Raw genomic sequence first — 54,907 nt, 5'->3', positions numbered from 1 at the left:
ATCTCGTTATTGCGGTTTCAGTTCGGCGCCACCACGCCGGAACTCGCGCCTCAGGTGGAACGCTTGCTGGCGCTGACCGACAAGACGATTCAGGTGGTGCGCAATGTTTCCACCAGCCTGCGACCGTCCGCCTTGAACCTGGGGCTGGTATCGGGGCTGGAATGGCTGACCACCGAATTCGCCACCTTGACCCTGGTTCCGTGCGTGCTGCACTTGCCTTCGATTCCCCTGGTCCTCCCTGATACGCACATTACCGCCGCGTTTCGCATCGTTCAGGAGTCGCTGACCAACATTGCCCGATACGCCGAAGCGACACAGGTCAGCGTCACCCTGACCCCGCAGGAAACCCATTGGCTGCTGGAGGTGCAGGACAACGGCAAGGGTTTCGAGCCGGAGGCGCTCACGCGCCAGACCCTGGGCCTGGCGGGCATGCGTGAGCGCGGCCTGATGCTGGGCGGCAAAGTCATTATTTTCAGTCATCCCGGGCAGGGCACCACGGTCCAGGCATTTATTCCGATGCACAAGGATACGTATTGATGATTCGCATGCTGATCGCCGATGACCACACCATCATGCGCGAAGGGCTCAAGCAGCTGTTTAGCCTGGTGGCCGATGTGCAAGTTGTGGCCGAAGCCGAGAGTGGAACACAGCTGATCGAACTGTTGCGCCAGGTCGAGATCGACCTGTTGCTGCTGGACATGAACATGCCGGGTATCAGCGGCGAGATCCTGATCGCCCGTTTGCACGCCCAGTACCCGAGTCTACCGATCCTGGTGTTGAGCATGCATAACGAAATCCACATTGCCCAACGCGCATTACGTGCTGGAGCGCTCGGGTACGTCACCAAGGACCGCGACCCAGAGACTTTGCTGGCTGCCATGCGGCGGGTGGTCAGTGGGCAACGTTACTTGGACCCGGGCCTGGCTGAGCAGATTGCGCTGCAAAGCAGCGGTTTGAAGCAGCAGACCTACGTCGAAAGCTTGTCTGATCGAGAGTTCCAGATTCTGCGCTTGCTGGCGCACGGCCTGAGCGTCAACCAGATTGCCGAACAGTTGGTCATCAGCAACAAGACCGTCAGCACCCACAAGACGCGCTTGATGGAAAAGATGGGGTTCAGCTCCACGGCAGATATTGTGCGCTTTGCCATGACCTTGGGCATCTCGTGATCCGCGCGCTCATGTAGGGATTTTCCTAACCGGTTTCCCGTTATCCCTACCCCAGAATAGGGATGCTCTGATGGTTGCGTTGCCATCATAGGGCCATTATTGCTCCCAGGCCGTCGAACTGCCGATTCACCGGCGATGACAGGCTTCGACTGGGAGACACACCGTGAGTGAACAGGCCCCAACCCCTTCAGTTGCCTTGACCCTGGTTCCGGTGATCATTGCCGGCCTGCTTGGCGGCAGTGCGCTCGCCTACAGCGGTGGTTTCAGTGCCTGGGCCTTGATAGCGGGAGTTGCGCTGTTGGCGCTGTGCACAGGCTTGGGTTGCCTGGCGCACCGGCGTCACCAGGCACACTGCAAACGCCTGTGCCAGCAGCTTGACCATCCGGCAATTGCCGCGACGGTGGTGGCTGTCGATAACGGCCTGGCAGACGTCTGCGTCCACGTCTTGCCCATCTGGTCCAGGCAGATCGAAGCGGCGCGTGAGATCAGCGAAACCTCGATCCTCAAGCTCAGCGAACGCTTCAGTACGCTGTCATCAGACATCAGCCACAGCGTGTCCAGCCAGGGGGCGCAAGACGCTTCCCTGCAACTGGTCGACTTGCTGGAGGTTGGCCAGCGTGACCTCAACTCCATCGTGGTAGCGCTGCGTGCTGCGCTGTCCAATAAAGAGAACGAACTCAAGGAAGTCCTGCAACTGTCCGGGTTCACTGAGCAGCTGCAGCAGATGGCCAAGTTTGTCGGAGACATTGCCAGTCAAACCAACCTGCTGGCGCTCAACGCTGCCATCGAAGCAGCGCGTGCCGGCGAGGCCGGGCGAGGTTTCGCGGTAGTGGCCGATGAAGTGCGCAAACTCTCGAGCATGTCCGGCGAGACCGGGCGCAAGATCAGTGAAACCGTCAACACCGTCAACGCGGCCATTGCCCGTACGGTGCAAATGTCCCGTCACCACGCCGAACAAGACACCCTGACCCTCGCGGATTCGGAGCGTGTGGTGTCGCAGGTCATCGAACATTTTCGCGGCACCGCCCAAAGCATCGTGGGCAACAGCCATGACCTGCAGCAACAGAACGCCAACGTCGCCGGCGAAATTGCCCAGGTGCTGGTCGCCCTGCAGTTCCAGGATCGCGTCAGCCAGATGTTGACGCTGATTACCGGCGACCTGGGCAAGTTGCAGCAACAGTTAGGCGAGCGCCAGGCGGCGAGCCTCAGCGGTGGCGCTTTGATGCCGATGCGCGGTGACCAGTGGCTGCAGGCGCTTGCAACGGGCTACACCATGCCGGAGCAGCACGCCATTCACGGCGGCAAAGTGCACGCCAAGGCGCAAGCCAGCGAAATCACCTTTTTCTAGAGGAGTTTTTCCGATGAGCAAAACCATTCTGATCGTCGACGACTCGGCCTCCATCCGGCAGGTGGTGAGCATCACCCTCAAGGGGGCGGGTTACGACGTGATCGAAGGCTGTGATGGACGTGATGCGTTGAGCAAGCTGGACGGTCGCAAAATCCACTTGATTGTCAGTGACGTGAACATGCCCAACATGGACGGCTTGAGCTTCGTCAAGGCCGCCAAGCTGTTGCCGGCCTACAAGTTCACCCCGGTCATCATGCTGACGACCGAGGCCAGTGATGCGATGAAACAGCAAGGCCAGGCCAGCGGCGCCAAGGCGTGGATGGTCAAGCCTTTCCAGCCTGCGCAAATGCTCACCGCCGTCTCCAAGTTGATCCTGCCATAGCGATGACCAGCGAGCGCTGGCCAGGAGGTTTGCATGAAAAGCACCGTGCCGATGCTGCGTCGAATCCAGGTCATGGAAGGCCCCCTGACGATCTACACGGCCAGCGAGCAAAAAGACGTGTTGTTGTCGTTGTTTCCCTTGGCCCATGAGGTCGAGCTGGACCTGTCCAATGTCGACGAACTGGACAGCGCCGGTTTGCAACTGTTGATTCTGATCAAGCGCGAATCGTTCAAGGACGGCACGCAGCTGGTGCTGAGCAACCCCAGTGCGACGGTACTCGAAGCCCTGCGGCTCAGTGGCCTTGACGACTACTTCGCCAACCCCTCTTTCACTGTATCGGTTGGAGCGTGACCCTATGGCCCAGCCCATGAACATGGATGACGTGCTGCAAACGTTCATTGCCGAGAGTCGCGAGCTTCTATTGCAAATGGAAGATGCGCTGCTGCAGATCGAGCAGTCGCCGCAGGACCTGGACACCATCAACGGCCTGTTTCGCGTGGCCCACACTATCAAGGGGTCGGCCGGCCTGTTCGGCCTGATGCCAATCGTTGAGTTCACCCATGTCGCCGAGAGCGTCCTGGATCGCGTACGCAGCCTGGAAGTGAAGGTGGACGAGGCCTTGAGCGCGTTGTTTCTCGACGCCCGTGACCATATTGGCCAACTGATCGACCTGCTGGCCGAGGATGGCGACCTTGAGCGCCTGGGTGAACCGTTGCGGGTTCAGGGCCAGCGCTTGGCTGAGCGCCTGTCGATGTATCTGCAAGCGCCTGTCGCGCTGCCTGAATCGGTTGCTCAAGACCAGCCGCCGATGGCTGCCGAAGGGCCTGGTCACTGGCATCTCTCCGTGCGCTTTGGTGCGGATATGTTTCGCAATGGCATGGACCCCCTGGCGTTCCTGCGTTACCTGAGCACCCTGGGGCACTTGGCGCATACCGTCACGCTGTTCGACGCATTGCCGCCTCTGCTGTCGATGGACCCGGAAACCAACTACCTGGGCTTTGAACTGGCGCTGGTCAGCGACGCCACGCGGGAAGTCATCGACGGCGCCTTCGATTTTGTCCGCGATGACGCCCTGGTGCTGATCCTGGCGCCCCAGGCCGAGATCCAGGCGTATCTCACGCACATCGACGCGCTGCCGGAAGACAATGCGGTGTTGCTGGAGCTGTTGGTTCGCTGCGGCACTTTGACTGAGGCTCAGGCCGCGCTCGTTATCCAAGAAGGCTCGCCAACGCCTGCCGATGCGCCTGCCGCGCCTGAAGTCGCGCAGGATTCGCCGCCCAAGGCCAGCAAAGGCGCGGCCAACAACGAAGGCAACCTGATTCGGGTCGATGCCGCCAAATTGGACCAACTGATCAATCTAGTCGGTGAGCTGATCATCGCCGGTGCCGGCGCCAACCTGGTGGCGGTACGCAGCGGGATAGGCGAGATGATCGAGGCGACCAGCCTGTTATCGAGGTTGGTGGAGGAGGTGCGTGACTCGGCACTGACCCTGCGCATGGTGCAGATCGGCGCGACCTTCACCCGCTTCCAGCGCGTGGTCCGGGATGTGTCCAAAGAGTTGGGCAAGGACATCGTGCTGCGCATCGGCGGTGGCGAAACCGAACTGGACAAGACGGTCGTCGAGCGCATTGGCGACCCGTTGACGCACCTGGTGCGCAATGCCATGGACCATGGCATCGAGGCGGTGTCGACTCGCCTGCAACGGGGCAAGCCGGCCCAGGGCACCGTACGCCTGAATGCCTACCATGAATCCGGCAGCATCGTGATCGAGGTGTCGGACGACGGCGGCGGCCTGGCAAAGCACAAGATCCTCGCCAAGGCTCGCGAGCGCGGCCTGGTCGGGGACGGTCAGGTACCGGCCGACAAAGACATCCTGAACCTGATCTTCGAACCAGGCTTCTCCACCGCCGACCAGGTCAGCAACCTGTCCGGCCGCGGCGTTGGCATGGACGTGGTCAAGCGCAATATCACCGCATTACGCGGCAGCGTGAGCCTTGAGAGCGAGGAGGGGCAGGGCACCACGGTACGCATTCGTTTGCCGCTGACCCTGGCGATCATCGATGGCTTTCTGATCGGTGTGGGCAAAGCCTCTTACGTCATCCCGCTGAACATGGTGGAGGAGTGCATCGAGTTGGCGCCTGGGCAGGGGGCTGAATCCGGCTTCCTGGACCTGCGCGGCGATGTGCTGCCGATCTTGCGGCTGCGCGACATGTTTGCCGTGCAAGAGCCGGGCGGCATCCGCGAAAACGTCGTTGTCGTGCACTACGCCGGCTTACGTGCCGGCCTGGTGGTCGATCGCTTGCAGGGTGAGTTTCAAACCGTGATCAAGCCCTTGGGCAAAGTCTTCGGAGAAGCCCAGGGATTGGGTGGTTTCACCATTCTCGGGAGCGGGGCCGTGGCCCTGATCCTGGATATTCCCAATCTGTTAGGACTCGTTGCCAAGGAAGCCACCAACCGTTCGACCCCACGTCCTTTATCGATCCAATAAGCGTCATCAGGAGTTCCTCGCCATGACCGTTATCAAAAATATTACGCTGTTGATTTTCACGGCAATGCTGGGCGTCGTCGTGTTGGGTGGCACCAGTTTCTATCTGACCAGTGAAGTCAATTCCAGCGCCAGTTTTGCCAGTGTCAACACGGTACCCAGCCTGCTTGAGATCGATCGCGCCGCCGAGGCTTTCGCCAGCCTGCACGCCTTGCAATGGGAGCACCTGAATGAGTCGGGCAAGAGCACGGTTGCGCCGTACGCCGCACTGATAGCGCAGCATTCGGGCATTATCGACAACGCCTTGGAGCGTTACCGCACCCAACTGGCTATCGACGCGCATGATGCGGCGTTGTTGAGCCAGTTGCGCACCCGGTTTGACGAGTTTGCAACCTTGCAGGAGCGATTCGACAAACTGGTTGAAACAGGCGATATCGCCGGCGCTCGCACGTTGCTTGAAGCGAGCCAGCCTCTGCAAACAGCGACCCAGACGGCAATCGCCGATGTGCGCCAATACAACCTGGAGCTGGGGCGCAAGGCACAGCTGCTGGCCACCAGCACTGAGCAGAATGCCCGCTACATCATCCTGCTGATCGGCGCGCTCACATTGCTGGTCACTGGACTGATGGGCGTACTGCTGGCACGCAATCTCATGCGCCAGCTGGGCGGTGAACCTGCGAGCGTCCGCGCCTTTGCTGCGCGCTTGTCAGCCGGCGAGCTGGAGGCAAAAGCCCCCCTCAAGGCCGGTGACACCACGAGCCTGATGGCTTGCATGCAACAGTTGGGCTCGAACCTGCAGGCGCTGGTCGCGCAGATAAACACCATGTCCAGCGAGCACGACAAGGGCGAAATCGACGCACAGATCGATGCCAGCCGCTTTCACGCAAGCTACCGTTCAATGGCCCAAGGCATCAACGACATGGTCAACGGCCATATCGCGGTGAAGAAAAAAGCCATGGCGTGCATTCGTGCCTTTGGTGAAGGTGATCTATCGGCGCAGTTGGAACAGTTCCCCGGCAAGAAAGCCTTCATCAATGAAAATATTGAGCTGCTGCGTAGCAATATCCTGGCGCTGATCAATGAAATGCAGCACATGTCCAGCGAGCACGAGAAAGGTGACATTGACGTCATGATCGATGTCGAGCGCTTTAGCGGTTCGTACCGTGAAATCGGCCAGGGCATCAATGACATGGTCAGCGGCCATATCAGTGTGAAGAAAAAGGCCATGGCCTGCATTCGCGCGTTCGGCGAAGGCGATCTGGCCGCGCCTCTGGAGCAATTCCCGGGCAAAAAAGCCTTTATCAACGAGAACATCGAGCAATTGCGCGCCAACATCCTGGCCCTGGTCGACGACACGCGCCAGATCAGCGACAGCGCGATGATCGGCAAACTCGATACCCGGCCGGATGCCTCTCGCCATCAGGGCGATTTCCGCCGCATCATCCTGGGGATCAACGGGTCGCTGGATGCGATCATCGTGCCGATCACCGAAGCCATGGACGTCCTGGCGTCGATCTCCAGTGGCGATCTGACCCGGACCATCGTCGGCGACTATCAAGGCAAGTTCCTGGAGCTGAAAAACTCGGTCAACGGCACCGTGGAAAAACTCTCGGAAATCATCGGCGAAGTGCGCGGGTCGGCCGACTCGCTGTCCAGTGCCTCCGAGGAAATCTCCGCCACTGCCCAGAGCATGGCGCAATCGGCGTCCGAACAGGCGGCGTCGGTGGAACAGACTTCGGCGTCGATGGAGCAAATGTCAGCGTCCATCGCCCAGAACACCGAAAACGCCAAGGTGACCGATGGTATGGCGGGCAAGGCTAACAAAGAGGCGTCCGAAGGCGGTCGCGCCGTGAAGGATACGGTGGCGGCGATGAAGACCATCGCGGAAAAAATCGGCATCGTCGATTCCATCGCCTACCAGACCAACCTGTTGGCGCTTAACGCGGCCATCGAAGCGGCGCGGGCCGGCGAGCACGGTAAAGGCTTCGCGGTGGTGGCCGCGGAGGTGCGCAAACTGGCCGAGCGCAGCCAGATCGCGGCGCAGGAAATCAGCGAAGTGGCCAAGAACAGCGTGGCCCTGGCCGAACGGGCCGGTAACCTGCTGGATGAAATCGTGCCTTCGATCGCCAAGACCTCTGACCTGGTGCAGGAAATTGCGGCCGCCTCGGAAGAACAATCGATCGGCTCCGAGCAAATCAACAGCGCAATGTCGCAAATGAGCCAACTGACTCAGCAAAACGCGTCGGCCTCCGAAGAGTTGGCCGCGACTGCCGAGGAAATGAGTGGCCAGGCCGAGCAGTTGCAGGAACTGATGGGCTTTTTCACCGTACAGGGCAAGCGCGTCGGGCGCACTGTTGCAACGTCGGGTCTGGGGCGTGCGGCGTCGCTGTCGGATCATGACAGCCGTGCAGTGGAGAGCGGTTTCGTCCGCTTCGGGAGTTGACCCATGAGTGCCTCAGCCGTTGTGCCTGGCACTTCAGCCCCAGCGCCGCAAGGCAGCGAGCCCTTGCAGTACCTGACCTTTTCGGCTGATCAGGAGATGTACGCGGTCAACACGTTGAGCGTTCGCGAAATAATCGAATACAGCCAGGTGACCAGCGTGCCGATGATGCCGGAGTTCCTGCGCGGGGTGATCAATCTGCGCGGCTCGGTGGTACCGGTGGTGGACCTCAAGGCCCGGTTCGGCAAGGGCGTGACGGACCTTGGCAGCCGCACGTGCATCGTCATTCTTGAAGCGGCCAAGGAGGGCGAGTCCCAGGTGCTGGGGGTGGTGGTGGACTCGGTCAGCGAGGTGATCGAGATCCTCGATATCGATATCAAGCCTGCACCGGCCTTCGGCAACCTTATTCGTACCGACTTCATCAGAGGGATGACCAAGGTGCGGGGAGCGTTTGTCACGCTGCTGCAGATCGAGCAGGTGCTGTGCGTCGACGAGATCGCCGGCTTGATGCGCGCTTGAGGTGTACGACCGTGCCCCCAGGTGCGGGCGCAAAGCAATTGATCCGAGGTGAATCATGGCGTTAACCATCCAAAGTTCTGGCAGTGCTGCGATCTCTGGCCCGAGCCAATACCTCACCTTCGAGTTGGGGGGTGAGATGTTCGCGGTCGGCACGCTCAACGTGCGCGAGATCATCGAATATGGGCCGATTACCCACGTGCCGTTGCTGCCTGCCAGCCTGCGCGGGGTGATCAATCTGCGAGGCGTTGCGGTGCCGATACTGGACCTGGGCGTGCGCTTTCGCGGCGAACGGACGCTGCAGACGTCAAGAACCTGCTTTGTGATCCTGGAGGTACAGGTCGGTAGCGTGCGCAAGCCGGTGGGCATCATTGTGGATGCAGTCAGCGAGGTGCTTGAAATCGCCGAGCAGGATATCGAACCTTCGCTGAGTGTCGGCACCGAGGTCAGGGCCGATTACCTGTTGGGCATCGGCAAATTGGACAGCGGTTTTGTACTGCTGCTGGATATCGGTCGCGTGTTGTCCCTGGAACCGATCGATGGGCTGGCGGACCTTGAAGCCTTGCTGCCTGCCACCGCCTGATTCAACTTTTGGGATGCCCTTATGAACGTGATTCTCTCCGACGCCGAGTTCCAGCAGTTTCGCAGCCTTATCCATCAGATCGCCGGCATCAGCCTGTCCGATGCGAAAAAACAGTTGGTCAGCGCGCGGCTTGCCAAGCGACTGCAGGCGTTCGAGCTCACGACCTACGGTGCTTACTACAAGGTGTTGATGAAGGACGCCACGGAACTGCAGGTGGCGGTAGACATGCTGACCACCAACGAAACCTATTTTTTCCGCGAACCCAAGCATTTTGACTTCCTGCGCGACGTGGCCCTGCCCGAACTGCGTGGCAACGCAACGCTGCGGGTATGGAGTGGCGCCTGCTCCACCGGTGAAGAACCTTACACCCTGGCAATGGTGCTGGCGGACAACCTGGCCGGTCGGCCTTGGGAGATCATGGCGTCGGACATCAGCAGCCGTGTGTTGGATAAAGCCCGCCAAGGGCGGTACCCCCTCGAGGGTATACGCGGCATTCCCGAAGCGCTGCTGCACAAATATTGCCTCAAGGGCGTCGGTGCCAACCACGGTTGCTTCATGGTCGATCCGGCGCTCGCGGCGAAAATCGATTTCCAGGCGATCAATTTGAACAATCCGCTGCCGAAAGTCGGCATGTTCGACGTGATCTTCCTGCGCAACGTGATGATCTATTTCGACAGCGATACCAAAGTGCAGGTCGTCAAGCGTCTGGTCAGCCATCTCAAGCCTGGCGGCTATTTCCTGGTCAGCCACTCGGAAAGCCTCAACGGCGTGACCGACGAGCTGAAGCTGGTCAAGCCTTCGATCTATCGGAGGCCACATGCCTGACACTCAACCTTCGCGCGAGGTGTTCCTGAATCCTGGTGATTGGTTTTTCGGCACTGGCGCGATTCGGCTGCGCACGGTGCTGGGCTCCTGCGTGGCCCTGGCTTTCTGGCATCCGCAGCGCTTGTTGGGTGGCATGTGTCACTACCTGCTGCCCCAGCGTGCTGCGACGAGTGCCAAGCCCCTGGACGGTCGCTATGGCAATCAAGCGCTGCAACTGCTGCTCGATGCCATGCGCGCGAGCAAGGTGCCGCCGACGGAGTTCAGGATCAATGTGTATGGCGGCGGGAATATGTTTCCCGGGCTGGTGCGCCCGGACAACCACTACGTCGGGCAACGCAATGTCGAGCAAGCCAGGCGCCTGCTCGATATGCATCACCTGCGGTGTCTGAATTGGCACGTGGAAGGCGTTGGGTATCGCACGGTGGTATTCGATCTGGCCAATGGCAATATTCAACTCAACTACCTGGCGCTGCAGCGCCCCCTCAGCAGCCCTCAACGAGAGCGTGCGCTATGAGTCCTATCAAAGTACTGATCATTGACGACTCTGCCGTGGTCCGCCAGGTATTGACGGCGACCCTGGGACGAGACCCCGCCATTGAAGTGATAGGCGCGGCGGCAGACCCGGTATTCGCCATGGATAAAATGAACAAGCAATGGCCGGATGTGATCGTGCTGGACGTCGAAATGCCGCGCATGGACGGCATTACGTTCCTCAAGAAACTCATGGCCGAACACCCCACGCCGGTGGTCATCTGCTCGACCTTGACCGAGAAGGGCGCGGCCACCACCATGCAAGCCTTGGCGGCAGGGGCTGTCAGTATCGTCACCAAGCCGCAGTTGAATTTGCGCCAGTTCCTGACCGACAGCGCCGATGAGTTGGCGGGGGCCGTCAAGGCTGCGGCCAAGGCCAACATGAAACGAATGGTGGCGTGCGGTGAACGTGCTCCCGCTAGGGTAAATGCCGACGTCATTGTTCCCGGGGGTACCCAGGCGATGGTGCGTACCACCGACAATATTGTCGCCATTGGCACTTCCACAGGCGGTACTCAAGCCCTGGAGTTGATACTGACCGCGTTGCCCAGGGTGTGCCCGGGCATCGTGATCGTGCAGCACATGCCTGAACACTTCACCGCGGCGTTTGCCGAGCGACTCAATCGACTGTGTGAAATCGAGGTCAGGGAGGCGAAAAATGGCGACCGGGTCATCCCCGGTTGCGCATTGATCGCCCCCGGCGGCCGACACATGGTGCTCAAGCGCAACGGAGCCCAATATCAGGTGGAGATCGTTGACGGCCCACCGGTGAGCCGGCATCGGCCCTCGGTTGACGTGCTGTTTCGTTCCGTTGCCCGCAGTGCCGGTGGCAACGCGCTGGGCATCATCATGACCGGCATGGGCGACGACGGCGCGCGCGGGCTCAAGGAAATGTTCGACGCCGGCGCCGCCACGGTGGCCCAGGACGAGGCCAGTTGCGTGGTGTTTGGCATGCCCAAGGAAGCGATCAAGCTCAACGCCGCCCAGCGCGTCATGGCGCTGGAAGATATTCATCGGGCGATTTTGCATCGGTGAACTTGAGTGCCAGGCGACTCACAACTTTGGCGGCGCCCTGACCCGAGGCAGCTCGATTTCGTGGCGGTCTGATTGACTGCACGCGGTAAAAAATGTGGGAGGGGGCTTGCTCCCGATGGCGGCCTGAGAGTCGACCGGGATCTTGGATCAAACCGAGTACATATCCATTATTTAGGTAACGGCCACTTAGGGTTCCGCTCTTACAGCGGCTCACTTTTGGAAGGACCCAAAAGTAAGCAAGCAAAAGGTCCTCGCCCCACCACTCGGCACCTCGCTCAGGCTCGGTGTGCCCGTAATCCGACAGAGATTTGGGGGGCCGCCGCCACGCGCCATCCATGGCGCGGGGCGGCTAAACCGGCATCCCTGCCGGTTTACCCCCCAAATCCCTGTCGAATTCCGGCCAGCGTGGTTTGACGGGGCGCCTGAGATCAAAAGCAGATCAAGATCAAGAGCGGCTCGCTGCGCATCGTGGTTACCGTCGGCTACTACACAGTGTAGATACCTATGTATACGCTATAGCCGCCTCGGCCATGCAGTGTGCATTCAGTCCACTGTGGTTGCATTACCGCAATGTGGTATTGCGCAGGTAACGGGCCGGTGAGGTGCCCAGGGTTTTACGAAACATCGTGATGAACGAGCTGACAGACTCATAGCCGAGGGCTTCAGCGGTTCTCTGCACCGATTGCCCTTCGGCCAGACTTTGCAGGGCGACGATGATCTGCCATTGCTTGCGCCATTGTCCGAAGGTCAGGCCGGTTTCGGCTTTTACCAGGCGCGCAAGCGAGCGTTCGCTCATGGCGACGTGGCGTGCCCAACTCGCCATGGTGGCGCGGTTGGCGGGATCTTGCGCCAGTGCCCGGGCGATAGTGCGCAACGGGTTTGAGGCGGGTAAAGGCAGGTAAAGCTGTTCGGTGGGGGCCAGTTCAAGTTCTTCGAGCAGTACGTGGGCCAACCGCGCACTGCGCGAATTGGCCGGGTAATCCTGGGCCTGGCCGCTCAGGTGCAGGATCAGTTCCAGGATCAATGGCGACAGCGCCAAGGTACAGCAGCGATCCGGCAGCGACGCGGCGCCGGGCTCCACGAACAGAAAACACACCTGCCCGTTGGCCGTCACGCGGTTGCTGTGGGCGACGCCCCCCGGAATCCACACGCCGAACCCTGACGGCACCATCCATACGCCATCTTCGACCGTACACACAATGCCACCGCAATACGCCACCACCAGTTGCCCCTTGCGGTGCTTGTGTACGGCGGATTCGCTGTCGTTGCGTTGGGTTTCCAGCATCAGCGCTACGGCGGGCTGGGAAAGGGTGTCGTACTCAAACTGATCGACGTGGATTTCGGCCATGCAAGGTCATCCAGGGTTTGTCCGAATTTGATTATATTTTGGCAGTGTACTCAATATCGGCAGCAGCAGTAATTCCCTAGCATTACCTGCAAGCCCCGCCTTCAGTGGGCGGGCGAATGCCAGACCTTCCGAATCCCGGTGCTTGCCATGCTCAGCGAAATCTCGATTGCCAACCTCTACTTTCCGCCCTTGTTGATTTACCTGGGTGCGTCCGTCCTGGCCTACCAGCTGATCGAGCGCCTGACCCGCCGCTGGTTGGACCGGGTGTGGCACCCGGCGCTGGCGCGTTTTTTCGTCTCGCTCATCGTCGTGTCGACGATGGTCGTCCATTGCTGAGCGAGGCCGCGCATGTCTATCGTCAAACTCCTTAAAACTGCCGCCACCCTGGGGCTGGGCGTGTTGGCCCTGTTGTTTTGCCTGCAACTCTGGCGGGCCTACGTGCTGGCGCCCTGGACGCGGGACGGGCGGGTGAGTGCCCAGGTGATCCGCATTGCCCCCGAGGTGTCCGGCCAAATCGATCAGTTGTGGGCCAGTGACAACCAATGGGTGGCAAAGGGCGACCCGCTCTATCGCATCGATGCGCGTGCTTATCGATTGAGCCAGCAGCAGCGCACCGCAGAGTTCGCAGAAGCGCGCAGTGTGTTCGAGCAGCGCAGTGCGCAATTCAAGCGGCGCGCGCAGCTGGGCGGCGCCATCGCCCGTGAAGAGATCGACAATGCCGCGCGTGACTTGGCCGTGGCCCAGGCGCGCCTGGACGCGGCACGCAGCCAGTTGGCCCAGGCCCAGCTCGACCTGGACCGCACCACCATTCGTGCGCCGGTGGATGGCTATGTCACGCAACTGCGCCTGCAGCCCGGTGACTACGCGCAGGCGGGCATCACTAACCTGTTTGTGGTCGACAGTCATAGTTTCTGGATCACGGGCTATTTTGAAGAGACCAAGTTGCCGGGTGTACGCATCGGCGCAGCGGTGTCGATCAAGCTGATGGGCTTTGACCCGTTGCTGCAAGGCCACGTGGCAAGTCTGGGCAGGGGCATTGCCGACACCAATGAGTTGCGCAACGACAGCGGCTTGCCCCAGGTGAGCCCGACCTTCAGCTGGATTCGGTTGGCGCAGCGTGTGCCCGTGCGTATCGAGTTGGACAAGGTGCCGGACGGGGTAGAGTTGGCGGCGGGCATGACCGCCAGTGTCGAAGTGACGCAGCCGGGCGCCGCACCGCGCTGGCGACTCACCCAATGGCTGCAGGCGTTCATGTGATGACTGGCCTGGCGACACGCTTTTTCGCGGCGATCCCTCGGCCCTGGACGTCCGCCACGCTTGCCTACGTACTGCGCAGTCTATTGGCGGCCGGCCTGGCACTGTGGCTTGGCTTGCAACTGCATCTGGATTCGCCGTTCTCGGGTGCTTCCACCGTGTTGCTGCTGGTGCAGCCTATCCAGGGGGCAGTGCGAGGCAAGGGTGTGTACCGGATGCTGGGCACGCTGGTCGGCATGGTCGCAGCCTTTGTGCTGATGGGGCTGTTCGCGCAACAGATGCTGTTGTTCATACTGGGCGTCGGTATATGGCTGGGTCTGTGCGTCGGTGCAATGACGGTCTTGCGTCATTACCAGGCCACCGCGGCAGTGGTGGCGGGCTATACGGTGTGTTTGGCGCTGGGCCCTGCCATCGTCGCCCCGGAACAGGGCTTCGACCACATCATCACCCGTGGCACGGCGGTAGCACTCGGCGTGCTCAGCTTGAGCCTGGTAGCGACGCTGTTCAGCGCCAAGACCATGGAGCATAAAGTTCGAAGCTCGCTCCTCGACGCCTGCGCGCGCAGTGCCCGGCTGCTCGCGGCAAGCCTTGTGGGCGAAGAGCCTGCGCAGCTGGCGAGGCAACGGCACCAGCTCGCGATCGATATCAGCAAGGTGGACGACCAGCTGGGGCTCGGCCGTGGCGAGTCGGCGCTGATCCGCTCGCGGCAGCTGGCGATTCAGGCCGGCCTGGCACATCTGCAATCGGCGGTGCTCGATGCGCACCCGGAGCACCCATACCACGGAATCGACCCGGCGTTGTGCGCCCGGATAAGCACAGGGTTGCAGCAACTGAGTGCAGGCCTGGCGGATGCCCGCTGCGACTTTCGCACCGCGGCCGATACGCTGGAGCAATTGCGTCGCTGTGCGGATGATCGCGCCGACTCAAGCCCACAGGTGCTGTTGCGCAACGAACGCTTGGACGACCCACTGACGGACCTGGGCGCGGCCTTGCTGAACTTCTCCAGCCTCGACCATGCCCGCGGCGGGCCGATACGCGCCGTGGGGTATCACCGCCATTACGCGGATGCAGCGCGAAACGGCATCCGGGCACTGCTCGCCACACTGAGTGCGGGTGCGATCTGGTATTTCAGCGGTTGGGATCAGGGGCCCACATTACTGGCGGTGCTGGGGCCGTGCTGCACACTGGTGGCGACGGCTGCCGCGCCGACCCAAGGCATCAACGGCTTTATCCGCGGCACGCTCTACGCGATTGTGGCGGCAGCGCTGTGCAAATTCCTGCTGATGCCGCAGATCAATGGCTTCCCTCTGTTGCTGCTGGTCATGGCAGGGTTCTGGTCGTTCGGCATCCATGCGACGAGCCAGCCGCGCCATGCGCTGCAAGGGGTTGCCTACCTGATCGGGTTCAACACCCTGGTGAGCACCGGCATGACCGCCACCTACGATTTCGTCGGTTTCGCCAACCAGGCGCTGGCCTGGATCGTGGCGATGCTTGTGTGCCTCTTGGCGTTCCAGATCCTGCCCAAAGATCCAGCCAGGCAGGTACGCGCATTGAAACGTGCGCTCCACCAGCACACACGCCTGCTGCTACGTCAGGCAAGTACAATCGACCATGCTCAATGGCAAGCGAAGCAACAACATCGGTTAGTTACGTTGAAGAGTTTGCTTGGCGCGGATCACCCGCACGAATACCAGGCGGGCTACTTGTCGCTGCAACTGAGCAAGCAGTTGAATCGGCTGCAGCGCAAAGCCAGCGGTATCGATCCGGCATCTCCCGTTGCCCGATGTGTGCAAAGCGGTGCGCGGCGGGTTGCACGATATGCCCGTCATCCCGCAATCGGCGCCGCACAGGCGCGGCGCACATCCCGGTCGTTGAGCAGGCTCGGCGCGCCTCATCTGGCGAGCGCTTATCAGGACTTGGCGTGGATGCTGGAGCAGTACGCGAACCTCATGGATTAGCGCTAACATGAGTCAACGCTCATGCTCAGCGCTTACTGCCCACTCGCCGGATACCCCACCTATGAGAGACCTGCCGCCCACCGCCACATTGCGCGCCTTTGAAGCCGCCACTCGGCACCCGACCTTTACGGCGGCCGCCCAGGAGTTGCATGTGACCCAGAGCGCAGTCAGCCACCAGCTCAAGCATCTGGAGGCGCTGTGGGGCTTGGCGTTGTTCGAGCGCGGCCAGTCGTTACGACTGACCCCGGCGGGGGCTACGCTGGCGCCCATCGTGCGCGAATTTTTCATGAGCCTGGAGACGACCTTGGCCGACCTGCGCGAGCAAAAGGGCAGGGTGCGGCTCAAGGTCAGCACCACCTATTCCTTTGCCTTGAAATGGCTGCTGCCACGCTTGCCGAACCTCGCTCGCCAGCACCCCGAGCTGCTGGTTGCGCTGGACACCACGGACGACGTCATCCACTTTTCCGATGCCCAAGCGGATGTCGCGGTCCGGCTGGGCAAGGGGAACTACCCGGGCCTGTATTCGGAATTCCTGTTCGGCGAGCAGGTGTTTCCCGTGGCCAGCCCCGAACTGTTGCGACGCCTCGGCACTCCAGGCAGCCCTGCCCATTTATTGGATTTCCCGCTGCTGGCCCGGGATGGCGCCGAGCTGGCGCCGAAATGGGAGGTCTGGTTTCAAGCCGTGGGGCTGGCCTTTTCGCCGCTCCGGGAAAGCGTCAGGTTTGGCGACACCAACATGACCGTCGAGGCGGCCTTGCTCGGCCATGGCATCGCGTTGGTGCGCAGCGGGCATGTGGAGCAGGAAATCAGCGACGGCCGCCTGGTGCGCCTGTTCGATGTGCCGTTCCCGTCACCGCTTGCCTACTATTTTGTGTGCCCCAAGGGCATCGAATCGCAACCCCATGTGGTCAGCTTTCGTCAATGGTTGCTCGCAGAGTCACTGAAACTGCAACGGGCAGTATGAGTATCTGTTCATGCAGTGATGAGGAGACTTCGCTGTAAGCCGGGGCCTTGGCTTGCCTAAGATGGCGCATGCCGACTCATATCATCTTCCTGGTGCTGTTCGCCGCGCTCCTGCATGCCAGCTGGAACGCGCTGCTGCGTGGCGGTGCCGATCGGCTGTGGTCGATGACAGTAATGTGCATGGCCATCGCCGTCGCCAGTCTCATCGCCGCAACGTTCATGGTAGCACCGGCGATTGAGAGCTGGGGCTATGGGGTGTTTTCGGCGTTGCTGCATGTTGGCTATAACCTGTTCCTGGTGCGCAGCTACCGGGTGGGCGACCTGGGGCAGATCTATCCGATTTCCCGTGGCTCATCGCCGGCACTGATCACCCTGGGGGCTGCTGTCTTCGCCGGGGAGCGCATTGCCCTCGGCGAGTTGCTGGGGGTTGCGCTGGTGTCAGGCGGGATTATTTCCCTGGCCTTCAGCGGGCGTCGGTTGTCGGTTCCCAGCCTGCCCTATGCGCTGGGAACGGGCTGCTTCATCGCCGCCTACAGTGTCGTCGATGGCATTGGCGCCAGGCTCTCCGGCGCACCGCTGGCCTACACCGTATGGATGTGCGCGTTGTGGGGCGTGCTGATGCCAGCGGTGTACATCGGCCTGCGCGATGCCCGCAGTTTATTGCGCCTGCGCCCCGGAACCTTGGCCGCGGTGGTCGGCGGGCTGGTGTCTTTGCTGGCCTATGCAATCGTGATCTACGCCATGAACGAAGCGCCGTTGGGCGCGGTATCGGCATTGCGCGAAACCAGCGTGTTGTTCGCGATGTTGATTGGCTACTTTTTTCTTGGCGAAACCCTTACCGCACGCAGGATCCTGGCGTGTGTGGTGATCGCCGGCGGCACCTTCATCATCGGCTGAAACAGCATTTTCTAAGGAGGTATTTTCAATGGTTGAGGTCTCACAGGCACCGCTGATTCTGATCACCGGTGGCAGCCGCGGAGTGGGTGCCGCGACGGCCCGACTGGCCGCCGCAAAAGGCTATGACGTGGCGATCAGCTACGTTGCCAACGAGTCCGCGGCGCTGGCAGTGGTTACGGATATCGAGGCAATGGGCCGCAAGGCCCTGGCCGTACGGGCCGATAGCGCTCACCACGATCAGGTCGCCGATTTGTTTACCGCCATCGACCGCAGGTTCGGGCGCATCGACGTTCTGGTCAATAATGCCGGCGTGCTGGCGACTCAGTCGCGCCTCGAGGGCCTGAGCCTGGAGCGTATGCAGCGCATTTTCGCGGTCAACGCCATCGGCCCGATGCTCTGCGCCCAGCAGGCGGTGAAGCGCATGGCGTATCGGCACAACGGTGCGGGCGGCGTAGTGATCAATATCTCCTCGGCGTCGGCGCGTCTTGGCAGCCCGAATGAATACCTTGACTACGCGGCGTCAAAGGGCGCGCTGGAAACCTTCACCATCGGGTTTGCCAAGGAAGTGGCCCGGGAAGGCATCCGCGTCAATTGTGTGCGCCCCGGGCACATCTATACCGACATGCATGCCAGCGGCGGTGAGCCGGGGCGTGTCGATCGGGTCAAGGACTCGATCCCCATGGGGCGTGGCGGCCAGCCGGAGGAGGTGGCCCGGGCGATTTTGTGGTTGGCCAGTGCCGAGGCGTCATTCGTGACAGGTACATTCCTGGATGTGACGGGAGGCAAATGAGTCAGTCATGCCGGCGTCGGTGGGCGCCGGCCAGGCCTGGCGCCGGTCTAGGCCAGCGCTGCCTGGATTTGATCATCAAAGCCGGCGAGAAAATCCTGCATGCTGATTTCTCCCAGATCTACCGCTTTAGCGCCGCCGGCTGCAATAAAGGTGATATCGGTGATGCCCAGGACATTCAGGATCAGTTTCAAATACTGGCTCGCAATGTCACGCTCCCTGATCGGGGAATCCCCGCTGTACACACCGCCCGAGGCGATCAGCACCGTGGCCTTCTTACCGGTCACCAGCCCCTTGCCGTCAAAGCCCAACGTCAGGCCTTTGCGTACCACGTGATCCACCCATGCCTTGAGCGCGGCAGGCACATTGTAGTTGTAGACCGGTGTCGAGATAACCAGGTGATCGGTTTCCAGTAACTCGGCCACCAGCTGATCAGAAAGCTGCAACAGGGTTTTCATCTCTGGCGAGTGTTGGCTCTCTGGTTTGAAGTAAGCCTGGAGCCAGGGAGCCTCCACGAACCTGAGCGGCGTGTCAGTCAGATCGCGTATTTTGACCGTGCCTGCCGGATGTGCAGCTTCCCATGCAGCGACAAATCGGCGAGTGAGTTGCCGGGAAATCGAAGCAGCGCCGCGTGGGCTGGTTTCAATGCTGAGTAGCTGGGGCATGAACGTAACTCCTGGGGACGATGGTGTGTTTTGCGTTGTCGCTGTCGGCGATGTGCGACACACTCTATCCAATGCGATCTATAAGCAGGAGTGATGTAAATATGATTGAGTCCATCTGTCCAAGTGATAGGTCATGATCGGAAACCTCAGCCTGGACCAGTTGCGGATTCTGGTCACCATCGCAGAGACCGGGAGTTTTTCAGCCACCGGGCGCCAGCTGCGCCGCGCTCAATCTGCCATTAGCCAGTCTGTTGCCACGCTTGAATCCGTTCAAGGTGTGCAACTGTTTGATCGCAGCGGTCATCGTCCGGTGCTCACCGAGGTGGGCAGGGTGCTTGTGGTTCAGGCTCGCGCAGTGCTGGCCAGCGCTGCCCAGTTCGAAGCAATGGCTGCCAGTACGGCAGCAGGGCTTGAGCCGGAGTTGGCGCTTGCCATAGACCCGCTGGTCCCCAGCGCACCGCTTATTGAGAGCCTGCGCGCTATCCGTGAGGCTTTCCCGCACCTGACCGTGAGTTTTTCCACGCAGGGCCTGGGTGGGGCAGAGCGCCGACTGCGCAACGGCGCGGCGGCACTGGCGCTATGCACATTGATTCCCACCGTGCCCGATGATATCCACGCCTTGGCGCTGCTCAGCGTCGCCCTCAAGCCTGTCATCGCCAGCGGGCACCCCTTGGCAATGCTGGGCCGTCCGGCTACCCGTGCGGACCTCGCGCCCTATGTACAACTGGTACTTTCCGATCCGGTTTCCCCCGACGGCCCCAACTATGGGGTGGTGGGCAGTCAGCCGTGGCGGTTTGTCGACCTGGCACGGCGCCTGGATTTTTTGCTCGCCGGGTTCGGTTGGTGTCGCATGCCCGAGCATCTGATTGTCGATCATCTGGCATCAGGGCGCCTCCTGCCCCTTGAGCTGAGCGCCGAACTTCAGCGTACCCCCGACACGCTGACGATCTATGCGGCGCACATGCAAAATCGTTCTCTGGGCATAGCAGGCCGTTGGCTTCTTAATGATCTGGCCCGGCGCCTGTGCGTGTAGGTCTTGACGCAACAGCGCGGATTTAACCTATGCGCTCACAGTAGCTGCAGGCACGCCAGACTGCTTGTATGCTTGCGCCGCGGAACATGTGGCCGCGGCTAAGCGCCGGCGTTTGAATGACGACTGGAATGGGAAACCGGACTTTCCTTAAGGTACTGACGTGAAGCGTGATACTCGCCTTGTGATGCTTTTGCTGTTGGTAATTGGCTGTTCCCTGACCTCCCTGACCATCTGGAAAGTCTTGTCTTCCCGTGAGCGCGCGCTGGCGGAGGTGGACGTGCACGGCCTGAACCTGACCCAGGCACTCACCACCTACACCGAAGGTATCGTGCGGCAAAGCTCGCTGCTGTTGCTCGGGCTGGTCGAACGCCTGGAAACCGAAGGCAGTGGCCCGGCGCAGATCGAGCGTATCAATACCCTGATCGGTCGGCAGCAGCCGTTGATGCCGCAACTCAGTGGCATCACCGTCTACGACCATCACGGCCACTGGTTGATGTCGTCCAACCGTCCGATCCCAGTGGGTGCCAACAGCAGCGATCGCGCTTATTTCATTCATCATCGCGATGATCCGAGCCGTGAGCCTTTTATCGGCCCGCCGATCCAGAGTCGTACCAACCACGAGTGGGTGGTGACCATCAGCCGCCGCTTCAATGATGCGTCGGGCAACTTCGCCGGGGTGGTTGCGGTCACCCTGGGGGTGGAAAACTTCCTGCGCGTGTTCGGCAAACTCGATGTGGGCCAGGAGGGGGCGATCGGTTTGTCATATGCCGATGGCACGCTGTTGGTGCGCTATCCTTTCCGCGAACAAGACATGGGCCGCAACTTTTCCAAGTCGCCTATCTATGCCAAGTACCTTGTCGACCAATCGGTCGGCACCGCCGCCTACACTTCCAGCCTGGACGGTGTGGAGCGACTCTACGCTTTCCGCAAAAGCGAGACCCTGCCGCTGATCACCACGGTCGCATTGGGCAAGCATGAAGCCCTCGCTGCGTGGCGTATCGAGGCGGCGTTGTCCGCAGTCGTGGTGGTAGGGCTGCTGGGGCTGACAGGGGTGATCGGCTGGTTCCTGATCCTCGATATCCGCCGGCGTACAGCGGCGGAAGAGGCGCTGCGCGTCGCCCAGCAACAGTTGCTCGACTCCAATCGGCAATTGGCGCTGTTGGCCAAGAAGGATGCGCTGACCGGCCTGGCAAACCGCCGCTGCTTCGACGAAACCCTAGCCCTGGAAGCGCGCCGAGCGCAGCGCGACGGTACGTCGCTGGCGTTGCTGATGATCGATATCGACTATTTCAAACGCTTCAACGATGCCTGCGGTCACGTCGCGGGAGATGCGTGTTTGCAGGCAGTCAGTACACTGTTGGAGGGCTGTGTGCAGCGTCCATCAGACTTGGTGGCGCGTTATGGCGGAGAAGAAATAGCGATCATTATGCCGGCGACCGACAGCGAAGGCGCGACGGTGGTCGCAGAAAGGATCCTTGCGCGACTGCAACAGGCAAACATCCCCCATCCCGGCAGCCCGTTCGGGCGCGTGAGTGTGAGTATCGGCATTGCGACGGGTACAGGCTCACGGCTGGAGCCAGTATCAGGTTTGATCGAGGCGGCCGATGCGGCGCTTTACGGTGCGAAGGCTGCCGGGCGCAATGGGTTTTCCCGGCAGCCCACGGACATTGCTTCGGGCGGCTGAAACGGCCTGTACTTATGTGCTTGCCGGTTCACATCCCAAGTGTCGGCATCGTGAGTTCGCCGCACTCCATGAGCTGGCCGGCTGTGAGTTGTAGCTCGTTTGTGGGTTTCGCCGCGTAGCCAACGATGAAGCCTGCGCTGAGCAGTGAAAGGCAGAAGGCGGCTTTTATCAGGATCATGGGAGGGTGGTTCTCACATCAGCTCAAAAGGGTGAACCACAGATTGTGTATTCAAGGAAAGGTTCCTGGGACGCCAGCAGCGCTCCAGCACATCACCTTTTCCAAGTGACCCGTATGTTCGTCCCGTTGTTCGTTGAGTACGATAAACCCGTGTTTCTTGTAAAAGTGCAGGCTGGGTAAATTTTGCGAATACACGCTCAGTTGTAAAACTGATCGGGATTCCATTGCGTCTGCGAGCAACCGCGTACCCACGCCGCCGCCCTGATGCGCGGGCGCTACAAACAGCGCCGCCAGGGTGTCTTCATACACGCAACTGAACCCGAGGACTGTTCCATCGGCCTCAAACACGCGTGTCACGGCGCTGGGCAGGTAGACGTCACGCATGGCGCCCAGTTGGTCATGCCAGAACGACGGGGCGATGAAGTGATGGGCCTGGATTGAAGCTTGCAGCCAGATATCCAGCACAGGTTTCAGGTCAGTGTGTTGAAAGTCGCGAATCATGATGCCTCAACGGTTGATTGAACAGGCCGAACCCCAGTGTGGCGTCCGACAGTACTGCGCTTGAACGCCCCTGCGGCAGCGATTTGAGCAACCGCTGGAAATTTGGGCATTGCGCGTGATTGGGTGCAGGGCAGGCGGCGGCGTGACGTAAGCCTCGACTCATGGCCTTCAGTTGTTTGACCGTCGCATCGATCTCGTCGGCCTTGGCCAGCAGCACACTTCTGTCCACCTCGGCCTGGCCATTGGGCGACAGCATGGCCAATATCTCATCCAACGACAGTCCACCGGCCTGGCCGAGCGCGATTACCGCCAACTGTTCAACCACTGTCGCGGCAAACTGGCGGCGAGCACCCAGTTGGCTGTCGAGGCGATCAAGCCTTTCTTTTCATAAAAACGCAACGTGTGGGCCTCTACATGGCTGCGTGGGTGATCGCCTGGGCGTGATCAGTCACAAATGGATCTGGCGGTCAGCGAATGAATTTGACGTAAATGCGCTCCGGGTCACCTTCGTCAAGGTTCTCGATCTGCCCGCTGGGGACAAAGCCGGCCTTGGTCATAAGTGCTTGGGATGCGGTGTTGGAGGCATTGGTCGAGGCGAAGAGCTTGGGCGTCTTGCAGGCCGCTTCGGCTGCCGCCAGCAGACGCAGGGCCACACCCTGGCGCTGGTGCGCGGGTGACACAACCACCAGCGCGACGAAGCCGTGATCGAAAAAGTCATGGGTGAGCACCAGGTAGCCGGCGCATACGCCAGCGTCGACGGCGACCAGGCATTGCTGGCGAACCACGGCGTCATAGATAAACACGCGACGGCTGGCGTGGGCGGTGGCGTAGGCATCCAGTCCGACCAGGGCATGCACATCATCGGGCATGGCCTGGCGGATCAGCCAGCGTGGGGGGGCGGGGGCAAAGCGGGATTCAGTCATGAATGGCCCGCTTCGGTTTGAGCTTTTATCCAGCCTGCTTGCTGATCAGTCACAGTCATGGTGTCCGTACAGTGGCCATGGAGAGGTTCCAGATCGAACCTATCATACAGGGTTGCCCACTCTCAATCGGCACACACCAGCGAGGGCTTACGATGGCTTTTGCCCAGGCGCTCGTGGCGCGTGTGTTCATGCCCGGTGATGTGCATCGGCGCTGTGTTGGCGCTAATCGCCTGGTCATGCAGCGCTGCTTCCAGCGCTTTAAGATGCCGCGAGAGGATCTTCACCGACCCACTCGGGTTGGCCGGGTCGAACGGGATCCTGCCATTGGCAATCAGCACCATGGCCAGTTCCCAGGCGCGTTGTGAGTCGTTCATCAGGCCACCTCCTTGGTAATTTGGGCGTTTCTAGAGCGCTCATTTTCAAGCAATGAAGACGGTGCCGGAAAATGCTCGTTGAGCACGCCGAGGTGATCAATCGCTTTCCGAAACAGCGCCTCAGCCTTGCCGCGCAGATGCAGGTATTGATCAAACAGCTCGCTGTCCAGGTCGGGCCTTTCCAGCAATTGGTATGCGCTGCGGCTGAGGGCATTGGCCTGGTTGAACAGCTTCTGGTTCTGCTCCATCGCCAATTGACGGCAGGCCATCATCTGAGTGTACGTGTCGTTGTATTGCATGACGAGGCTCCTGGTTAAGCGGGACTGATAGAGCTGTGACCCGCTTAAAAAGGCTCGGTATCAACTGGGTTGCCGCTGAAATTTCGATCATTTCAACGATTCAGTTCCGCCCAAACCATCTTCTTTTTAGATGGTGGCTGGGTTGCCCCGCGAAAGAATGAACCCGCGCAACCCCACGCACACCTAAGAGGTTATGAACCGGACCCGGGGACAGGGTATGAAGCCGCCAGACCATCGTGACCTGCATAGCCGCAATTACCCGGTCAGCGAGGACATGACCTTGCAACGCAAGGTCTGGTGCTTCGAGCGATGGGGTTGGTATGGGTTGGTAGTGCTAATGGGCTTGACCCTGGCCGGCCTGTTTTCCAAGGGCCCATTGAGCAGTGCCGAGGTACGCAGCGCCGATGGGCAGCTGCATGTCGAGTACCAGCGCTTCCTGCGCAATGGTTCTTCCGATGCATTGGTGATTCACGTGCAAGGCCGGGCGCGTGAGACCCTTGAAGTGGAGCTCAGTGGCGCGCTGTTGCAGGGCTTCAATGTGCAAATGCTGCAACCCCAGCCACTCAAGGCCAGTACCGCAGGCGATGGCATGAAGGTGTGGGTACTGAGCGACGACGATGGTCACGCAATGCTTCACGTGACCCTCAACAGCGACGGTGTTGGCAGCTTTCAAACCAAGGTGGCGCTGGCATCGGGCGCCTCAGTGGGCCTTTCCCAATTCATTTATCCCTAGGGGCGACCATGGACTCTGTGTTGCGGGCTGCGGCGATTTACCTGGTACTGCTGGTGCTGTTCAAGGTTGCCGGCAGGCGCACACTGGCTGAACTCACCACCTTTGACCTGGTGCTGTTGATGGTCATCGGCGAGGCCACCCAGCAGGCACTGCTCGGCGACGATTTCTCGCTGACCAATGCCGTGATGGTGATCGTCACCTTGATTGCCATCGACATTGGCTTCTCGCTGGTCAAGCAGCGCTCAACCTGGTTCGCACGGGTGCTGGATGGCGGGCCGACGGTGCTGGTCGAGGAGGGCCAGGTACTGCACAAACGCCTCAAGCATGCGCGCCTGGATGAAGGCGACATCCTTGAGGCGGCCCGGTCCACCCAAGGGCTTGTCGAGATCCGGCAGATACGCTTCGCGATTCTGGAGCGCAACGGCAAGATCTCGGTCATCCCCTACGAATAATGCCCGGGTTGGCGCTTACTTCCCTTCGCTCGATGGATGCGCATCCATTCTTGATACGCCGCCGTGCGTTGCGCATCCGCGAGCTTCTTGGCTTCGGTGAAACGCAGCCAGGTTTTCGCATCGCCGCTGTAGGACTCGATGATTTGATACGCCAAGGTATCGAGCCGATCAGCTTCGAAAAACATCCGGGTGTTCTGCGCTATTTCGTCTTCCCATGCCTGTCCAGGCGTGTAGTCGAGCGTCTGGCTGTTCATTGTGTCAAATCCTCCGCCCACTGGAGTTGCGCCGCACCGCACCAGCGCACATCAGTGATGCCGTATTTTTCCGCCATCGGTTTGGAAACGCGCTTGAGGTTGTTTTGCCCGAACCTCGGTATGACCGCCACACCGGCATCGCAACTTGCCCAATGCCAGGCGTCGGCATTATTCATCTGCGGCGCACGCAAGATGAACGACTTGGGCTTGCCGTGAAGTTGATACTCGATGGTAAACAGTTCGTTGGTTTTCATGAGGCCTCCCTAAGCTCATGTGCTACAGATATTTGACGCCAGAAAAAATTCAGAAAGATTGTCAGACACCTCGATAGCTGGCACTTCGGTGGTCAGCGGTCAGTGCCGGTGGGGAGTCTGGGTAGGGTCGTCGATCTGGATAATCCTGCCTTGGCGCCACGCGTCCGCCCCTGGAGCAATGGCGGGTGCGGCGATATCCGCGCGTGCGGCCTTCTTCTGGTTACTGTCCACGCCCAGGCGCTTATCCCGCTCGGCGACCATCTTCGGGTCGGCCTGGCCGTCGGTGGTAAAGCCCATCATCAGTTGCGGCACGCCCAACGGCAGCTGCTTGTGAAGGTCCGTATGCCAGGTGTGCCAGGTCTTGCCATAGGTATGCACGAGTTTCTCCATCAGGGCATGTTCGGCCACCTGTGGAATGCCCGGTGCAACCAACTGGCCTGATTTGACCTCATGCACGTGGCTATGCCACAGCGCCTTCTCCTGCGCTGGCAGGGTGTTGAACAGCTGCTCACTGATGATGTATTCCACACCCATCAGCTTGGCATCCTTGCGGTTGCCGTCGTAGATCACGCACTGGATCACTTCTTCATTGAGGATCGCGCAGTAGTGGTGAGCTTCCATCTGCACATCGGGGTGGCCGTTGTAGAAATGGAAGCCGTCCAGGTAGGCATTCAACGCATCCACCGGCGGGCGCGATTGCAGCACCGCAGCGCCAGCATCCAGGGTGCGCGTGGTGGGCGATTTCGCATCACCGGGCGCAACCACATTGGACGGTGAGTTGTTGCTGGCGCAGGCGGTCAGCAAGGCAATGGACAGTGTCAGACTGAGTTTTTTCATCGTGGATTCCCTCCATGGTCGGTGAGGCTGTACCGAGGGTTAGAAGGCTTGGCCGCGCAGGTGTTCAACCGGATTGGCGAGCGGCTGTCGATAGGCCCCGCGTCGCCGGGGATGCAGCCCAAGTGCTAAAAGTTTTGGAACACTGGTCAGCGCGACGGGTCATTTTTTATAGGCGCTCAAGCGCGGCGGTGGGTGCAGCGAGCAGCGTTGCCCATGAACCGTCCGATATCGATTTCGACAAGGGAGAAACCGGCGGATGCAGCCCCAGCCAAACGATGACCATTGCAACGACGATGCGCAGGGCGTGGCACAACTGCTTGAAAGACTGTTGCGCGCGCGTGGCCCCGGAGGCCAGGAAGACGAGGTGCGTGCCATTTGCCTGGAAAGCCTCGGACCGCTGTGTGACGAAACCTGGGTCGATCCCGCTGGCAATGTGATCGGCCTGATCAAGGCGGCGCAGGGCAACCACGAGCCCGGGCGTGCGGTGAAAATCATGGCGCACATGGATGAAATCGCCATGGTGGTCAAGCATGTCGAAGCGGATGGCACGCTGCGCGTGACGGCGTTGGGCGGCGCGAATCCGGTGAACTTCGGCATGTGCCCGGTGGATATTCTCGGCGATCACCAGATTATCCCGGGTGTGCTGTCCTTTGGCTCGATGCACATGACGGCCAACGCGCCCCAGGGCGCCGATGTGTTGTCCGGGGATGTGCACTGGAATGATGTGCATGTCATCACTCGTTGCTCAAGTCAGATTTTGCGTGATTATGGGGTGCGTCCCGGCAGCCGCGTAACCCTGAGCCAACACTGGCGCGAGCCGTTTCGGGTGGGGGACGCCATTGCCGCGCACTTCCTGGACGACCGTGCGCCCATCGCCGCGGTGCTCCTGGCTGCGCAGTGCCTAAAGCGACGACGACAAGCGCTTTCCTGCGATGTGTACTTCGTCTTCACCACCCTTGAAGAAGAGTGCAATGCTGGCGCCATGTACGCTGCGGCAACGCTGCCGGGCGATACCACTATTGCGGTGGAAGTCGGCCCGGTGATGGATGAGTACGGTACGCGTCTGGGGGTCGATCCGATTATCAATACCGGTGACCTGAAAGGTTATTACACCCGCTCGGTAGTGAGCGGCCTGGCGGCTGCAGCGCAACGCTGTGGTTATGCGCCGCAATACGCCCTGTTGGTGGATTTTGCCTCGGATGCCAGCGCGGTCATGAGTAACGGCACCTCGGCTCGCGCCGGCTGTGTGGCGATTCCCACGGAAAACACCCATGGCTATGAGGTGATCGTCGACGGTGCGATCCAAGCGTGCGCACAGACCCTGGCCGACTACCTGGCCACGTACTGAACCAGCATCAGGCTCGCACATGACGTGCAGGAGGATAAAACCGTGTCTATCGCCGTTTCCACTATTGACTACCTGAAACAATACGATATGACCCTTACCACGGCCGAGTCCTGTACAGCGGGGAAAATCATCACCCTGCTGTCGGAAGTCGAGGGCGGTGGGGCGTGTATCGAGAGTGGGTACGTGGTGTATTCCCCTGAAGCCAAGCAGCGTTTGTTGGGCGTGCGTGCGTATACGATTGAGACCTTCAACCTCACCAGTTGCGAGGTCGCCCGTGAGATGGCCGCAGGCGCGATGCACGACAGTCCGGCGGACGTGGCCGTGGCCACCACCGGGCTGCTCGGCCCTGACGACATGGATGGCATTCCAGCCGGGACCATTTGCTTCGCCTGGGCTTATCGGGTGGGGCAGGGGGTGACTATTTTCAGCCGCAAGGAACGCTTCCTGGGTTCTCGTGAGCAAGTACAGTTGTACGCGGCGGAGCATGCCTTGAAGTGGCTGGCACATTTTCACCAGCGCGCCCTGGCCGGTGAGCAAGGCTAGCGAAGCCTTATTTGACTGGCTGCGAGGCCCATTCGCCGCCGGCTTTTTCACAGTCGATCTTGGCTTGGACCAGATCATTGGCGGCATAGTAGTAGGTCACTACGCGGGCATTCTTGGGCAGCAATGCGCCTTCGTGATCCGGCGCCTTGGACGTCGAATGGGGGTTGGCCAGGGCCTCCTGGGTCGGCGTGGCTTTGCAGCTGGCGACATGGTTGCTGGCACAGGCCGCGACCTTGTTTTTCGTAGTGGGCATCATCTCCTTGTTCTCGTTGCTGCAGGACCAGTCGATGGCTTCAGGCGGCATGCCCTCGTAGCGGTAGCAGGTATGTTGCTCGACCGTCGGCACCTGGTCGCTTTGCCCGCGTGTAACCACATCGCAGGCGTCGGCCAGGGCCGTCGAGGACGTAAGGATGAGTAGTAAGGTGATCGGCAGTCGGACGTTCATGAACTAATCTCCGCGCGTGCTTGAAGTGGCGGGCGAATGCGCCGCTTCATTTGCATTTGAAGGGACCGTGGGGGCTAAAGTTTTAACAATTTGCACAGGCTTCGACGAGTGGCCGACCATTCGTCCAAGCCTGCGCCGATTTGTTGAACGCCTGCGCCTTCGTTCCGGACAGATATATAACGGGCCGACGAACGTTGCGCTCGTCGGGCGCCCTGGATATCACTCACTCAGCAGCAGGTGAATCATCATGAAGAAGCTCTATATGTGCCTGGGATTGTGCAGCGCGTTCATGCTTCACGGCTGTTTTGACAGCTCCGACAATACCACCAAGGACAATACCAGCGGGACCAAGTCGTCGGTGCAGATGCAGGAAGGCAAGGCTGACGAGAGCAAGTAGAGGTCCCTGGACTAAATGTGGGAGGGGGCTTGCTCCCGATATAGGTGTGTCAGTCTATGCAGCTGTGACTGAACTACCGCCATCGGGAGCAAGCCCCCTCCCACAGTTCATACATCACTCAGCGCATATGCAGGATGATCGGGCTGCTACTCGCCGGGTCGGTATGCCCGCGCAATTTACCCACAGCCTTCGCATCGACCGCGCCACCGTTGTTGCCCCAGGTGCCGCGCACATAGCTCAGCACGTCGGCGATTTCCTGATCGGACAGTTGCTCACGGAACGCCGGCATACGGTAGGCGTCCGGCAGGCCGGCGGTCACCACGCGTTGCGAGCCGTTGAGGGTGATGTTGATCGCGGAGGCGTCTTCCTTCGCCAAGGCTGATGTGGCCCCAGCCAATGGCGGCATCCACTCCGGCTGGCCCTTGCCGTCCAGGCCGTGGCACGAGGCGCAGCGTGTGGCATAGGTATGGGCGCCCGGGTTTTGCGCCGGGGTGTTGGCGACCGCCTGATACTGCCACGGTGAGCCGTCACGCTGCGGGTCGCCGGGCAGTGACTTGAGGTAACGAGCGATGGCCGCCAGGTCCTCGTCCTGCATGAACTGCGTGGAGTTGTTGAACGCTTCAGTCATCGAACCGTAGACCACGGCATGGGCATTGCGCCCGGTCTTGAGGAACTGCACGATCTGCGCCTCGCTCCAGCGGCCCAGGCCGGTGTTGTGGTCCTGGCGCAGGCTCGGCGCGTACCAGCCGTCGAGCAGGGCACCGGCGAGGAACGGCGCGTCGGACTCATCCAGGGCTTTCTCGTTGAAGGCCAGGCCACGGGGTGTATGGCAACTGCCGCAATGGCCGGGGCCCTGGACGATATAGGCGCCACGGTTCCACAGTGCGTCCTGGCCGGGCTTGGCCGCATAGGTGGCGGTGGGGGCGAACACGCCGTTCCACAGGGCGATGGGCCAGCGCATATTGAGCGGCCAGGGAATGTCACTGGGGATGTTCGCCTGGTTGGCGGGTTGCACGCCTTGCATGAAAAACGCGTACAGCGCCTTCACGTCGTCATCGCTGAGCTTTACATAGGACGGGTAGGGCATGGCCGGGTACAGCCGTCGCCCGCCCGGCGCTACGCCATGGCGTACGGCGCGGTCGAAGTCGGCCAGGCTATAGGCGCCAATGCCATGCTCGCGGTCGGGGGTGATGTTGGTGGCGTGAATCGCCCCCAGTGGCGTGGCCATTTCCAGGCCACCGGCAAAGGGCTGCTTGCCGGCGAGGCTGTGACAGGCCACGCAGTCACTCACCCGCGCAACGTATTCGCCGCGACTGACCAAGGCGGGCTCGAAACTTGTAGCCTGTTGCTGTTCAAAAGGCGAAGCGGGCTGGCGTGTGACGTACCAGGCCAGCAGGCCTGCGGCGACCAGGCAGGGCAGCACCAGCCACCCTGCGGTTCTTGCGAATCGGCGGTTGTTCATGGGCGTTCCCTGTCGGTTAGCTAAAGGTGTAGCGGCTCAATGGCAGACTGCGGATGCGCTGGCCGGTCAACTGCGCCACCGCGTTGGCCACCGCCGGCGCCACCGCGGGCAGCGGCGGTTCGCCGATACCGCCCATCTTTTCGCCACTCTCGACAATACGCACATGCACCCGCGCCATCCGCGCAGGCGGCAGCACTGGGTAAAGGTCGTAGTTGCGTGCCCGTGGCTTTCCATCCACGTACACCGCTTCCTCGATCAACGTTTGCGACAACCCCAGGGCCACAGCGCCGTGGACCTGGGCTTCAATGATCGCCGGGTTGACGATGCTGCCGGGGTCGATGGCCTGCCAGATGTCATGCACCTTGACCTGGCCGTTTTCAATCGACACTTCGGCGATCACCGCCGCATGGGAGCCAAACGGCGACGCCATGGCCACGCCCCGCGCACGCCGGCTGCCGTCTTCGGCGGTGAACGGGCCACGCTTCCAGCCACCGGACAGCTCACCCACGGCTTGCAGCAGGGTGGTCAATCGCGGGTTATCACGTAGCAGGTGCAGGCGCAGGTCAAAGGGATCTTGACCGCCTTTGTCCGCCAGCTCATCGAGGAACGCTTCGTAGAAGAAATCGTTGAGCGAGTTGCCTACAGAGCGCCAGTAGCCCAGCATCACCGGGCCCTTGACGTAGATCTGCGCGATGCGTTTGTTCGCGATTGCATAGGCCTTGCCCGACAGCCCCTCCATGGCCGTTGGGTCGATTTTTTCACCCTGTTTGCCGGCGAGGGCTTCGGTCGGGCCTTCGGTGGCGCTGACCGCCTCGATGGCCACCGGCAGGCCGTTGGCGTCCAGGCCGGCGCGGAACTTGACCACCGCCACCGGGCGCAGCACATCGCGCAGGAACTCTTCTTCACGGGTCCAGATCAGCTTGATCGGGCGCCCCACGGCCTTGGCCAACTCGATGGCCTGGGGGTAAGGGTTGGCGGACTCATAGAGAAAATGCCGGCCAAAGAAACCGCCCAGCAAGGGCGAGTGCAAGGTGATCTTCTCGGCGGCCAGGCCAGTGCGCTTGGCAATGTCGTCGCGGAACATATCCGGCGCCTGGTTGGGCAACCACACCTCCAGTGTGCCGTCCGGGTTGTAGCGTGCCAGGGCCGACGGCGGCTCAAGCTGGGCGTGGTTGAGGTATTGGTTGTGGTAGGTGGCCTGCACCTGGGTCTTGGCACCGGCCAGCGCGCCGGCCACGTCGCCTTCGTTTTCGTCATCGCGGGCCGGGCCTTGCTGGGCGGCGAGGAAGTCGCGGTGCTTGTCGCTGGAAAAATCTGCCGGCATCACCCGTACCGTCGAATCGGCAGGGGCTTCCTGCCAGTCAACCTGGATGGCCTCAACCGCGCGCTTGGCGTGCCACCAGCGCTCGGCCACCACCGCCACCGCGCCGGGCAGCACATGCACCGAGTGCACGCCTTGCATGGCTTGTACCTCGGCCTGGTTGCGCAGGCTGCCCACGCTCATGCCCAGGCGTGGCGCATGCTGCACGGCGGCGTGGAGCATGCCGTCGACCTTGAGGTCGATGCAGTACTGCGCCTTGCCGGTGGATTTGTCGTAGGCATCCAGGCGCTTGACCGGCTTGCCGATCCAGCGGAACTGGCTCGGGTCGCGCAGGGTGATGCTGGCCGGGTCGGGCACCGGCATGTCCAGGGCGCGGCCGGCCAATTCACCATAGCCCAGGGAACGGCCCGACGCGGTATGCACCACGCGGCCGGGTTGGGTGGTCAATTGCGCCACCGGCACACCCATTTGTTCAGCCGCCGCTTGCAGCAGCATGGCCCGCGCCAGGGCGCCGAGGCGGCGCATGGTCGGATAGCTCATGCGCACCGACATACTGCCGCCGGTGATGCGCATACCGTTTTCCATCACTACATAGGCTTCGCCGGGCGGCGCACTTTCGACGATGAAAGTGGCCGGGTCGGCATCCAGTTCTTCGCCGACGATTTGCGCCATGGCCGTGTGGGTGCCTTGCCCGCCTTCCATGAACGGGCTGAGCAAGCGCACGCTGCCGTCCGGGCGAATCTCCAGGAACGTCGGCACCTGGGTACCACGTTCGGCGGCGCTGGTAGCCGCTTGTACTCGGGCCGAACCCAGCGGCAAGCCGAAACCGATCACCAGCGCGCCTACGGCGGTGCTGGCCAGGAAGCGGCGGCGGGACAGATTGATAGGCTCACCCGATGCCAGGTCCAGCAGGCCTTGAGGAATCTTGATGGGCGTATTCATCAGACGCTCTCCTGCTTTGCCAGGTCCTGCATGGCGCTCTGGATAGCGTTATAAGTGCCGCAGCGGCACAGGTTGATCATCGCCGCGTTAATCTGCTCAGCGGTGGGCGCCGGGGTGTGCTTGAGCAATGCAGTGGCCGCCATCACCTGCCCGGACTGACAGTAACCGCATTGCGCCACTTGGCGCTCGACCCAGGTGGCGACCACACGCTTGCCCACCTCATCGGTTTCGATGGCCTCGATGGTGGTGATTTCGCGGCCGATCACGCCCGCCACCGGGGTGACGCAGGAGCGCACCACGTTGCCGTCCACCAGCACCGAGCAGGCGCCGCACTGGGCCAGGCCGCAGCCGTACTTGGTGCCGGTCAGCCCCAGATTGTCGCGGATCACCCACAACAAGGGGGTGTCGGCTTCGGCATCGACTTGATAGGCCTTTTGGTTGATACGTAATTCCATGGCTCACCTGCTGATCAACGGTTGGTGGTGCTTTGTTTTTTATAAGGGGAGTGCGGCATGGCCTTCCCTCGGGGTCGCTCATGGGCGACTTGGTGTGGCGACGCAGTCGGGCAGGATTTTCATCCCCACCCCGCGCGCATTATTGGACTCTAGACTACGGCGCAAGGGCTATCTATGGCAGGGGCTGATAAGTCGGAGGATCAGGCAAGCATTCGCGAGGAATGAGCTATAGCAAATGTGGGAGGGGGGCCCCGATGGCGGTGGGTCAGCCACAGGTGTACTTATTGGACGCCCTCATCGGGGCATAGGTATCTACACAACTTCTGGTATGGCGCTGTACCTGTGGGAGGGGGCTTGCTCCCGATGGCGGCCTGATAGCCGACCGGAATGTTGGATGGGTTCGAGTACATATCCATTGTTTAGGTGACGGCCACTATTGGTTCCGCTCTTACAGCGGCTCACTTTTGGAAGGACCCAAAAGTAAGCAAAAGGTCCTTGCCCCACCACTCGGCACCTCGCCCAGGCTCGGTGTGCCCGTAATCCGACAGGGATTTGGGGGGGCGCCGCCACGCGCCATCCATGGCGCGGGGCGGCTAAACCGGCATCCCTGCCGGTTTACCCCCCAAATCCCTGTCGAATTCCGGCCAGCGTGGTTTAACGGGGCGCCTAAGATCAAGATCAAGAGCGGCTCGCTTCGCATCGTGGTTACGTATCGGGGGCAAGCCTCCTTCCACATTTTCACTGATGCCAGCCAATACCACCTTTGATCAAATGAACCGAAACCCTCCCGCCAGTTTCTCCTTCAAATACCCCACCAACGCCGTCACTGCCTTGGGCACATGGGGCGAGTACGGCCTGATCAAATAGATCTCATCGGCAAACGCACCCTTGAGCGTCCACCCCTTCAACACCTGCACCAACTTGCCGCTGGCTAAAGCGGCCTGGGCACTGAAGTCTGGGAGCAGGGCGATGCCCAGGTGGTTGAGCGCCGCGTCACGCAAGGCTTCGCTGTTGTTGGTGGAAAAGCTGCCGGCGATGGGCACGGTGACGCGCTGGCTGTTTTTACCGCCGCGTTCGAAGGTCCAGGCCGGCTGGTCGCTGCCCCGTGGGTAGTAGAGGCAGTTATGCGCGCTGAGATCTGCCGGGGTTCGCGGTTCGCCGTGGTGTTGCAGGTAGTCTCGAGTGGCGACCAATACCGAGGTGGTGTCGCACAGCTTCCACGCCACATGGGTTTCCGGCACCTGGAAACCATGGCGCACCGCCAGGTCGTAACCCTCGGCCGCCAGTGAGCTCAAGGCGTCGGATACATCGAGCTGAATGCGCACCTGCGGATACTGCTGCAAAAAACCGGAAAGATGCGGCACCAGTTGTTGCCGAGCGAACGCCACCGGGGCGGTAAGGCGTACCAGGCCGCGAATCTCGCCGACCGAGTCGCGCACCGAGGAGAAACTGCGGGCGATCTGCGCGTAGGCGCTGCGCACGTCGCGGGTCAAGGACGTCCCGGCCTCGGTCAGCCGCACGCTGCGCGTGGTGCGGGTCACCAGGCGCGTGCCGGTGGCTTTCTCCAGGTCGGAGATACGCTGGCTGACCGCGGATTTGCTCACCCCCAGGCGGGCAGCCGCAGCGGTGTAGGTGCCGTGTTCCTCCAACACCGACAGCCAGTGAATGTGGGTCCACAAGCCTTCGATCTCAGCCTTTTCCATGAGTGTATTGTTCGCCTATCAGGACAATAAGTTCTGGATTCTGCTCTGGTTTGGAACAAATCGAAAGCCTATCGTGTGTCTCAACGCTACCCACCGGGGATCCACTGCCATGACCACCACCATCGAACACTACATCAACGACCAGCGCGTCAGCCGCGATGATCGCTACCAGGACGTCTACAACCCAGCCACGGGCGAAGTGACCGGGCGCGTAGCCCTGGCCAGCCGCCAGACCGTGGCCGAAGCCGTCGATGCCGCCCAGGCTGCTTTTGCCGGGTGGGCCGACACGCCGCCGATCCGCCGCGCCCGTGTGCTGTTCGAATACCTGCACCTGCTGCGCGAACGCAAGGACGACCTGGCGCGCATCATCGTCGCCGAGCATGGCAAGGTCTTCACCGATGCCCAGGGCGAAGTCGACCGTGGCATCGATATCCTCGAATTTGCCTGCGGCATTCCCAACCTGCTCAAGGGCGAGCATTCCGACCAGGTGTCCCGTGGCATGGACAACTGGACGATGCGCCAACCTCTGGGCGTCGTCGCTGGCGTCACGCCGTTCAACTTCCCGGTGATGGTGCCGATGTGGATGTACCCCATCGCCATCGCGGCGGGCAACACCTTCATCCTCAAGCCCAGCCCTACTGACCCGAGTGCCGCGCTGTTCATGGCCGAGCTGCTGCGTGAAGCCGGCTTGCCCAAAGGTGTGTTCAACGTGGTGCAGGGCGACAAGGAGTCGGTGGACGCACTGATCGAACACCCCGACGTCAAGGCCGTGAGTTTTGTCGGCTCCACGCCCATCGCCCAGTACATCTATGAGAGCGGTGCCCGTCACGGCAAGCGCGTGCAGGGCCTGGGCGGGGCGAAGAACCATATGGTGGTGATGCCCGATGCCGATATCGAGCGTACCGTCGACGCGCTGATGGGCGCCGCCTACGGCAGTGCCGGCGAGCGCTGCATGGCGATCTCGGTGGCGGTGCTGGTGGGGGATGTGGGCGATAAAGTCATTGCCGCCTTGACCGAGCGCGCCAAGACGTTGCGCATCACCGATGGCCGCGATTTGAAAGCCGAAATGGGTCCGATTGTGTCGCGGGCCGCGCTGGAGCGCATCAGCGGCTATATCGAGCAGGGCGTACAGGCCGGCGCGCACTTGTTGCTCGATGGCCGTGACTACCTGCCCACCGAGCCCGGCCTGGAAAACGGCTTCTGGCTCGGCGCCACCTTGTTCGACCACGTGACCCGGGACATGAGCATCTACCGCGAAGAAATCTTCGGCCCGGTTCTGGCCTGTGTACGCGTGAATGATTTCGCCGAGGCGGTAAAGCTGGTCAACGACCATGAGTTCGGCAACGGCGTCAGCTGCTTCACCCGCGACGGCAACATCGCCCGCGAATTCGCTCGCCGCATTGAAGTGGGTATGGTCGGCATCAACGTGCCGATCCCGGTGCCGATGGCCTGGCATGGTTTTGGTGGCTGGAAGAAGAGCCTGTTCGGCGACATGCATGCCTACGGCACCGAGGGCGTGCGCTTCTACACCAAGCAGAAGTCGATCATGCAGCGTTGGTCGGAGAGCATTGAGCAGGGCGCGGAATTTGCGATGCCGGTGTCCAAGTAAGATCTCACAGGCACTGTAGATCCAAGTGTGGGAGGGGGCTTGCTCCCGATTGCAGAGTGTCAGGCACTGTAAAGGTGGCTGATACACCGCAATCGGGGGCAAGCCCCCTCCCACATTTTTATGTGTTTGCTCTGAATTGACGCTAAGAACATAAAAGTCCAGTATGGAATTATAAGTACAAATTCATCGCTACACGTTTTTCTTCACTCTTGCCAAACCAACAACAACCCGCGAGAACCCGATCATGAAGAAACGTCACCTTATCCCCGCCCTGGCCCTGAGCCTGTTTGCCGCAAGTCACTTGCTCGCCGCCGAGAAACCGCTGCGTATCGGCATCGAGGCCGCTTACCCGCCGTTCGCCTCAAAGACTGGTGACGGCAAGATCGTCGGTTTCGACTACGACATCGGCAACGCCCTGTGTGCGCAAATGAAGGTCAAGTGTGTGTGGGTCGAAGGTGAGTTCGACGGTCTGATTCCGTCCCTCAAGGTCAAGAAAATCGACATGGCGCTGTCGTCCATGACCATCAACGAAGACCGCAAGAAATCGGTGGATTTCACCCACAAGTATTACTTCACCTCCTCACGCCTGGTGATGAAGGACGGTGCGGTGGTGGATGACCAGTACGCCAGCCTCAAGGGCAAGAACGTCGGCGTGCAGCGCGCCACTACCACCGACCGTTATGCCACCGAGGTGTTCGAGCCCAAGGGCATCAACGTCAAGCGCTACAGCAATAACGAAGAAATCTACATGGACCTGGCAGCAGGGCGCCTGGATGCGATCTTTGCCGACACCATCCCCCTGAGCGACTTCCTGGCGATGCCACGCGGCCAGGGTTACGCCTTTGTCGGCCCGGAGCTCAAGGATCCGAAATACGTGGGCGAGGGTGCGGGGATTGCGGTGCGCAAGGGCAATACGGCATTGGTCAGCGAGTTGAATGCGGCCATCGATGGCATTCGAGCCAGTGGCGAATACCAGAAGATTTCGCAGCAGTACTTCAAGACCGATATCTACGGCGACTGAAGGTCACTGCGGCGAACGGGTGTGGCGGGCGTTAACCCTTCAACTCCTTCAAATGCTTGTAGACCGTCGCCCGCCCCATGCCCAGCACATTGGCCACATAGTTGGAGGCGCTCTTGCCCTTGAATGCGCCTTCGGCATGCAGTGCCAGCACCAGTTCACGCTTGTGGTCGCGGGTCAGCAGGTTGAGGCTCAGCTGACGCTCGCGCAGCCAGGCATGCAGGAACGTGTTGATGCGTTCCTGCCAATCATCGCGAAACAATGCATCTGGCTGGGCGATCAGCTTGCTTGGCGACAGGAACAGGTCCAGTGCTGCCTTGGCGGTTTCAAACATTGAGATATTCAGGTTGATACACAGCACGGCCAGCCGGCGGCCTTTGTGGTCGTGCAGCACGGTGCTCAGGCTGCGAATTTTCTGACCGTCCCAGTTGAGTTTTTCGTAAGGGCCGATATTCACTTCGCTGACGTCACCGTCCAGCATGTCCTCCAGCGACGAATCATCACCCAAACTGCGTTTAGACAGGTTGTTGGCGATGTAGTCGACGGTTTGCGTACGCAAGTCATGCAGCACCACTTCCGCATGGGGAAAGAACAGGGTGGCGATCGCATCGGCGATGCCACGAAAGTTTTGCATGACGGTGTCTTGTTCGGCGATGGTCATCAATGGGGCTCCAGGCGGACGGGGGAGAGCATACCAGCGTCCAGGCCGAATCGCGTCAGCGCCTCGGGCAGCGGCGCGCCGCGCACCAGTGCGGCGCTGGCCTGGCCCATGGCGGGCGACGTCTGGATACCATAACCACCCTGTGCTGCCACCCAGAACAGCCCTGGCACCTGCGGGTCAAAACCGCAGAGCAAATCACCGTCGTGCACGAAACTGCGCAGCCCGGCCCAGGTGCGCGTCGGGCGGCGGATGGTCAGGGTGGTGGCCTCTTCAATCTGGTAGATGCCCATGGCGATATCCAGTTCTTCGGGCTGCACGTCCTGGGGCTCCACTGGGTCGGCGTTGGCCGGCGAGCCAAGGAACATGCCGGCATCCGGCTTCATGTAGAAGGCTTCATCGAGGGCTACCAGCATTGGCCAATCATGGCTATTCACACCGTCGGGGCCGGCGAAGATAAAGGCCGAGCGGCGCTTGGGTTGCAGGCCGATGGCCGCCGCGCCGGCCAGCCCGCCGATATGGTCGGCCCAGGCGCCGGCGGCGTTGATGATGACTGGGGCGCTGAAGGTTGCATCCTGGGTACGCACTTGCCAACAACCGTCGGCATCGCGGCTCAGGCCCAGCACATGGCTGTCGGTGCGTACCTCGCCGTGGTTACGGCGGATACCGCGCAGATAGCCCTGGTGTAGGGCGTCGGTGTCGATGTCGCAGGCGGTGGGGTCATAGATGGCACCGTGGACTTTCTCACGGCGCAGGATCGGCAGCCGTGCACAGGCTTCGTCGGCACTCAGGCGTTCCACCTGTTCGACAGTAGCCTTGGCGTTCAGGTATTGGCTGTCCAGCTCAGCTGGATCGCCGTTAAAGTCGACGGTCATTTCGCCGCGGGGTGTGAGCAGTGGATGCTCGCAGAAGCCCGCTGGCGGTTGATCGAAAAACGCCCGGCTGGCCAGGGTCAGCGCGCGCACCTGGGGGGTGCCATAGGCCGCGGTATACAAGGCCGCCGAACGCCCTGTGGAGTGATAGGCCGGATGGTTTTCACGCTCCAGCACCAGCACCTTGCCGTGCTGCGACAACCAGAAACCTGTGGATGCGCCGGCAATGCCGCCGCCGATGATGATGAAGTCTGCCTGCTGCATAAAAATCTCCGGGTTAGCGCTGCAGTTGGTACAAGGCATTGGCCAATGCAATATCTTCCAGGCCCAGGCCGATGGAGCGGAAAAATACAGACCGATCGTAGTTTGGACGTTGCGCCATGTCGCTGAGCAATTCGGGCAAGTCGCCGAGCACTGCGCGCTTATCCCAGCCGTGCTGTTCGCTGGCGATCAGCATATCGCCGGCCGCGCCCGGGGTGGTCTGCCGGTAGTCGCAATACACCTGCATCTGGTTGAGGCACGCCGGGGGCACTTCATGGGCACGGGGTGCATTGGTGCTGATGGAGGTGATCAGGGCAGGCTTGCGCAAGCGCATCGGGTCGATCACTGGGCCTGCCGATGAGGTGCAGAGCATAATCACATCCGCGTCCTCTACAGCGGCATCGCAAGTGTCGGCGAGGGCCAGGCGCGGGTCCAGGCCGGTCAACTGCGCACGGGTGTCGGCGCTGGCACTGCCAAGGCTGGGGGAGTACAGGCGGATGTGCTGCCAGTCGCGCAGGTTCTGCACATAACGCAGGTGCGCCTGGGCGACCTTGCCGCTGCCGATGATCGCCAGGCGCTGTGCCGTCGCCGGGGCCAGGGCGTCCACCGCCAATGCGGTGGTCGCGGCGGTGCGCGCAGTGGTCAACTCAGAAGCGTCGCACAACAGCAGCGGCTGGCCGCTGTGCATCGACATCAACAGCGTCCACGCCGTCACCAGTGGCCCGTGCTCACGCACGATATAGGGCGAGGTCTTGACCCCATACACCCCGTCTTCGGCCAGCACCCCCAGGTAGTTGATAAAGTCACCGGCACCGTGGGGGAACTCCACCCACTGCTGCGGCGGTTGCACGGCCTGCCCGGCGGCCAGGTCACGGAACAGCTTGCGCAGGATAAGCGGCACGTCTATCTGGGCGAGCAATGCCCGCGCCTGAACTTGATCGATGATGAGGGGGGCATTGGACATGGATGTCTCCAGGTAAACTAATTTGTCTATTATGGACATTTAGTTCTTGTGCGCAATAACCCCTGGAAAAAATGGAGATCAATGTGGGAGATCAAAGTGGGAGGGGGCTTGCCCCCGATAGCGGTGTATCAGTCAAGCAGATACTGACTGACACTCAGCCATCGGGAGCAAGCCCCCTCCCACAGTTTCAACCGCGTTCTATGCAGTGGCTTTTGTGCAGGTCAGGCATTCGATGGAGCGATCCACCGTGGTCTTGGCAATTTCCAGCAAATGCCACACCGCCAGGATCTTCGCCCGCTCGGGGCTTTGCAGCAGCTCGCCGCAGTCCAGCGCGGTGGCGGATGCGCTGTCGAGCAGACTGGCGGTGTAGAGCAGGGCATCTTCGAAGCTCAGGTCTTCGTTGACACAGTGGAAGCCTTGGGTGGGCAGGTAGTGGTCGATGGCACGGTTGAAGGCGGCGCGGTCTTTTGCGGGATCGCGGGGTGGGTCGGGTAGGACTTTATTCATGGTGTAGTTCCTGTCTGAATATCAAGGAGCTGACACCTTTCGCGACTAAACGAAGGTGGCGGCTGTACGCAGGTTAGTCGACCGGTCAGAACAGGAACCCGGCGCGCCCGAGGGCGCCCTGCGCACAGCCACCATAAAGCTTCATGGGAGCATGCGCCTGTTCAAAATCCGGGCGACTAAACCCGATCACTGAATTGGCAGTGACGGACCGCAGACTAGCCATCGATTCCAGCAGGCACAAGGCGGCAGGGATTGTCTAGGAAACGTCCTGCAATTTAAAGGGACACGCCTTGCTGGCCCTTTAAAAACCATGACCAAATGCCACCAACCCCTCATTTGGAATGCAGACAAATGTGGGAGGGGGCTTGCTCCCGATGGCGGTGTGTCAGTCACAGATGTGTTCACTGACACTCCCTCATCGGGAGCAAGCCCCCTCCCACAGGGTTCTCCAGTGTTGGTAAGTATGGGCTTACCGCCGACCCGCCCGCGTACTCACATCCACCCACACCGCCAGCACCAGAATGCTGCCCTTCACAATCATCTGCCAGTAACTGTCCACGTCCAGCATCGACATGCCGTTATCCAGGCTGGTAATCACCAAGGCCCCGAGCAACGCGCCGTATACCGTGCCCGAGCCGCCACGCATCGAGGTGCCGCCAATAAAGCAGGCGGCGATGGCGTCGAGTTCACCCATGTTGCCCGCCGACGGTGACCCGGCAGCGAGGCGGGCGGTGTTGACCAGGCCGGCGAGGGCGCACATCACGCCCATGATGCCGAAGATCCACAGTTTCACCGCTTGCACATTGATGCCCGACAGGCGTGTGGCTTCCATATTGCTGCCCACCGCGTACACCCGTCGACCAAAAACGGTCTGGCTGGTGACGTAGCTGAACACGCCGAGCAGCACCAGCAACAGCAGCACCGGCACCGGGATGCCGTCGTAGCTGTTGAGGGTGGTGACAAACCCGGCGAGCACCGCGCCGATCAGCACCACACGCAGCCCGTCACGCGCCAGCGAGTGCGCGGCCAGGCCATGCAGTGCGCGGTTGCGCCGTTGTTTCCAGGTCAGAAAAAGCGTCAGCGCGAACAGCACTACACCCAGCCCTGCGCCTACCGTGTGAGGCAAGTAACCCTGGCCCACATACACCAGCGATGGCGACACCGGCGCGATGGTGGTGCCGCCGGTAATCCCCAGCAGAATCCCGCGAAATGCCAGCATGCCGCCCAGGCCGACGATAAACGAGGGGATGCGCAGGTAAGCGGTCATGTAGCCGTTGGCCAGGCCGATCATCAGGCCGCACAGCGCCACCAGGCTGAGGTTGGCCAGCAGCGGCACGTGATAGACCACGTCGAGGATCGCCGCCAGCCCGCCCAGCAGCCCGAGCAACGAGCCCACCGACAAATCGATCTCGCCGCTGATGATCACCAGCACCATGCCGCACGCCAATATTCCGGTGATCGACATCTGCCGCAGCAGGTTGGACAGGTTGCGCGGGGTGAGGAAGCCGCCCTCGGTCTGCCAGCTGAAAAACAGCCAGATAAACGCCACGGCGATCACCAGCGCGAGCATTTTGTAGCGGGTGAAAAGGTGTTTGACCTGATTCATCTACAGGGTCTTCCGATGGTTATTAGGTTGGCTGAGCGCCGCGGCGAGCACCTGTTCCTGGGTCAGACCGGCATTGACGAAATCGCCCCGCAGCTGGCCGTCGCCCATCACCAGCACGCGGTTGGATACCCCCAGTACCTCGGCCAGTTCCGAGGAGACCATGATGATCGACACGCCTTCGGCCGCCAGCGCGCCCATCAGCTTGTAGATCTCGTACTTGGCGCCCACATCCACACCCCGCGTGGGTTCATCGAGGATCAGCACCTTGGGCTTGGCCATCAGCATTTTCGCCAGCACGGCCTTCTGCTGGTTGCCGCCGGAGAGGCTGGTGATCGGCAGGAACGGGCTGGCGGTCTTGAGGTGCATGCGTGCGATCTGCTGGTCGATGCTGCCCAGTTCGGCCTCGGCGTCGATGCGGGTCAGGTGCGCATAGGTATCAAGCACCGCCAGGGTGATGTTATGGCCCACACCCAGGTCGGGGATGATGCCCTGGCGCTTGCGGTCCTCGGGCACCATGCACAGCCCAGCGCGGATCGACTTGAGCGGCGTGCGTGTGTCGATCAGTTGGCCGTCCAGCCACACCTCGGCGCTGTAGCGGCCGGGGTAGGCGCCGAAGAGTGCCGACACCAGTTCGGTGCGCCCGGCGCCTACGAGCCCTGCAATGCCGAGGATTTCGCCGCGTTTGAGCACGAAGGAAATATCGTCGACACGCTTGCGCTTGGGGTTGTCGACGTCGTAGCAGGTGACATTGCGCGCTTCGAAAATCACCTCGCCCACTTCATGGGGTTCGGTGGGGTAGAGGTTGCTCATCTCGCGGCCGACCATCTGTGTGATGATCCGGGGGATGTCCATGTCGGCCATGGCGGTGGTCGCGATGTGTTTGCCATCGCGAATCACCGCGATGGTGTCGCACACCGCCGCCACTTCATCGAGCTTGTGGGAGATGTACACGCAGGCCACGCCCTTGGCCTTGAGGTCCCGGATAATGTCCAGCAGCACTTCGATTTCCGAACGGGTCAACGCCGAAGAAGGCTCATCAAGAATCAACAGGCGCGCCTGCTTGTTGAGGGCCTTGGCGATTTCCACCAGTTGCTGGTAGCCGCCGCCGTACTGCGACACCGGCAGCGCCACATTCATGTCCGGCACCTTCAGCTCGCGCATCAAGGCTTCGGCACGGTGCAGCATCGCCGGGTAGTTCATGCGCCCGCCGGGCAGGGTCAGCTCGTGGCCCATGAAGATGTTTTCGGCCACCGACAGGTCCGGCACCAGGGTCAGTTCCTGGTGGATGATAACGATGCCGGCCGCCTCGGTTTCGCTGATGGACTGGGCCTTGAGCGGCTGCCCATCCCAGAGGATTTCACCCTCCCAGGTGCCATGGGGGTAGACCGCCGACAGCACCTTCATCAAGGTGGACTTACCGGCACCGTTCTCGCCGCACAGGCCGACGCATTCCCCGGGACGTACCTTGATGTCGATGCCATTCAACGCGTTGACACCGCCAAAGCTTTTGACGATGCCGTTCATTTGCAGCAGGTAGTCGGCCATAGCGGTCACTGCCCGGCGATCTGCTCTTTGGTATAGAACCCGTCCTTTTCCAACAGGTCGATGTTGGCCTTGGTCAACGGCGTCGGGGTGAGCAGGATGGTGTCGACCTTCTTGCTGCCATTGTCATACTGCGAGCTATAGGTGGGTTTTTCGTTGCGCGCCAGCTGCACCGAGAGCTTGGCGGCTTCGGTGGCGATCAGCTTGAGCGGCTTGTAGACGGTCATGGTCTGGGTGCCGTCGATCACGCGCTTGACGGCGGCGAGGTCGGCGTCCTGGCCGGAGATCGGCACCTTGCCCGCCAGCTTCTGCGCAGCCAGGGCCTGGATTGCGCCGCCGGCGGTGGCGTCGTTGGACGCGACGATGGCGTCGATCTTGTTGTCATTACGGGTCAGGGCGTTTTCGACGATGCTCAAGGCTTCGGTGGGGTTCCACTCCTTGACCCATTGCTGGCCGACAATCTTGATATCGCCCTTGTCGATGGCCGGTTGCAGCACCTTCATCTGGCCTTCGCGCAGCACCTTGGCGTTGTTGTCCGTCGGTGCGCCGCCGAGCAGGAAGTAGTTACCCTTTGGCGCCGCCTGCAGCACACCGTTGGCCTGCATCTCGCCGACCTTTTCGTTATCGAAGGAAATGTACGCGTCGATATCCGCGTTGAGGATCAGGCGGTCATAAGACACCACCTTGATCCCGGCCTTCTTGGCTTCGGCCACGGCATTGGTCAGCACGGTGGCATTGAAGGGCACGATGACGATCACATCGACGCCCCGGGAGATCAGGTTTTCGATCTGGGAAATCTGCTTCTGCTCGTTGGCATCGGCGGACTGCACGAACACCTTGGCGTCGAGTTTTTCCGCCGCCGCAACAAAGTAATCGCGGTCGCGGGACCAGCGCTCCAGGCGCAGGTCATCGATGGAAAACCCGATCTTCGGATGGGCAGAATCGGCCATCACCGGCAGGGCAAGCAGGGCCAGGGCGCTGGCGAGCAGGGTGTGTTTGAATGATTTCATGGTGGTGCGTCCCTTTATTGTTGTTGGAAAGACACAAGGTGATGCGGGTAGAACTGTAGAGCGTCCCTTGACGCTCTGTGCATAGATTTGTCGTGCAAATGTCACCGATAGATAAACCGATTCACAACCCCCTCCAGCATTTCCTGCCGACCACTCACCGCCTGCGGGTTCAGCTCCTGGGCAAACGCATGCTCAGCCAGGGACTGCAGGCTGAACTCACCCGCCAGCACCGCCTGGCCCAACGGCTGCTGCCAACCGGCATAACGCTGGTCCTTGAACTGCTGCAAGCGGTCGTCCTGCACCATCGCCGCCGCACGCTCCAGGGCCAGGGCCAGCACATCCATGGCCGCCACATGCCCGTGGAACAGGTCCACCTCGTCCAGGCTCTGGCGCCGGACCTTGGAATCGAAGTTGTAGCCGCCGTTCTTGAAGCCCCCGGCCTTGAGGATTTCATAGGTGGCCAGGGTCATTTCCTCTACGCTGTTGGGGAACTGGTCGGTGTCCCAGCCGTTCTGCGGGTCACCGCGGTTGGCGTCGATGCTGCCGAAGATCCCCAGTGACACGGCGGTGGCGATCTCATGATGAAAACTGTGCCCGGCCAATGTCGCGTGGTTGGCCTCGATGTTCACTTTGATCTCCTGCTCCAGGCCGTACTCATGCAGGAAGCCGAACACCGTGGCGCTGTCGTAATCGTACTGGTGCTTGGTCGGCTCCTGGGGCTTGGGTTCAATCAACAGGTCGCCGGTAAAGCCGATCTTGTGCTTGTGCTCCACCACCATGCGCATAAAGCGCCCAAGCTGCTCGCGCTCGCGCTTGAGGTCGGTGTTGAGCAGGGTTTCATACCCTTCACGACCACCCCACAGCACATAGTTGGCACCCTTGAGCCGCAGCGTGGCGTTCATCGCACTGAACACCTGGGCGGCAGCGAAAGCGAACACTTCCGGGTCCGGATTACTCGCGGCCCCGGCGGCAAAACGCGGGTTGCTGAAGCAGTTGGCGGTGCCCCATAGCAGCTTGATGCCGGTCTGTTCCTGATGACGCTCCAGGTGATCGACCATCTGCGCAAAGTGGTTGCGGTACTCCTTGAGCGAGCTGCCCTCCGGCGCCACGTCGGTGTCGTGGAAACTGTAGTAGTCGATACCCAGCTTGGAAAAAAACTCAAAGGCCGCCTCCGCCTTGCCGATCGCCAGCTCCATCGGATCGCCACTGCGCTGCCATGGGCGCTTGAACGTGCCCATGCCAAACATATCCGCCCCTGGCCACACAAAGGTGTGCCAGTAACAGGCGGCCATGCGCAGGTGTTCGCGCATGGGTTTGCCGAGGATCAGTTTGTTGGCGTCGTAATGGCGAAAGGCGAGGGGGGATTCGCTGGCAGGGCCTTCGAAGCGAACCTTGTCGACACCGGGGAAGTACGGCATGGCGGTTTCCTTATTGTTCTTGGCGGTGCCTGGATACTAGCAACGGCACCTGGGGTGCTGATTATGAAAATCACCAAGGTGTAGTGCGATTTTGAGTGGGGCGTTCAGAACGGCTCAGGGAGTACAGGAATTAAGGAAACGTCTGACTTTACGGTGGGGATATGCCTCATCAAAGTTTGGCCTGCCACTGACTTTCTTTTGCTCGTTTACCTCAATCGAAAGGCGTTACGCGTCAGTTTTCTGATCGAGACGAGCAGGGAAGTACGGCCAAAAAACATGGATAAGAGGCAAAACAATGAGCGTAGGTCATTTCATCCGCCGAGGTGACAAAACCACCTGCGGCGGGGAAGTGCTGGACGGAGATCAAAGGACCCATATGCATGGCAGTCTTCGTGCGTGCGAAGGTGACCCAGTCACCTGTGGCAAGGATGGGCAAACATATAAGATCATCGGCGGCATTTCTTTCATGCGAAGCAATGGCCGGCTTATTGCCGGTACGTTGGACAGCTACAGCGGCTGCCCCTGTAAAGCCGAGCTGATTGCTTCGGTGTTACTCGGCAAGTACCACGGCAGAGGTGGCTCGGTTGTGAGCGCCAACAGACAAGCCGTCGATCCGGTCCAGCCAGCGCCCCAATGGGCAGCCCCTTCTCAACGCGCTTCCATCGTGCCAAGTTATGCGCCCCGGTCCGCATTTAGCGCATTTAAAGCTCTCTCAGGCGAGGAGCCAGGTTTTTATATCGTGCCCAAAAGCATGACTCGCGAAGCGATGGAAGCCACACTGTTTCCAGTTCGGGACCCGGCGGTAATGCGCAAGTTTCAATCGCTAAATTCCAACACAAGCTACATAAAAGCCGGCTCGATGATCGTGCTCAGCGATCCGAACAACACCTCCTGCACTTATCAGGAAGCGCAACTGATGCAGGCCGCTCGACAGGTTGACGCATCCCTGGATGCCTTGACGCCAGATGAGGCCGACTTCCTGTTTCGCCACGGCGCTGAAATTGCTGGGTTTATCGGCCATACCTCAACCTGGCTCGGCGTGAGTGCGGTGGTGATGGAGAAGCACCTGAGTAATCTGCGCGACACACTCCAGGCGATGGAGCGCCTGCACCAGGAAAGCTATCGGCAGCACGGCCACCTTAGATCACCGCAGTTCTTTGCTGATCGTCAGCGACTGATGAACCAGCTGGATGCCCATTTGCTCAACTCCACGCGCTTGCGCGGGCAGACAACCTTGGGCGATCACCCGAAGTTGAAAACGGCCCTGGGCATTTCCAGCCGCAGCTTGGTGCATCACTGGGACAAGGCGGGCGGGCCGGGTCAGATTCCGGGGTATGCGGCTCATGTGGAGGCTGTTAGTCGTGCCACGAAGTATATGAAGGCAGGTGGTTATATCGGTATAGGCCTTGGTGGGGTGTCTTCGTTGTTGGCTATTCAGCAGGTGTGTAATGGGGATTCTGGGGCGGCGTGTGAGAAGGTTAAATTTACTGAAGGAGGGAAATTCGCTGGGTCTACTGCTATCGGTGCTGCAAGCGGATTGGCAGCCAGCGATGCCAGTACTGCAGTGTGCGTAGCACTAGGCGTCACAACAGGAATCGGTGGTGTTATCTGCGTCGCTGCTGTTGTAGGCACTGGCGCCTGGATGGGTACGACTTACGGTGGTAAAACGGGTGAGTACATAGGTGAAAAAATTTACGAGGCAAGGCAGCCATGACCGGTATCGACACTTGGCCTCCCTGGATCGCAATCATCGTTACAGGGGGGCCAATTTTGCTTGCCGCTGCTGGCATTACTTTTAGTCTTTACCTTAGTCGTCGACACTTGGACTCTATGAAAGATGCGCTGAAAAACAGTCGTTTTATTTATATCTGGGGAACAAGCCTGGGAAAGAGGGGGGTAATCTGGTCGCTTCTGGAAATATCAAAAATTGCCGGAATGGTGACGTTACCGAAGGCGTCTATTCGCATCGGAGAACTGGACCCTGTCGATCTTGAAAACTTCCCACCTCATCTAAAACGTCTGTTGACCATCAATATGATGATGTTGATCGGTTCCGTCTTTTGGGCCGCAGTTGCAGCCATGTTGGTGGAATTTAGGTAATTTAAGCGGGCCTCATCCGAGGCCCGCTATCCTGAGCAGTCAGACCTTTGCGTACTCATCTGCACCCACCGGCCCCAGGACAAAAACAATGAAAACCCTACCGCCCGTGCACCGCATCGCCTTGCTCTTCAACGGCAGCAAAATCTACGACCGCGGCATCATCACCGGTATCGGCAATTACCTGAGCAGTACGCGCGCGTCCTGGGACCTATTCCTGGAGGAGGACTTTCTCTGTCGTCTGCGCGGTATCGAGCGTTGGCAGGGCGATGGGATCATTGCCGACTTCGATGACCCGCTGATCGGCGAGGCGCTGGCTGGGAGTCGGATACCGGTGGTGGCGGTGGGGGGGTCTTATGAGGACGTCAGCGCGTACCCCAAGGGCATTCCCTATGTCGCCACCGATAACCACGCCTTGATGAAGCTGGCCTACGAGCATTTGATCGAGGCCGGGCTGACGCGGTTTGCCTGTTTCAGCCTGCCCGAGGCCCAGGCCAATCGTTGGGCGCAGGAGCGTGAGAAAGCCTTTCGCCGCTTGATGCAACGCGATGGCTTGCAGGTGGAGGTCTATCGCGGCCTGGGCACCAGCGCGCCGTTGTGGGACAGCGCGGTGGAGCAGCAGATTGCCTGGCTGCACAGCCTGCCCAAGCCTATCGGCATTATCGCCGTGACCGACGCCCGCGCCCGGCAATTGCTGCAAGCCTGCCTGACCGCCGGGATTGCCGTGCCGGAGCAAGTGGCGTTGATCGGTATCGACAACGACCCACTGACCCGCACCCTCACGCGGGTGCCGCTGAGTTCGGTGATCCAGGGCACCGAGACCATGGGCCGTACCGCCGCGGCCTTGCTGCACCAGATGCTGCATGGCAAGCCCTGCACCGGCACGCAGGTGCTGGTGCCGCCGGATGCGATCAACGTGCAGGCCTCCAGCCTGCATCAGCCCTTGGGCAACCCTTATGTGATGCAGGCATTGCTGTTTATCCGGCAGTACGCTTGCCAGGGGATCAAGACCGACCAGGTTGCCGCTTATGTCGGCGTCTCACGCTCTTCCCTGGAAGCGCACTTTCGCAAGGTGCGCGGCTGCAGCGTGCATGATGAAATCCTCGGTTTCAAACTCGCCGCTGCCGCCAAGGGCCTGGAGAACCAGGACCTGGCCATCGCCGACATCGCCGCCAGTTGCGGCTTCACCTCTGCGCAGTACTTGCATACGGTGTTTCGTCGTGAGTTTGGCTGTACGCCACGTCAGTATCAGCAGGGCAGGCCAGTTGCAGCGCCTGTTGCATGCTTGCCAGCTTGATCTGGGTTTCTTCGTACTCGTTGGCCGGCAACGAGCCTTCGACAATGCCGCAGCCGGCAAAAGCATGGCAGTGTCTGGGCGTGATCAAGGCCGAGCGCAGTGCCACCAGGAAGTCACCGTTGCCATTGGCGTCCAGCCAGCCCACCGGCGCGGCGTACCAGCCACGGTCGAAGCCTTCGTGTCCACGGATGAAGCCCAGCGCAGGTGCCCTGGGCAAGCCGCCGACGGCGGGGGTGGGGTGCAGCGCCTGGACGCCGTCGAGCAGGCGCTTGCCGACATTCAGTTGTGCGGTGATGGGCGTGCTCAGGTGCTGCACGGTGGCCAGTTTCAACAGGCCAGGGCACGGGGCGGCGTGCAGGTCGGTGACCTTGTCGTGCAGGGCCTGGGTGATGGTCTGCACCACCAGCTGATGTTCGTGCTGTTCCTTGGGGTCGGCCAATAGCCGCTCACCCAGGGCTTGGTCTTCATCCGGCCAGAGCCCGCGACGGGTGCTGCCTGCCAGGGCGTGGGTGGTGAGGCGGCCCGCGTCGCAACTGAGCAATCGCTCTGGCGTGGCGCCCATGAAACAGTGCTCGCCACGGTGGATGGCGAACAGGTGCGAGGCGTTGCGGCGCTCGTGCAGGCGGCCCATCACCGCGCCGGTATCGAGGGTGGCGTCCAGATGGTGGTCGATATGCCGCGCCAGCACCACCTTGTTCAACTCACCCCCGGCGATGGCGTGCAGCGCGGTGTCGACCTTGGCCTGCCATTGATGCCGGGGCAGTGCGCGGCGCTCCAGCACATCGGGTGTAGAGGTTACATGGGGGGCGGGGTTGAGCAACTGTTCGTAGACGGCCAGGCTTTCGTGCACCAGTGCGGCAGGATCGCTGCCCGGCTCGACCACACGCTGGCAGCGCAGCCAGCGCCCTGTGGTGTCCTCGCTGAGCAACCAGTGGGCGAGGTGGAAACTGGCGTCGGCATACGGTGCCCAGTGGGGCGCACAGGGTTGCTGTTCATCGAAGCGCATGCCACCCAGTAGCAACGGCGGGTAGGGTCCCTGCACCAACGCATCGGCGCACAGCGCAAACCATTGGCTATCCACCTCGGCCATGCGCCGGGGCCCGATGGCTTCGATCTGCCAGGCGCAGCCCAGGCCGAACAGGCTCAGGTCTGGCGAGTGTGCGCACCAGAAGAAGCCCTGTCGATGGGCTGCATAAAGCGCCAAAGGCGCCAGCGTCGGCGCGGGGTAGGCGCTGACGGCAATCACTGGGCGCTGGTACGCCACCGCCCGTTGGTGCGCGGCCTGGAATACCTTGAGTAAGTCGGTAGCGTTCATACCGCCTTGCTCTTTTTGTGCAGCCAGAACGCGGTTTGCTCGGCGATGTACCAGTGGATGATCTGGTTGAACAGGCTTTCGATAAATTCGCCATCCAGCCCGGCGTCCTGCGCCCATTGCCGGCGTTGGGGCAACATCGCTGCGACGCGCTCCGGGGCGGCGATACTGGCCTGGTCCGGCTTGAACGCTGAGGCGGCCTTGACGTACTGCATGCGCAGGCCGAGGGCGTCGATGATCTGCTGGTCGAGGCTGTCGATGGCGTGGCGGATGTCGTGAAGGCCAGTGCAGTGTTCCGGGGTTTTCATTGTGAGTCTTCCTGAAGGTAGGCGCTGCGCTGCAACAGGTGGTGGATCACCGGTCGCGGCTGATGCTTGAGGTAAAAGTGATCGCCGTCGAACCAGCGGATATCCGGGCTGTGGCGGCTCAGGTCGGCCCAGGCGCGGGCCTGTTCCAGGCTGACCTCGGCGTCGTCGTGCGCCAACAGCACATCGAGCGGTGCGGCCAAGGGCAGCAGGTGGGCGGGGCGCCAGGTCTCGATGGCCTGGTAGTCGCTGCGCAACACCGGCAGGAACAGCGAACGCAACTGCGGGTTGGCCCACAGGTCGGCGGCCTGGGCGTCCTGGCGCAGGATGTCGGCGATCAGCGTGGTGTCGTCCTGGCGGTGCAGGTCGCTGGGCGGCTGCCGGTGCGGCGGTGCGTGGGCCGAGACAAATACGTGGGCAGCCCCCATGCCAGCGGCTTCAAGCTGTATGCCCACGGCATAGGCAAGCGCCGCGCCCATGCTGTGGCCGAACAGCCACAGGGGCCGCGCAGGCAAGGCCAGCAACGCCTGGCTGATGTGTTCGGCGAGGCTCGCCAGGCACGGGATATGCGCCTCGTTGAAGCGCTCTTCACGGCCGGGATACTGCACCGCCAGCAGGTCGATATCCCCCGGCAAGTGCGCCAGCCACGGGCGGAAAAAACTCGCGCTGCCACCGGCATGGGGCAGGCATACCAGGCGTGCGCGGGGCTGTTCGCTTTCACGCAATGCGCGCAGCCACGGGCTCATGAGGCCAATACCTGTTCAGCCAGGGCCTTGCGGTTGACCTTGCCCAGGCGCGTCAGCGGGAACTCGCGCAGCACCTGCAAGCGGTCCGGCAACTTGTAGGCCGCCAGCCCACGCTCGCGCAGCCAGGCGTTGATCGAGGCCAGGTCCAAGGGTTCACCGTGGGCCAGTACGCAGGCGCAACTGCGTTCCCCCAGCAATTCGTCGGCCAGGGCCACCAGCGCCACATCGCGGATCAGCGGATGGCCGAGCAGCAGGTTCTCGATCTCTTCCACCGGGATCTTCTCGCCGCCGCGGTTGATTACATCCTTGCTGCGCCCCTCGACAATCAAATGCCCCTCGGGCAGGCGCCGGACCAGGTCGCCGCTGCGATAAAACCCGTCGGCGGTAAACGCCCGCTGGTTGTGCTCGGCGGCGTTGTAATAGCCACGGATGGTGTAGGGCCCGCGCACCAACAATTCCCCCACGGCGCCGGGCGCCACCTGTACATCGTCGGCATCGACGATACGGATCTCATCCGCCGTCGTAAGGGGAAGGCCCTGGGTGTCGAAGACTCGTTCCTCGGGATCGTCCAGCGGCGTAAAACACAGCAAGCCTTCGGCCATGCCGTACACCTGTTGCAGGCCACAGCCCAGGGCCGGGCGGATGCGGGCGGCGATCTCGGCCTTGAGCCGCGCACCGCCGACTTGCAGCCATTGCAAGCTGCTGAGGTCGTGGTCGGACCATTGCGCGACTTCCAGCCACAGCAATACCAGCGGCGGGATCAAGGCGGTGTGGGTGATACGTTCGCGTTCGATCAGTTCGAAGGCGGTGTCCGGGCTCGGCTCCGGCGCCAGCACCAGGGTAGCGCCGACACTGAACACCCCGAGCGCGCCAGGCGAGGCCAGCGGGAAGTTGTGCGCCACCGGCAGCGCTGCCAGGTAACGGGTGTGGCCGTCGAAGCCGCAGGCGCGGGCCGCCAGCCGGGCATTGCATGCATAGTCGTCATGGGTGCGTGGGATCAGCTTGGGCAGGCCGGTGGTGCCGCCGGACAACAGCAGCACCGCGACGTCCCGGGCGTCCGGCGTGGGGAATTGGCGGGGCGCGGCGACGCAATCGGCCAGGGCTACGAACTCCTCGGGCGCGCCCACCACCCACACCTGTTGCAAGCTCGGCACTTGCTCACGCAGGGTGCGCGCCAGCGGGCGGTAATCGAAGCCCAGGTGCTGGTCGACAATCACATAGGCCACCGCCTGGCTCAGGTGCGCCAGGTGTTCCAGTTCATGTTCGCGATGGGCCGGCAGCGCAAACACCGGGATCACCCCCAGGCGCAGCAGGGCGAAGGTCAGGGCGAAAAACTCGGCGATATTGGGCAGTTGCACCAGCACCCGCTGGCCAGCGACCAGCCCGCGTTCGGCGAGGCCGGCGGCCAGTCGGTCGGCCTGTTGGTCCAGCTCGGCGTAGCTCCAGCGTCGATTGCCGTCCACCAAGGCTTCCTGTTGCGGCGTGCTCTGGGATTGTTCGCGCAGCAGTTGGCCCAGGGGCACGCCTTGCCAATAGCCTTGCTCGCGGTAGCGGCGGATAAAGTCTTCGGGCCAGTCAGTGCAGCCATCAAGCATGGAAATCTCCTTGGGCAGTCGGGCAACCCAGCAACTGGGCGCCGTGCAGGGTCAGCGGTTGCGTCAGGCCGGCGATTTGCACCGCCTGTACGCCGGTATATTCAGCCGGATGCAGGCGCAACATCGGATCGTCGCCCGCCAGCAGGTCGAGGGCGGTGCGGTCGGCAGGGCTGACCCCCAGGCGAATCGCCGCCAGCCCGGTGGCGCCGTTGGGGTGGATCAGTCGCTCCGGATGTTGAGAAGGCGTGTAGGGCGTGACCAGGAACGGCAGGCGCGCATGGCGCGGGTAGACGAAACGAAAGCGCGTCTGGCTGCCGTCCGCACAGGTGCGCTGCCACTTCACAACCCGGCCCATGGCCACGCCGCAGGCCGCCAGATCCTTGAGGCGCGGCGCCAGCAGTTGCTCATCGCACAGCAAGGCCAGGTCGCAGAAGCCTTCGCCGTGGGCGGCCCAACGCAACATGCGCTGCCCGGCACCTCGGCCGGCCAGGCAGTCGATGGGCCACTTGAACAGCCAGGCGTGGCGAGGCGTAGTGAGCAACTCAATGATCGGCCCATGGCTGAACCAGATATGCGCGTGTTGGGCACGGGCCTCGGCAGTGGCGTAGGTGACCTCGAACCCGGCGGCGCGAAAGTTCGCCACGGCCTGGTGCAGGTCGCGCACCCACAGCAGCACATGGCTGCAGGACGAGCGGGATTGGGCAGTATTCACAAGGGCAGGGCTCCCAACAGTTGTGCGCCGGGGTCAGTGCAGGGCGGGTGCACCGCG

58 protein-coding genes and 2 pseudogenes (2 of these 60 cut by a window edge) are annotated in these 54,907 nt (G+C 61.4%); 31 read left to right on the top strand and 29 right to left on the bottom strand.

Annotated elements, in window-relative coordinates; translation table 11 throughout:
• The 13 genes and pseudogenes from NMB39_RS17795 to NMB39_RS17735 all read left to right on the top strand — a co-directional run.
• Positions 1–537, top strand: the 3' portion of a protein-coding gene (locus NMB39_RS17795) for a PAS domain-containing sensor histidine kinase (protein WP_494340338.1). The gene continues 2,376 nt to the left of window position 1, outside the view; the window shows 537 of its 2,913 coding nt (coding positions 2,377–2,913); the start codon falls outside the window, past its left edge; the stop codon is at positions 535–537.
• The gene (locus NMB39_RS17790) at positions 537–1,166 is read left to right on the top strand and encodes a response regulator (protein ID WP_046072083.1); all 630 of its coding nucleotides are present in this window, start codon (positions 537–539) and stop codon (positions 1,164–1,166) included. Before NMB39_RS17795 ends, NMB39_RS17790 begins: the two co-directional genes overlap by 1 nt.
• Before the next feature lie 163 nt (positions 1,167–1,329).
• Complete coding sequence (locus tag NMB39_RS17785; RefSeq protein WP_332873507.1) at positions 1,330–2,514, top strand: methyl-accepting chemotaxis protein; 1,185 nt, start codon at positions 1,330–1,332, stop codon at positions 2,512–2,514.
• 13 nt (positions 2,515–2,527) lie between these two features.
• Positions 2,528–2,896 (top strand): response regulator, encoded by a 369-nt coding sequence (locus tag NMB39_RS17780; protein WP_010563050.1) that lies wholly within the window; start codon positions 2,528–2,530, stop codon positions 2,894–2,896.
• Positions 2,897–2,929: 33 nt separating this feature from the next.
• Complete coding sequence (locus NMB39_RS17775; protein ID WP_057025413.1) at positions 2,930–3,247, top strand: STAS domain-containing protein; 318 nt, start codon at positions 2,930–2,932, stop codon at positions 3,245–3,247.
• A gap of 4 nt (positions 3,248–3,251) precedes the next feature.
• A complete protein-coding gene (locus NMB39_RS17770) occupies positions 3,252–5,384 on the top strand; it encodes a chemotaxis protein CheA (RefSeq protein WP_232923771.1) in 2,133 nt (710 codons plus the stop codon).
• Positions 5,385–5,406: 22 nt separating this feature from the next.
• Positions 5,407–6,927, top strand: a pseudogene (locus NMB39_RS17765) (MCP four helix bundle domain-containing protein); the annotation flags it as partial.
• Positions 6,928–6,987: 60 nt separating this feature from the next.
• Positions 6,988–7,711, top strand: a pseudogene (locus tag NMB39_RS17760) (methyl-accepting chemotaxis protein); the annotation flags it as partial.
• A 116-nt stretch (positions 7,712–7,827) separates the two neighbouring features.
• Positions 7,828–8,340: a chemotaxis protein CheW gene (locus tag NMB39_RS17755; RefSeq protein WP_057025411.1), complete on the top strand. Its 513-nt coding sequence runs from the start codon at positions 7,828–7,830 to the stop codon at positions 8,338–8,340.
• A 55-nt stretch (positions 8,341–8,395) separates the two neighbouring features.
• Positions 8,396–8,920, top strand: a complete 525-nt coding sequence (locus tag NMB39_RS17750; RefSeq protein ID WP_494340339.1) for a chemotaxis protein CheW — start codon at positions 8,396–8,398, stop codon at positions 8,918–8,920.
• A 21-nt stretch (positions 8,921–8,941) separates the two neighbouring features.
• Positions 8,942–9,745 carry a CheR family methyltransferase gene (locus NMB39_RS17745; RefSeq protein ID WP_057025409.1) on the top strand — a complete coding sequence of 268 codons (804 nt, stop codon included), beginning with the start codon at positions 8,942–8,944 and terminating at the stop codon, positions 9,743–9,745.
• Positions 9,738–10,259: a chemotaxis protein CheD gene (locus NMB39_RS17740; protein WP_494340340.1), complete on the top strand. Its 522-nt coding sequence runs from the start codon at positions 9,738–9,740 to the stop codon at positions 10,257–10,259. Before NMB39_RS17745 ends, NMB39_RS17740 begins: the two co-directional genes overlap by 8 nt.
• The gene (locus tag NMB39_RS17735; RefSeq protein ID WP_494340341.1) at positions 10,256–11,311 is read left to right on the top strand and encodes a protein-glutamate methylesterase/protein-glutamine glutaminase; all 1,056 of its coding nucleotides are present in this window, start codon (positions 10,256–10,258) and stop codon (positions 11,309–11,311) included. The genes NMB39_RS17740 and NMB39_RS17735 overlap by 4 nt, the downstream gene beginning before the upstream one ends.
• A 562-nt stretch (positions 11,312–11,873) precedes the next feature.
• Here NMB39_RS17735 and NMB39_RS17730 read toward each other — a convergent pair.
• Positions 11,874–12,659: an AraC family transcriptional regulator gene (locus tag NMB39_RS17730; protein ID WP_124400262.1), complete on the bottom strand. Its 786-nt coding sequence runs from the start codon at positions 12,657–12,659 to the stop codon at positions 11,874–11,876.
• A gap of 147 nt (positions 12,660–12,806) precedes the next feature.
• Between NMB39_RS17730 and NMB39_RS17725 the strand changes: the two genes are divergently transcribed.
• From NMB39_RS17725 to NMB39_RS17700, 6 genes are all read left to right on the top strand, one after another.
• Positions 12,807–12,995 (top strand): DUF1656 domain-containing protein, encoded by a 189-nt coding sequence (locus tag NMB39_RS17725; RefSeq protein WP_057025403.1) that lies wholly within the window; start codon positions 12,807–12,809, stop codon positions 12,993–12,995.
• Positions 12,996–13,007: 12 nt separating this feature from the next.
• Positions 13,008–13,916, top strand: coding sequence for an efflux RND transporter periplasmic adaptor subunit (locus NMB39_RS17720; RefSeq protein ID WP_494340342.1), 909 nt, complete (start codon positions 13,008–13,010; stop codon positions 13,914–13,916).
• Positions 13,916–15,871, top strand: coding sequence for an FUSC family protein (locus NMB39_RS17715; RefSeq protein ID WP_494340584.1), 1,956 nt, complete (start codon positions 13,916–13,918; stop codon positions 15,869–15,871). The genes NMB39_RS17720 and NMB39_RS17715 overlap by 1 nt, the downstream gene beginning before the upstream one ends.
• 61 nt (positions 15,872–15,932) lie before the next feature.
• On the top strand, positions 15,933–16,835 hold the full coding sequence (gcvA, locus tag NMB39_RS17710) for a transcriptional regulator GcvA (RefSeq protein WP_057025400.1): 903 nt from the start codon (positions 15,933–15,935) through the stop codon (positions 16,833–16,835).
• Positions 16,836–16,903: 68 nt separating this feature from the next.
• Positions 16,904–17,731, top strand: a complete 828-nt coding sequence (locus NMB39_RS17705) for an EamA family transporter (protein WP_057025399.1) — start codon at positions 16,904–16,906, stop codon at positions 17,729–17,731.
• A gap of 28 nt (positions 17,732–17,759) precedes the next feature.
• Entirely contained in the window at positions 17,760–18,521 is a 762-nt protein-coding gene (locus NMB39_RS17700) for an SDR family oxidoreductase (RefSeq protein WP_494340343.1), read from the top strand.
• A 47-nt stretch (positions 18,522–18,568) separates the two neighbouring features.
• Here NMB39_RS17700 and NMB39_RS17695 read toward each other — a convergent pair whose 3' ends face one another.
• A complete protein-coding gene (locus NMB39_RS17695; RefSeq protein WP_306957656.1) occupies positions 18,569–19,183 on the bottom strand; it encodes an FMN-dependent NADH-azoreductase in 615 nt (204 codons plus the stop codon).
• Between the two features lie 133 nt (positions 19,184–19,316).
• Here NMB39_RS17695 and NMB39_RS17690 point away from each other — a divergent pair, with 133 nt between their 5' ends.
• Both NMB39_RS17690 and NMB39_RS17685 read left to right on the top strand, forming a co-directional pair.
• Positions 19,317–20,216 (top strand): LysR family transcriptional regulator, encoded by a 900-nt coding sequence (locus NMB39_RS17690; RefSeq protein ID WP_057025396.1) that lies wholly within the window; start codon positions 19,317–19,319, stop codon positions 20,214–20,216.
• Between the two features lie 160 nt (positions 20,217–20,376).
• The gene (locus NMB39_RS17685) at positions 20,377–21,900 is read left to right on the top strand and encodes a sensor domain-containing diguanylate cyclase (protein ID WP_057025395.1); all 1,524 of its coding nucleotides are present in this window, start codon (positions 20,377–20,379) and stop codon (positions 21,898–21,900) included.
• A gap of 229 nt (positions 21,901–22,129) precedes the next feature.
• Here the strand turns inward: NMB39_RS17685 and NMB39_RS17680 are convergent, their stop codons facing one another.
• From NMB39_RS17680 to NMB39_RS17660, 5 genes are all read right to left on the bottom strand, one after another.
• Entirely contained in the window at positions 22,130–22,579 is a 450-nt protein-coding gene (locus NMB39_RS17680; RefSeq protein WP_057025394.1) for an N-acetyltransferase, read from the bottom strand.
• Positions 22,554–22,892 carry a MerR family DNA-binding protein gene (locus NMB39_RS17675; RefSeq protein ID WP_307718380.1) on the bottom strand — a complete coding sequence of 113 codons (339 nt, stop codon included), beginning with the start codon at positions 22,890–22,892 and terminating at the stop codon, positions 22,554–22,556. The genes NMB39_RS17680 and NMB39_RS17675 overlap by 26 nt, the downstream gene beginning before the upstream one ends.
• Before the next feature lie 154 nt (positions 22,893–23,046).
• On the bottom strand, positions 23,047–23,502 hold the full coding sequence (locus NMB39_RS17670) for a GNAT family N-acetyltransferase (protein ID WP_057025392.1): 456 nt from the start codon (positions 23,500–23,502) through the stop codon (positions 23,047–23,049).
• Positions 23,503–23,624: 122 nt separating this feature from the next.
• The gene (locus NMB39_RS17665; RefSeq protein ID WP_057025391.1) at positions 23,625–23,876 is read right to left on the bottom strand and encodes a hypothetical protein; all 252 of its coding nucleotides are present in this window, start codon (positions 23,874–23,876) and stop codon (positions 23,625–23,627) included.
• Positions 23,876–24,175, bottom strand: coding sequence for a hypothetical protein (locus NMB39_RS17660; protein WP_494340344.1), 300 nt, complete (start codon positions 24,173–24,175; stop codon positions 23,876–23,878). Before NMB39_RS17660 ends, NMB39_RS17665 begins: the two co-directional genes overlap by 1 nt.
• A gap of 217 nt (positions 24,176–24,392) precedes the next feature.
• Between NMB39_RS17660 and NMB39_RS17655 the strand changes: the two genes are divergently transcribed.
• Positions 24,393–24,908 carry a hypothetical protein gene (locus NMB39_RS17655; protein ID WP_057025389.1) on the top strand — a complete coding sequence of 172 codons (516 nt, stop codon included), beginning with the start codon at positions 24,393–24,395 and terminating at the stop codon, positions 24,906–24,908.
• Between the two features lie 8 nt (positions 24,909–24,916).
• Positions 24,917–25,360 (top strand): DUF421 domain-containing protein, encoded by a 444-nt coding sequence (locus tag NMB39_RS17650; protein ID WP_046072108.1) that lies wholly within the window; start codon positions 24,917–24,919, stop codon positions 25,358–25,360.
• On the opposite strand, the gene NMB39_RS17645 is transcribed toward NMB39_RS17650, so the two are convergent.
• The 3 genes from NMB39_RS17645 to NMB39_RS17635 form a co-directional block, all read right to left on the bottom strand.
• Positions 25,351–25,614 carry a hypothetical protein gene (locus tag NMB39_RS17645; protein WP_057025388.1) on the bottom strand — a complete coding sequence of 88 codons (264 nt, stop codon included), beginning with the start codon at positions 25,612–25,614 and terminating at the stop codon, positions 25,351–25,353. The two genes, NMB39_RS17650 and NMB39_RS17645, sit on opposite strands and share 10 nt — an antisense overlap.
• On the bottom strand, positions 25,611–25,868 hold the full coding sequence (locus tag NMB39_RS17640) for a DUF6555 family protein (protein WP_046072110.1): 258 nt from the start codon (positions 25,866–25,868) through the stop codon (positions 25,611–25,613). Before NMB39_RS17640 ends, NMB39_RS17645 begins: the two co-directional genes overlap by 4 nt.
• Positions 25,869–25,967: 99 nt before the next feature.
• Positions 25,968–26,705 (bottom strand): OBAP family protein, encoded by a 738-nt coding sequence (locus NMB39_RS17635; protein ID WP_057025387.1) that lies wholly within the window; start codon positions 26,703–26,705, stop codon positions 25,968–25,970.
• A 256-nt stretch (positions 26,706–26,961) separates the two neighbouring features.
• Here NMB39_RS17635 and NMB39_RS17630 point away from each other — a divergent pair, with 256 nt between their 5' ends.
• Together NMB39_RS17630 and NMB39_RS17625 are read left to right on the top strand one after the other, a co-directional pair.
• A complete protein-coding gene (locus NMB39_RS17630; protein WP_057025386.1) occupies positions 26,962–28,053 on the top strand; it encodes a zinc-binding metallopeptidase family protein in 1,092 nt (363 codons plus the stop codon).
• A gap of 42 nt (positions 28,054–28,095) precedes the next feature.
• Positions 28,096–28,596, top strand: a complete 501-nt coding sequence (locus NMB39_RS17625; protein ID WP_057025385.1) for a CinA family protein — start codon at positions 28,096–28,098, stop codon at positions 28,594–28,596.
• A 7-nt stretch (positions 28,597–28,603) separates the two neighbouring features.
• On the opposite strand, the gene NMB39_RS17620 is transcribed toward NMB39_RS17625, so the two are convergent.
• Entirely contained in the window at positions 28,604–29,041 is a 438-nt protein-coding gene (locus tag NMB39_RS17620) for a hypothetical protein (protein ID WP_057025384.1), read from the bottom strand.
• A 247-nt stretch (positions 29,042–29,288) separates the two neighbouring features.
• On the opposite strand from NMB39_RS17620, the gene NMB39_RS17615 reads away from it, so the two are divergent.
• Positions 29,289–29,438 carry a hypothetical protein gene (locus tag NMB39_RS17615; RefSeq protein ID WP_164484430.1) on the top strand — a complete coding sequence of 50 codons (150 nt, stop codon included), beginning with the start codon at positions 29,289–29,291 and terminating at the stop codon, positions 29,436–29,438.
• Positions 29,439–29,556: 118 nt separating this feature from the next.
• On the opposite strand, the gene NMB39_RS17610 is transcribed toward NMB39_RS17615, so the two are convergent.
• The 4 genes from NMB39_RS17610 to NMB39_RS17595 all read right to left on the bottom strand — a co-directional run bounded on the left by NMB39_RS17610 (position 29,557) and on the right by NMB39_RS17595 (position 35,321).
• Positions 29,557–30,900, bottom strand: coding sequence for a c-type cytochrome (locus NMB39_RS17610; RefSeq protein WP_198720481.1), 1,344 nt, complete (start codon positions 30,898–30,900; stop codon positions 29,557–29,559).
• A 16-nt stretch (positions 30,901–30,916) separates the two neighbouring features.
• Positions 30,917–33,163 (bottom strand): xanthine dehydrogenase family protein molybdopterin-binding subunit, encoded by a 2,247-nt coding sequence (locus NMB39_RS17605; protein WP_494340345.1) that lies wholly within the window; start codon positions 33,161–33,163, stop codon positions 30,917–30,919.
• Positions 33,163–33,618 carry a (2Fe-2S)-binding protein gene (locus tag NMB39_RS17600; protein ID WP_057025381.1) on the bottom strand — a complete coding sequence of 152 codons (456 nt, stop codon included), beginning with the start codon at positions 33,616–33,618 and terminating at the stop codon, positions 33,163–33,165. The genes NMB39_RS17605 and NMB39_RS17600 overlap by 1 nt, the downstream gene beginning before the upstream one ends.
• Before the next feature lie 767 nt (positions 33,619–34,385).
• The gene (locus NMB39_RS17595; RefSeq protein WP_494340346.1) at positions 34,386–35,321 is read right to left on the bottom strand and encodes a LysR family transcriptional regulator; all 936 of its coding nucleotides are present in this window, start codon (positions 35,319–35,321) and stop codon (positions 34,386–34,388) included.
• A gap of 109 nt (positions 35,322–35,430) precedes the next feature.
• Here NMB39_RS17595 and NMB39_RS17590 point away from each other — a divergent pair, with 109 nt between their 5' ends.
• A complete protein-coding gene (locus NMB39_RS17590) occupies positions 35,431–36,930 on the top strand; it encodes a CoA-acylating methylmalonate-semialdehyde dehydrogenase (protein WP_198730915.1) in 1,500 nt (499 codons plus the stop codon).
• 244 nt (positions 36,931–37,174) lie between these two features.
• Entirely contained in the window at positions 37,175–37,951 is a 777-nt protein-coding gene (locus NMB39_RS17585) for an ABC transporter substrate-binding protein (protein ID WP_046072119.1), read from the top strand.
• A 31-nt stretch (positions 37,952–37,982) separates the two neighbouring features.
• Here NMB39_RS17585 and NMB39_RS17580 read toward each other — a convergent pair whose 3' ends face one another.
• From NMB39_RS17580 to xylA, 8 genes are all read right to left on the bottom strand, one after another.
• Positions 37,983–38,609, bottom strand: a complete 627-nt coding sequence (locus NMB39_RS17580; RefSeq protein WP_046072120.1) for a helix-turn-helix transcriptional regulator — start codon at positions 38,607–38,609, stop codon at positions 37,983–37,985.
• Positions 38,609–39,742, bottom strand: a complete 1,134-nt coding sequence (locus NMB39_RS17575; RefSeq protein ID WP_057025345.1) for an NAD(P)/FAD-dependent oxidoreductase — start codon at positions 39,740–39,742, stop codon at positions 38,609–38,611. The genes NMB39_RS17580 and NMB39_RS17575 overlap by 1 nt, the downstream gene beginning before the upstream one ends.
• Before the next feature lie 13 nt (positions 39,743–39,755).
• Positions 39,756–40,703, bottom strand: a complete 948-nt coding sequence (locus NMB39_RS17570; protein ID WP_494340347.1) for an ornithine cyclodeaminase family protein — start codon at positions 40,701–40,703, stop codon at positions 39,756–39,758.
• A 198-nt stretch (positions 40,704–40,901) separates the two neighbouring features.
• Complete coding sequence (locus tag NMB39_RS17565) at positions 40,902–41,210, bottom strand: DUF6124 family protein (RefSeq protein WP_043050242.1); 309 nt, start codon at positions 41,208–41,210, stop codon at positions 40,902–40,904.
• Between the two features lie 469 nt (positions 41,211–41,679).
• Positions 41,680–42,816: a sugar ABC transporter permease gene (locus NMB39_RS17560; protein WP_046072123.1), complete on the bottom strand. Its 1,137-nt coding sequence runs from the start codon at positions 42,814–42,816 to the stop codon at positions 41,680–41,682.
• A complete protein-coding gene (gene xylG, locus NMB39_RS17555) occupies positions 42,817–44,361 on the bottom strand; it encodes a D-xylose ABC transporter ATP-binding protein (RefSeq protein ID WP_494340348.1) in 1,545 nt (514 codons plus the stop codon).
• A 5-nt stretch (positions 44,362–44,366) separates the two neighbouring features.
• Positions 44,367–45,368, bottom strand: coding sequence for a D-xylose ABC transporter substrate-binding protein (gene xylF / locus NMB39_RS17550; protein ID WP_494340349.1), 1,002 nt, complete (start codon positions 45,366–45,368; stop codon positions 44,367–44,369).
• A 101-nt stretch (positions 45,369–45,469) separates the two neighbouring features.
• On the bottom strand, positions 45,470–46,786 hold the full coding sequence (gene xylA, locus NMB39_RS17545) for a xylose isomerase (RefSeq protein ID WP_057025339.1): 1,317 nt from the start codon (positions 46,784–46,786) through the stop codon (positions 45,470–45,472).
• A gap of 295 nt (positions 46,787–47,081) precedes the next feature.
• On the opposite strand from xylA, the gene NMB39_RS17540 reads away from it, so the two are divergent.
• The 3 genes from NMB39_RS17540 (at position 47,082) to NMB39_RS17530 (ending at position 50,180) form a co-directional block, all read left to right on the top strand.
• Positions 47,082–48,500: a PAAR domain-containing protein gene (locus NMB39_RS17540; protein WP_494340350.1), complete on the top strand. Its 1,419-nt coding sequence runs from the start codon at positions 47,082–47,084 to the stop codon at positions 48,498–48,500.
• On the top strand, positions 48,497–48,886 hold the full coding sequence (locus NMB39_RS17535) for a hypothetical protein (protein ID WP_198719053.1): 390 nt from the start codon (positions 48,497–48,499) through the stop codon (positions 48,884–48,886). Before NMB39_RS17540 ends, NMB39_RS17535 begins: the two co-directional genes overlap by 4 nt.
• 88 nt (positions 48,887–48,974) lie before the next feature.
• On the top strand, positions 48,975–50,180 hold the full coding sequence (locus NMB39_RS17530; RefSeq protein ID WP_494340351.1) for a XylR family transcriptional regulator: 1,206 nt from the start codon (positions 48,975–48,977) through the stop codon (positions 50,178–50,180).
• Here the strand turns inward: NMB39_RS17530 and NMB39_RS17525 are convergent.
• The 6 genes in view from NMB39_RS17525 to NMB39_RS17500 are tightly spaced (each overlapping or abutting the next) and all read right to left on the bottom strand, a layout consistent with a single transcriptional unit that may run on beyond the window.
• Positions 50,068–51,495, bottom strand: a complete 1,428-nt coding sequence (locus NMB39_RS17525; protein WP_494340352.1) for an isochorismate synthase — start codon at positions 51,493–51,495, stop codon at positions 50,068–50,070. The two genes, NMB39_RS17530 and NMB39_RS17525, sit on opposite strands and share 113 nt — an antisense overlap.
• Positions 51,492–51,800 (bottom strand): isochorismate lyase, encoded by a 309-nt coding sequence (locus NMB39_RS17520; protein ID WP_046072133.1) that lies wholly within the window; start codon positions 51,798–51,800, stop codon positions 51,492–51,494. The genes NMB39_RS17525 and NMB39_RS17520 overlap by 4 nt, the downstream gene beginning before the upstream one ends.
• Complete coding sequence (locus NMB39_RS17515; RefSeq protein WP_198719051.1) at positions 51,797–52,543, bottom strand: thioesterase II family protein; 747 nt, start codon at positions 52,541–52,543, stop codon at positions 51,797–51,799. The genes NMB39_RS17520 and NMB39_RS17515 overlap by 4 nt, the downstream gene beginning before the upstream one ends.
• Positions 52,540–54,138, bottom strand: coding sequence for a (2,3-dihydroxybenzoyl)adenylate synthase (locus NMB39_RS17510; protein ID WP_124356105.1), 1,599 nt, complete (start codon positions 54,136–54,138; stop codon positions 52,540–52,542). Before NMB39_RS17510 ends, NMB39_RS17515 begins: the two co-directional genes overlap by 4 nt.
• Positions 54,131–54,850, bottom strand: a complete 720-nt coding sequence (locus NMB39_RS17505) for a VOC family protein (RefSeq protein ID WP_494340353.1) — start codon at positions 54,848–54,850, stop codon at positions 54,131–54,133. The genes NMB39_RS17510 and NMB39_RS17505 overlap by 8 nt, the downstream gene beginning before the upstream one ends.
• Positions 54,847–54,907: the 3' end of a Gfo/Idh/MocA family oxidoreductase gene (locus tag NMB39_RS17500; protein WP_494340354.1), read on the bottom strand. Its footprint extends 1,079 nt past the window's final position; only the last 61 of its 1,140 coding nucleotides appear in the window; its start codon lies beyond the right edge, outside the window — the gene reads right to left on this strand; the stop codon is at positions 54,847–54,849. The genes NMB39_RS17505 and NMB39_RS17500 overlap by 4 nt, the downstream gene beginning before the upstream one ends.

Source organism: Pseudomonas sp. FBCC-B545, from assembly GCF_059134095.1.
Note: the sequence above shows the minus strand (reverse complement) of the source record. Positions and strands in the feature narration are given on the sequence as shown.

What these genes read in the sequence shown, in the direction of transcription:
- NMB39_RS17660 (WP_494340344.1), bottom strand. Translation starts at nt 24,175, where the DNA reads ATGCAATACAACGACACGTACACTCAGATGATGGCCTGCCGTCAATTG.
- NMB39_RS17615 (WP_164484430.1), top strand. Translation starts at nt 29,289, where the DNA reads ATGAAGAAGCTCTATATGTGCCTGGGATTGTGCAGCGCGTTCATGCTT.
- NMB39_RS17610 (WP_198720481.1), bottom strand. Translation starts at nt 30,900, where the DNA reads ATGAACAACCGCCGATTCGCAAGAACCGCAGGGTGGCTGGTGCTGCCC.
- NMB39_RS17630 (WP_057025386.1), top strand. Translation starts at nt 26,962, where the DNA reads ATGCAGCCCCAGCCAAACGATGACCATTGCAACGACGATGCGCAGGGC.
- NMB39_RS17640 (WP_046072110.1), bottom strand. Translation starts at nt 25,868, where the DNA reads ATGAAAACCAACGAACTGTTTACCATCGAGTATCAACTTCACGGCAAG.
- xylF (WP_494340349.1), bottom strand. Translation starts at nt 45,368, where the DNA reads ATGAAATCATTCAAACACACCCTGCTCGCCAGCGCCCTGGCCCTGCTT.
- NMB39_RS17680 (WP_057025394.1), bottom strand. Translation starts at nt 22,579, where the DNA reads ATGATTCGCGACTTTCAACACACTGACCTGAAACCTGTGCTGGATATC.
- NMB39_RS17705 (WP_057025399.1), top strand. Translation starts at nt 16,904, where the DNA reads ATGCCGACTCATATCATCTTCCTGGTGCTGTTCGCCGCGCTCCTGCAT.
- NMB39_RS17525 (WP_494340352.1), bottom strand. Translation starts at nt 51,495, where the DNA reads ATGAACGCTACCGACTTACTCAAGGTATTCCAGGCCGCGCACCAACGG.
- NMB39_RS17655 (WP_057025389.1), top strand. Translation starts at nt 24,393, where the DNA reads ATGAAGCCGCCAGACCATCGTGACCTGCATAGCCGCAATTACCCGGTC.
- NMB39_RS17530 (WP_494340351.1), top strand. Translation starts at nt 48,975, where the DNA reads ATGAAAACCCTACCGCCCGTGCACCGCATCGCCTTGCTCTTCAACGGC.
- NMB39_RS17605 (WP_494340345.1), bottom strand. Translation starts at nt 33,163, where the DNA reads ATGAATACGCCCATCAAGATTCCTCAAGGCCTGCTGGACCTGGCATCG.
- NMB39_RS17600 (WP_057025381.1), bottom strand. Translation starts at nt 33,618, where the DNA reads ATGGAATTACGTATCAACCAAAAGGCCTATCAAGTCGATGCCGAAGCC.
- NMB39_RS17585 (WP_046072119.1), top strand. Translation starts at nt 37,175, where the DNA reads ATGAAGAAACGTCACCTTATCCCCGCCCTGGCCCTGAGCCTGTTTGCC.
- NMB39_RS17515 (WP_198719051.1), bottom strand. Translation starts at nt 52,543, where the DNA reads ATGAGCCCGTGGCTGCGCGCATTGCGTGAAAGCGAACAGCCCCGCGCA.
- NMB39_RS17725 (WP_057025403.1), top strand. Translation starts at nt 12,807, where the DNA reads ATGCTCAGCGAAATCTCGATTGCCAACCTCTACTTTCCGCCCTTGTTG.
- NMB39_RS17520 (WP_046072133.1), bottom strand. Translation starts at nt 51,800, where the DNA reads ATGAAAACCCCGGAACACTGCACTGGCCTTCACGACATCCGCCACGCC.
- NMB39_RS17715 (WP_494340584.1), top strand. Translation starts at nt 13,916, where the DNA reads ATGACTGGCCTGGCGACACGCTTTTTCGCGGCGATCCCTCGGCCCTGG.
- NMB39_RS17790 (WP_046072083.1), top strand. Translation starts at nt 537, where the DNA reads ATGATTCGCATGCTGATCGCCGATGACCACACCATCATGCGCGAAGGG.
- NMB39_RS17720 (WP_494340342.1), top strand. Translation starts at nt 13,008, where the DNA reads ATGTCTATCGTCAAACTCCTTAAAACTGCCGCCACCCTGGGGCTGGGC.
- NMB39_RS17690 (WP_057025396.1), top strand. Translation starts at nt 19,317, where the DNA reads ATGATCGGAAACCTCAGCCTGGACCAGTTGCGGATTCTGGTCACCATC.
- NMB39_RS17700 (WP_494340343.1), top strand. Translation starts at nt 17,760, where the DNA reads ATGGTTGAGGTCTCACAGGCACCGCTGATTCTGATCACCGGTGGCAGC.
- NMB39_RS17565 (WP_043050242.1), bottom strand. Translation starts at nt 41,210, where the DNA reads ATGAATAAAGTCCTACCCGACCCACCCCGCGATCCCGCAAAAGACCGC.
- gcvA (WP_057025400.1), top strand. Translation starts at nt 15,933, where the DNA reads ATGAGAGACCTGCCGCCCACCGCCACATTGCGCGCCTTTGAAGCCGCC.
- NMB39_RS17695 (WP_306957656.1), bottom strand. Translation starts at nt 19,183, where the DNA reads ATGCCCCAGCTACTCAGCATTGAAACCAGCCCACGCGGCGCTGCTTCG.
- NMB39_RS17580 (WP_046072120.1), bottom strand. Translation starts at nt 38,609, where the DNA reads ATGACCATCGCCGAACAAGACACCGTCATGCAAAACTTTCGTGGCATC.
- NMB39_RS17745 (WP_057025409.1), top strand. Translation starts at nt 8,942, where the DNA reads ATGAACGTGATTCTCTCCGACGCCGAGTTCCAGCAGTTTCGCAGCCTT.
- NMB39_RS17620 (WP_057025384.1), bottom strand. Translation starts at nt 29,041, where the DNA reads ATGAACGTCCGACTGCCGATCACCTTACTACTCATCCTTACGTCCTCG.
- NMB39_RS17635 (WP_057025387.1), bottom strand. Translation starts at nt 26,705, where the DNA reads ATGAAAAAACTCAGTCTGACACTGTCCATTGCCTTGCTGACCGCCTGC.
- NMB39_RS17575 (WP_057025345.1), bottom strand. Translation starts at nt 39,742, where the DNA reads ATGCAGCAGGCAGACTTCATCATCATCGGCGGCGGCATTGCCGGCGCA.
- NMB39_RS17740 (WP_494340340.1), top strand. Translation starts at nt 9,738, where the DNA reads ATGCCTGACACTCAACCTTCGCGCGAGGTGTTCCTGAATCCTGGTGAT.
- NMB39_RS17560 (WP_046072123.1), bottom strand. Translation starts at nt 42,816, where the DNA reads ATGAATCAGGTCAAACACCTTTTCACCCGCTACAAAATGCTCGCGCTG.
- xylG (WP_494340348.1), bottom strand. Translation starts at nt 44,361, where the DNA reads ATGGCCGACTACCTGCTGCAAATGAACGGCATCGTCAAAAGCTTTGGC.
- NMB39_RS17540 (WP_494340350.1), top strand. Translation starts at nt 47,082, where the DNA reads ATGAGCGTAGGTCATTTCATCCGCCGAGGTGACAAAACCACCTGCGGC.
- NMB39_RS17775 (WP_057025413.1), top strand. Translation starts at nt 2,930, where the DNA reads ATGAAAAGCACCGTGCCGATGCTGCGTCGAATCCAGGTCATGGAAGGC.
- NMB39_RS17535 (WP_198719053.1), top strand. Translation starts at nt 48,497, where the DNA reads ATGACCGGTATCGACACTTGGCCTCCCTGGATCGCAATCATCGTTACA.
- NMB39_RS17670 (WP_057025392.1), bottom strand. Translation starts at nt 23,502, where the DNA reads ATGACTGAATCCCGCTTTGCCCCCGCCCCCCCACGCTGGCTGATCCGC.
- NMB39_RS17595 (WP_494340346.1), bottom strand. Translation starts at nt 35,321, where the DNA reads ATGGAAAAGGCTGAGATCGAAGGCTTGTGGACCCACATTCACTGGCTG.
- NMB39_RS17735 (WP_494340341.1), top strand. Translation starts at nt 10,256, where the DNA reads ATGAGTCCTATCAAAGTACTGATCATTGACGACTCTGCCGTGGTCCGC.
- NMB39_RS17770 (WP_232923771.1), top strand. Translation starts at nt 3,252, where the DNA reads ATGGCCCAGCCCATGAACATGGATGACGTGCTGCAAACGTTCATTGCC.
- NMB39_RS17510 (WP_124356105.1), bottom strand. Translation starts at nt 54,138, where the DNA reads ATGCTTGATGGCTGCACTGACTGGCCCGAAGACTTTATCCGCCGCTAC.
- NMB39_RS17645 (WP_057025388.1), bottom strand. Translation starts at nt 25,614, where the DNA reads ATGAACAGCCAGACGCTCGACTACACGCCTGGACAGGCATGGGAAGAC.
- xylA (WP_057025339.1), bottom strand. Translation starts at nt 46,786, where the DNA reads ATGCCGTACTTCCCCGGTGTCGACAAGGTTCGCTTCGAAGGCCCTGCC.
- NMB39_RS17570 (WP_494340347.1), bottom strand. Translation starts at nt 40,703, where the DNA reads ATGTCCAATGCCCCCCTCATCATCGATCAAGTTCAGGCGCGGGCATTG.
- NMB39_RS17650 (WP_046072108.1), top strand. Translation starts at nt 24,917, where the DNA reads ATGGACTCTGTGTTGCGGGCTGCGGCGATTTACCTGGTACTGCTGGTG.
- NMB39_RS17590 (WP_198730915.1), top strand. Translation starts at nt 35,431, where the DNA reads ATGACCACCACCATCGAACACTACATCAACGACCAGCGCGTCAGCCGC.
- NMB39_RS17730 (WP_124400262.1), bottom strand. Translation starts at nt 12,659, where the DNA reads ATGGCCGAAATCCACGTCGATCAGTTTGAGTACGACACCCTTTCCCAG.
- NMB39_RS17755 (WP_057025411.1), top strand. Translation starts at nt 7,828, where the DNA reads ATGAGTGCCTCAGCCGTTGTGCCTGGCACTTCAGCCCCAGCGCCGCAA.
- NMB39_RS17750 (WP_494340339.1), top strand. Translation starts at nt 8,396, where the DNA reads ATGGCGTTAACCATCCAAAGTTCTGGCAGTGCTGCGATCTCTGGCCCG.
- NMB39_RS17780 (WP_010563050.1), top strand. Translation starts at nt 2,528, where the DNA reads ATGAGCAAAACCATTCTGATCGTCGACGACTCGGCCTCCATCCGGCAG.
- NMB39_RS17665 (WP_057025391.1), bottom strand. Translation starts at nt 23,876, where the DNA reads ATGAACGACTCACAACGCGCCTGGGAACTGGCCATGGTGCTGATTGCC.